52 protein-coding genes and 1 pseudogene (1 of these 53 cut by a window edge) are annotated in these 57,671 nt (G+C 36.6%); 49 read left to right on the top strand and 4 right to left on the bottom strand.

Annotated elements, in window-relative coordinates; all coding sequences use genetic code 11:
* The 10 genes from HMPREF1135_RS04945 to fsa all read left to right on the top strand — a co-directional run.
* Nucleotides 1–1,392, top strand: partial view of a DUF5717 family protein gene (locus HMPREF1135_RS04945; protein WP_007592659.1) — the 3' portion only. Its footprint begins 2,166 nt before the window's first position; 1,392 of the gene's 3,558 nt are visible here — the last part of the coding sequence; its start codon lies beyond the left edge, outside the window; the stop codon is at nt 1,390–1,392.
* A 61-nt stretch (nt 1,393–1,453) separates the two neighbouring features.
* The gene (locus HMPREF1135_RS04940) at nt 1,454–2,683 is read left to right on the top strand and encodes a DUF5716 family protein (protein WP_007592657.1); all 1,230 of its coding nucleotides are present in this window, start codon (nt 1,454–1,456) and stop codon (nt 2,681–2,683) included.
* A complete protein-coding gene (locus HMPREF1135_RS04935; RefSeq protein WP_007592655.1) occupies nt 2,674–3,492 on the top strand; it encodes a tetratricopeptide repeat protein in 819 nt (272 codons plus the stop codon). Before HMPREF1135_RS04940 ends, HMPREF1135_RS04935 begins: the two co-directional genes overlap by 10 nt.
* An 11-nt stretch (nt 3,493–3,503) precedes the next feature.
* Nucleotides 3,504–6,146: a valine--tRNA ligase gene (locus tag HMPREF1135_RS04930; protein ID WP_007592653.1), complete on the top strand. Its 2,643-nt coding sequence runs from the start codon at nt 3,504–3,506 to the stop codon at nt 6,144–6,146.
* A 1-nt stretch (nt 6,147) separates the two neighbouring features.
* The gene (locus tag HMPREF1135_RS04925) at nt 6,148–7,350 is read left to right on the top strand and encodes a bifunctional folylpolyglutamate synthase/dihydrofolate synthase (protein WP_034242923.1); all 1,203 of its coding nucleotides are present in this window, start codon (nt 6,148–6,150) and stop codon (nt 7,348–7,350) included.
* A complete protein-coding gene (locus tag HMPREF1135_RS14010) occupies nt 7,347–7,487 on the top strand; it encodes a hypothetical protein (RefSeq protein WP_007592648.1) in 141 nt (46 codons plus the stop codon). The genes HMPREF1135_RS04925 and HMPREF1135_RS14010 overlap by 4 nt, the downstream gene beginning before the upstream one ends.
* A gap of 1 nt (nt 7,488) precedes the next feature.
* Entirely contained in the window at nt 7,489–8,826 is a 1,338-nt protein-coding gene (locus tag HMPREF1135_RS04920; RefSeq protein ID WP_007592646.1) for a tetratricopeptide repeat protein, read from the top strand.
* Nucleotides 8,826–9,371 (top strand): HdeD family acid-resistance protein, encoded by a 546-nt coding sequence (locus HMPREF1135_RS04915; protein ID WP_007592643.1) that lies wholly within the window; start codon nt 8,826–8,828, stop codon nt 9,369–9,371. Before HMPREF1135_RS04920 ends, HMPREF1135_RS04915 begins: the two co-directional genes overlap by 1 nt.
* 22 nt (nt 9,372–9,393) lie before the next feature.
* The gene (locus HMPREF1135_RS04910; protein WP_007592641.1) at nt 9,394–10,443 is read left to right on the top strand and encodes a hypothetical protein; all 1,050 of its coding nucleotides are present in this window, start codon (nt 9,394–9,396) and stop codon (nt 10,441–10,443) included.
* A 79-nt stretch (nt 10,444–10,522) separates the two neighbouring features.
* Nucleotides 10,523–11,173, top strand: coding sequence for a fructose-6-phosphate aldolase (fsa, locus tag HMPREF1135_RS04905; RefSeq protein ID WP_007592639.1), 651 nt, complete (start codon nt 10,523–10,525; stop codon nt 11,171–11,173).
* A gap of 62 nt (nt 11,174–11,235) precedes the next feature.
* Here the strand turns inward: fsa and rpmB are convergent, their stop codons facing one another.
* Complete coding sequence (gene rpmB, locus HMPREF1135_RS04900; protein ID WP_007592637.1) at nt 11,236–11,421, bottom strand: 50S ribosomal protein L28; 186 nt, start codon at nt 11,419–11,421, stop codon at nt 11,236–11,238.
* A gap of 246 nt (nt 11,422–11,667) precedes the next feature.
* Here rpmB and tkt point away from each other — a divergent pair, with 246 nt between their 5' ends.
* From tkt to HMPREF1135_RS04805, 19 genes are all read left to right on the top strand, one after another.
* Nucleotides 11,668–13,659, top strand: coding sequence for a transketolase (gene tkt / locus HMPREF1135_RS04895; protein WP_007592635.1), 1,992 nt, complete (start codon nt 11,668–11,670; stop codon nt 13,657–13,659).
* Nucleotides 13,660–13,723: 64 nt separating this feature from the next.
* Nucleotides 13,724–15,133 (top strand): amidophosphoribosyltransferase, encoded by a 1,410-nt coding sequence (locus HMPREF1135_RS04890; protein ID WP_007592633.1) that lies wholly within the window; start codon nt 13,724–13,726, stop codon nt 15,131–15,133.
* A 71-nt stretch (nt 15,134–15,204) separates the two neighbouring features.
* Complete coding sequence (locus tag HMPREF1135_RS04885) at nt 15,205–15,654, top strand: MarR family winged helix-turn-helix transcriptional regulator (RefSeq protein WP_198006706.1); 450 nt, start codon at nt 15,205–15,207, stop codon at nt 15,652–15,654.
* 98 nt (nt 15,655–15,752) lie between these two features.
* Complete coding sequence (metG, locus tag HMPREF1135_RS04880) at nt 15,753–17,723, top strand: methionine--tRNA ligase (RefSeq protein WP_007592630.1); 1,971 nt, start codon at nt 15,753–15,755, stop codon at nt 17,721–17,723.
* 65 nt (nt 17,724–17,788) lie between these two features.
* A complete protein-coding gene (locus tag HMPREF1135_RS04875) occupies nt 17,789–18,463 on the top strand; it encodes a TraX family protein (RefSeq protein WP_007592628.1) in 675 nt (224 codons plus the stop codon).
* A gap of 32 nt (nt 18,464–18,495) precedes the next feature.
* Nucleotides 18,496–19,281 (top strand): TatD family hydrolase, encoded by a 786-nt coding sequence (locus tag HMPREF1135_RS04870; protein WP_007592626.1) that lies wholly within the window; start codon nt 18,496–18,498, stop codon nt 19,279–19,281.
* 42 nt (nt 19,282–19,323) lie between these two features.
* Entirely contained in the window at nt 19,324–20,202 is an 879-nt protein-coding gene (gene rsmA, locus HMPREF1135_RS04865) for a 16S rRNA (adenine(1518)-N(6)/adenine(1519)-N(6))-dimethyltransferase RsmA (RefSeq protein ID WP_007592623.1), read from the top strand.
* A gap of 20 nt (nt 20,203–20,222) precedes the next feature.
* The gene (locus HMPREF1135_RS04860; RefSeq protein ID WP_007592621.1) at nt 20,223–21,836 is read left to right on the top strand and encodes a C40 family peptidase; all 1,614 of its coding nucleotides are present in this window, start codon (nt 20,223–20,225) and stop codon (nt 21,834–21,836) included.
* A gap of 120 nt (nt 21,837–21,956) precedes the next feature.
* On the top strand, nt 21,957–22,736 hold the full coding sequence (gene udp, locus HMPREF1135_RS04855; protein WP_007592619.1) for a uridine phosphorylase: 780 nt from the start codon (nt 21,957–21,959) through the stop codon (nt 22,734–22,736).
* Between the two features lie 128 nt (nt 22,737–22,864).
* Nucleotides 22,865–23,965, top strand: a complete 1,101-nt coding sequence (locus tag HMPREF1135_RS04850) for a BMP family lipoprotein (protein WP_007592617.1) — start codon at nt 22,865–22,867, stop codon at nt 23,963–23,965.
* A gap of 103 nt (nt 23,966–24,068) precedes the next feature.
* On the top strand, nt 24,069–25,613 hold the full coding sequence (locus tag HMPREF1135_RS04845; protein ID WP_007592615.1) for a YjjI family glycine radical enzyme: 1,545 nt from the start codon (nt 24,069–24,071) through the stop codon (nt 25,611–25,613).
* Nucleotides 25,613–26,455, top strand: coding sequence for a YjjW family glycine radical enzyme activase (locus HMPREF1135_RS04840; protein WP_007592613.1), 843 nt, complete (start codon nt 25,613–25,615; stop codon nt 26,453–26,455). Before HMPREF1135_RS04845 ends, HMPREF1135_RS04840 begins: the two co-directional genes overlap by 1 nt.
* 41 nt (nt 26,456–26,496) lie before the next feature.
* Nucleotides 26,497–28,014: an ABC transporter ATP-binding protein gene (locus tag HMPREF1135_RS04835; RefSeq protein ID WP_007592610.1), complete on the top strand. Its 1,518-nt coding sequence runs from the start codon at nt 26,497–26,499 to the stop codon at nt 28,012–28,014.
* Nucleotides 28,007–29,074, top strand: coding sequence for an ABC transporter permease (locus HMPREF1135_RS04830; protein WP_007592609.1), 1,068 nt, complete (start codon nt 28,007–28,009; stop codon nt 29,072–29,074). The genes HMPREF1135_RS04835 and HMPREF1135_RS04830 overlap by 8 nt, the downstream gene beginning before the upstream one ends.
* A complete protein-coding gene (locus HMPREF1135_RS04825) occupies nt 29,074–30,009 on the top strand; it encodes an ABC transporter permease (protein WP_007592607.1) in 936 nt (311 codons plus the stop codon). Before HMPREF1135_RS04830 ends, HMPREF1135_RS04825 begins: the two co-directional genes overlap by 1 nt.
* A 7-nt stretch (nt 30,010–30,016) precedes the next feature.
* Nucleotides 30,017–30,673, top strand: a complete 657-nt coding sequence (gene deoC, locus HMPREF1135_RS04820) for a deoxyribose-phosphate aldolase (RefSeq protein ID WP_007592604.1) — start codon at nt 30,017–30,019, stop codon at nt 30,671–30,673.
* A gap of 10 nt (nt 30,674–30,683) precedes the next feature.
* The gene (gene add, locus HMPREF1135_RS04815) at nt 30,684–31,655 is read left to right on the top strand and encodes an adenosine deaminase (RefSeq protein WP_007592602.1); all 972 of its coding nucleotides are present in this window, start codon (nt 30,684–30,686) and stop codon (nt 31,653–31,655) included.
* A gap of 47 nt (nt 31,656–31,702) precedes the next feature.
* A complete protein-coding gene (locus tag HMPREF1135_RS04810) occupies nt 31,703–32,890 on the top strand; it encodes a phosphopentomutase (protein WP_007592599.1) in 1,188 nt (395 codons plus the stop codon).
* Between the two features lie 10 nt (nt 32,891–32,900).
* Entirely contained in the window at nt 32,901–33,722 is an 822-nt protein-coding gene (locus HMPREF1135_RS04805; RefSeq protein WP_007592596.1) for a purine-nucleoside phosphorylase, read from the top strand.
* Between the two features lie 873 nt (nt 33,723–34,595).
* On the opposite strand, the pseudogene HMPREF1135_RS04795 reads toward HMPREF1135_RS04805, so the two are convergent.
* Nucleotides 34,596–35,863 (bottom strand): annotated as a pseudogene (locus HMPREF1135_RS04795) (ISNCY family transposase).
* Nucleotides 35,864–36,026: 163 nt separating this feature from the next.
* Between HMPREF1135_RS04795 and HMPREF1135_RS04790 the strand changes: the two are divergent.
* Complete coding sequence (locus HMPREF1135_RS04790; protein ID WP_007592591.1) at nt 36,027–36,341, top strand: hypothetical protein; 315 nt, start codon at nt 36,027–36,029, stop codon at nt 36,339–36,341.
* 196 nt (nt 36,342–36,537) lie between these two features.
* On the opposite strand, the gene HMPREF1135_RS04785 is transcribed toward HMPREF1135_RS04790, so the two are convergent.
* Nucleotides 36,538–37,863 (bottom strand): IS1380 family transposase, encoded by a 1,326-nt coding sequence (locus HMPREF1135_RS04785; RefSeq protein ID WP_007592589.1) that lies wholly within the window; start codon nt 37,861–37,863, stop codon nt 36,538–36,540.
* Between the two features lie 148 nt (nt 37,864–38,011).
* Between HMPREF1135_RS04785 and HMPREF1135_RS04780 the strand changes: the two genes are divergently transcribed.
* From HMPREF1135_RS04780 to HMPREF1135_RS04690, 19 genes are all read left to right on the top strand, one after another.
* On the top strand, nt 38,012–38,632 hold the full coding sequence (locus tag HMPREF1135_RS04780) for a hypothetical protein (RefSeq protein WP_007592587.1): 621 nt from the start codon (nt 38,012–38,014) through the stop codon (nt 38,630–38,632).
* Between the two features lie 76 nt (nt 38,633–38,708).
* On the top strand, nt 38,709–39,008 hold the full coding sequence (locus HMPREF1135_RS04775) for a hypothetical protein (protein WP_034211971.1): 300 nt from the start codon (nt 38,709–38,711) through the stop codon (nt 39,006–39,008).
* 293 nt (nt 39,009–39,301) lie between these two features.
* On the top strand, nt 39,302–40,753 hold the full coding sequence (locus HMPREF1135_RS04770; RefSeq protein ID WP_007592583.1) for an acyl-CoA carboxylase subunit beta: 1,452 nt from the start codon (nt 39,302–39,304) through the stop codon (nt 40,751–40,753).
* Nucleotides 40,754–40,762: 9 nt separating this feature from the next.
* Nucleotides 40,763–41,491, top strand: a complete 729-nt coding sequence (locus HMPREF1135_RS04765) for an OadG family protein (RefSeq protein ID WP_007592582.1) — start codon at nt 40,763–40,765, stop codon at nt 41,489–41,491.
* A gap of 11 nt (nt 41,492–41,502) precedes the next feature.
* Nucleotides 41,503–41,865: a biotin/lipoyl-containing protein gene (locus tag HMPREF1135_RS04760; RefSeq protein ID WP_007592581.1), complete on the top strand. Its 363-nt coding sequence runs from the start codon at nt 41,503–41,505 to the stop codon at nt 41,863–41,865.
* An 18-nt stretch (nt 41,866–41,883) separates the two neighbouring features.
* Nucleotides 41,884–43,035, top strand: a complete 1,152-nt coding sequence (locus tag HMPREF1135_RS04755; protein ID WP_007592578.1) for a sodium ion-translocating decarboxylase subunit beta — start codon at nt 41,884–41,886, stop codon at nt 43,033–43,035.
* A 9-nt stretch (nt 43,036–43,044) separates the two neighbouring features.
* Nucleotides 43,045–44,460, top strand: a complete 1,416-nt coding sequence (locus HMPREF1135_RS04750; protein ID WP_007592576.1) for an oxaloacetate decarboxylase subunit alpha — start codon at nt 43,045–43,047, stop codon at nt 44,458–44,460.
* Nucleotides 44,461–44,519: 59 nt separating this feature from the next.
* Nucleotides 44,520–45,860 (top strand): TrkH family potassium uptake protein, encoded by a 1,341-nt coding sequence (locus HMPREF1135_RS04745; protein WP_034242918.1) that lies wholly within the window; start codon nt 44,520–44,522, stop codon nt 45,858–45,860.
* A gap of 19 nt (nt 45,861–45,879) precedes the next feature.
* Complete coding sequence (locus tag HMPREF1135_RS04740; RefSeq protein ID WP_007592570.1) at nt 45,880–46,572, top strand: potassium channel family protein; 693 nt, start codon at nt 45,880–45,882, stop codon at nt 46,570–46,572.
* Entirely contained in the window at nt 46,565–47,140 is a 576-nt protein-coding gene (locus HMPREF1135_RS04735; protein ID WP_034243368.1) for a GNAT family N-acetyltransferase, read from the top strand. The genes HMPREF1135_RS04740 and HMPREF1135_RS04735 overlap by 8 nt, the downstream gene beginning before the upstream one ends.
* A gap of 120 nt (nt 47,141–47,260) precedes the next feature.
* Nucleotides 47,261–47,611, top strand: coding sequence for a PTS lactose/cellobiose transporter subunit IIA (locus HMPREF1135_RS04730; protein WP_007592565.1), 351 nt, complete (start codon nt 47,261–47,263; stop codon nt 47,609–47,611).
* Between the two features lie 38 nt (nt 47,612–47,649).
* Nucleotides 47,650–48,492 (top strand): MurR/RpiR family transcriptional regulator, encoded by an 843-nt coding sequence (locus tag HMPREF1135_RS04725; RefSeq protein WP_007592563.1) that lies wholly within the window; start codon nt 47,650–47,652, stop codon nt 48,490–48,492.
* Nucleotides 48,493–48,513: 21 nt separating this feature from the next.
* Nucleotides 48,514–49,959, top strand: coding sequence for a glycoside hydrolase family 1 protein (locus HMPREF1135_RS04720; protein WP_007592560.1), 1,446 nt, complete (start codon nt 48,514–48,516; stop codon nt 49,957–49,959).
* The gene (murQ, locus tag HMPREF1135_RS04715) at nt 49,946–50,860 is read left to right on the top strand and encodes an N-acetylmuramic acid 6-phosphate etherase (protein WP_007592558.1); all 915 of its coding nucleotides are present in this window, start codon (nt 49,946–49,948) and stop codon (nt 50,858–50,860) included. The genes HMPREF1135_RS04720 and murQ overlap by 14 nt, the downstream gene beginning before the upstream one ends.
* 71 nt (nt 50,861–50,931) lie before the next feature.
* Nucleotides 50,932–51,243, top strand: coding sequence for a PTS sugar transporter subunit IIB (locus tag HMPREF1135_RS04710; RefSeq protein WP_007592556.1), 312 nt, complete (start codon nt 50,932–50,934; stop codon nt 51,241–51,243).
* A gap of 1 nt (nt 51,244) precedes the next feature.
* A complete protein-coding gene (locus HMPREF1135_RS04705) occupies nt 51,245–52,591 on the top strand; it encodes a PTS sugar transporter subunit IIC (protein ID WP_007592554.1) in 1,347 nt (448 codons plus the stop codon).
* Nucleotides 52,592–52,620: 29 nt separating this feature from the next.
* Complete coding sequence (locus HMPREF1135_RS04700; RefSeq protein ID WP_007592551.1) at nt 52,621–53,718, top strand: DUF871 domain-containing protein; 1,098 nt, start codon at nt 52,621–52,623, stop codon at nt 53,716–53,718.
* The gene (locus tag HMPREF1135_RS04695) at nt 53,719–54,582 is read left to right on the top strand and encodes an N-acetylglucosamine kinase (RefSeq protein WP_007592550.1); all 864 of its coding nucleotides are present in this window, start codon (nt 53,719–53,721) and stop codon (nt 54,580–54,582) included.
* A 66-nt stretch (nt 54,583–54,648) separates the two neighbouring features.
* A complete protein-coding gene (locus HMPREF1135_RS04690) occupies nt 54,649–55,677 on the top strand; it encodes an RNA ligase family protein (protein ID WP_007592543.1) in 1,029 nt (342 codons plus the stop codon).
* Between the two features lie 160 nt (nt 55,678–55,837).
* Here the strand turns inward: HMPREF1135_RS04690 and HMPREF1135_RS04685 are convergent, their stop codons facing one another.
* The gene (locus HMPREF1135_RS04685; protein ID WP_034242916.1) at nt 55,838–57,226 is read right to left on the bottom strand and encodes an ISNCY family transposase; all 1,389 of its coding nucleotides are present in this window, start codon (nt 57,224–57,226) and stop codon (nt 55,838–55,840) included.
* Nucleotides 57,227–57,671 lie beyond the last annotated feature (445 nt).

The following is a 57,671-nucleotide window of genomic DNA, read 5'->3' as shown; positions in this document are numbered from 1 at the left end:
AACAGATACTATTCCAAAAATATGACAGTAGATAAGATATTCCATATGCAAAATCTTATAGACAGGTCTTATGAGTTGGATAAAAATCATGATATGCACAGGCTTTTGATGCTTGGAAAGATTGCAAAAAGCAGTGAAATCGCTGATGAAGATATAGCTTTAATAGAAGGTGTATTGGATGAAATAGACATTGATTCAAGATTTAAAAATATTCTTTTATCAAAGCTTATTGAGCATTTATGGAAAGCTTCAGAAAGGGAAGAAGAGATTAACTTTAAGCTTCTTTATAAGACGGCTGAGATGAATCTGGATGAAGACAATATTTTCATGTATTGTGATACATTGATGAATACCGGAAATGTAAAAGAGGCAATAGATGTAGTCAAATTCTTCGGAGTCGATAATTTCAAAAAAGATGAATTACTTAAGCTAATTATTAAGGCGATTGACGATGAAGCATTTAATCAAAATAAAATACTTGCTTTGATGGCTTTTAATCTTTATAAGGATGAAAAGTACACAGATAAAACTTTGGAATTTATTGCAAAGGTGTACAACGGAAAAACACAAAATATGTTTGATTGTTTAAAGTTATGTGTTGAAAAAAATATTGAGACATATGATTTTGAAGAAAGATTGCTTATACAGATGCTTTTCTCAAATCAGACGGCAGATCTTGATGAGGCTTTTAGAATTTATACTGAGAGAAAAAGAGTTACGGATATAATCATAAGAGCATATTTTACTGTAAAGAGTGATTTATTCTTCATGAATGATGAAAATATAAAAGACAATATATTTGAGTATCTGGAAGACGGACTCAGTGATGTTGACGATATAAAGGAATTCCCGAATATTTATATGCTGGCATTGTCAAAATATTATTCAAAGAAGGATAAACTTAACTTTAAGCAGACAAGATTATGTGAGCAGATAGTAAATAATCTTTGCGATATGGGAATGGTATTTTCGTATTTTAAAAATCTGTCAAAGTTTGTAGCGGTTGAAAGAGATATACTGGAATCCACTTTTGTTGAATACAAGGCAAAGAAAGATTCCGTTATATTGAAGTCAAGAATTTTTCCTTTAAACGATGATTTTATTGAGGAGGAGTTTCCCAATATCTATAAAAATATATTTGTTAAATATAAGAAGATTTTTTCGGATGAGATATGGGAATATCAGATTCTTGAAGATGAAGACGGAGAGATGAAAGTTTCGGTAAATGACTGTGTTCAATTCAGTAAAGCGGATAATGCCGGAGAGAGCAGGTTTATTCTTATAAATGATATAGAGGAACTGCCAAAAGACAAAGAGAAAGAACTTAAGGAAAAATTGACCGAGTTTGTGTATAAAGACGAGTTGGTAGCTAATTTATTTACACTGATATAAAAAATGAAAGGAATGTAAATTTTATATTTACATTTGATATTTATATAAAATGGGAGATACGATGAATCCGAAGGTACTTGGAATCGCTTTATCGGATATAAGTACAAATCTTATATTTTACCCTGATGATGAAGCATTGATTTTCCCCACTGTTATAAGCAAAAAAAAGGGTGAAGATGCCTGGGTAGTGGGTGAAGATGCTTATGCTTTGGCATTGGACGGAAAAGGTATAATTACCGATAAATTATTAAAATTGACAAGAAAAGACGGTATAGCAACCATTGACGGTACAAGATATGAAGGAAAAGAAATATTAAAAATTTACTTCAGAGAAATAATAAATGCCGGAATGGAAAAATTATATAAGGAAAAGCCTGAGGAAGTAGTTGTAGCTATGGCAGGTTTGGAAGAAGATATAGTCGGTGATATAAGGGAGGCCTTTGTAGGGCTTGGATATCAACCGAACCATATACATATAATAAGCAAGGAAGAAAGCTTTATCTATTTTGTTCTTTCATTAAAAAAAGATATATGGAACAATAAAGTGGGAATGTACGATCTTTCGGATGTAAGTCTTACATACTATGAAATGCTTGTAAACAGAAATTCAAGGAAACTGCTTGTTAATGCGGAGTCCGAAAATATGGATGAGGCTTTTAACTTACAGATACTTAATAATCCTTCAGGAGCCAAGCTTGCAGATAAGATTTTGACTTCAGTTGCCGAGAAAGTAATGGATAAGAAAAAATTTTCGTCTATTTTTCTTACAGGGCAGGTATTTGCGGAACATGAGTGGGCAGACGGATTTATAAGTTATCTGTGTTCAAGAGGTAAGGTATATCTTGATACAAATATTTTTGCAAAAGGTGCGGCATTTAAAGGTGTTGACCTTGCGAGTGAGAACTCCATATATAATTTAACTGCACTTTGTGAAGGAAGACTGAGGTCGGATGTTTATATAAATGTGGAGAACAACGGTAAAGACGGAAAGATATACCTTGCAAAGGCGGGAGACTTTTGGGGTGAACCGGATACCGAACTTTTAATGATACCGGATGAGAAAGAAGTAATAGATATCAGTGTGGTAGGAGTTGACGGTAAGGTCAAGAAAAACATTCCTATTGTACTGGACTTTCTACCAAAAAGGCCTATAAAGACCAGAAGATTTTATTTCAGAACAAAATTTTTGGACGATAAAATCATGAATGTCGAAATAGAGGATGCAGGCTTTGGAGATATGTATCCGCCTACCGATGTAAAGAGAAATATCGAGGTAAATATATGGGATTGATACTGTGTGAAGCCTTAAAAGTAAAAAAGCCTTTCCATATAGAAGTATTATCGCTTGATATACACAGTTATGAAGAGTTGTGCTATATAATATTTGAGAATCCTATTTTAGTCACCGAGGGAATAGTAAGTGATACCTTGGTTGAATTTATAAGGAATGAGTTGAATTTGGAAGTCTTAGCCGATAATGTGAAAAGGAAAATGTCCAACGGAACGGCTGATGAGGATATTTTGGTATATATCATTGATTCATGCAGTCTGTACAATAATGCAGAGACAATTATTTTCAGAAATGTCATGGGAAAGATAAAGAAAATGGCGGTACATGAAGTTGCCAAGCAAAGAGCGGACTATATGTTTTATATAGGAAAGTATGATTTGGCAAAAAAGTACTATCTGGAAATCCTTGATATGGATACAAAGGCTGAGAACGGTTTTATTGGAAGCGTATATCATAATCTCGGTGTTATTTATGCAAATCTCTTTTTATATGAAGAGGCTTTGGATGCGCTGAAAAAGTCATATGAAATCACAAATGATGATGTGATTTTGATAGAAATATATTTCCTTAAGAGAATATTTACAGCATCATATGAAGAAGAAAATGATGAGGAAATGAGTAAACTCTTAAAAGCCGATTTGGCAGGCGAAGCAAAGAAAGCTTTTGATATAGCATTGGAAGGCGTTGGAGAAAGTGAAAGAATAAAGAATATAAATTCTATATTCGAGACGGAAGATACGGCAAGGAAGAAAAAAGTTTTAGATGATTATATCGCTGATTTAAAAGCGGATTACAGAAATATGAAATAAGGCAGGTAGATATGAAAGAATTGGAAAAGACATACAGCCCCGAAAAAATAGAGGGCAGAATATACAAAAAATGGTTGGAAGAAAAGTACTTCCATGCAAAGGTAAATAAGGATAAAAAGCCTTTTACAATTATAATGCCGCCGCCGAATATCACAGGTCAGTTGCATATGGGACATGCACTTGATAATACCATGCAGGATATACTGATAAGATATAAGAGAATGGCCGGATATGAGGCACTTTGGCAGCCGGGAACGGACCATGCGGCTATTGCTACAGAGGTAAAAGTTATTGAAAAGCTTAAAGCCGAGGGCAAGGATAAGCACGAGCTTGGAAGAGAAGGATTTTTAAAGGAAGCTTGGGCATGGAGAAATGATTACGGCACAAGAATAATCAATCAGCTTCAAAGACTTGGTTCATCTGCAGACTGGGACAGAGAAAGATTTACCATGGATGAACAGGGACAAAAGGCTGTAAAGGAAGTTTTCCTCAGATTGTATGAAAAAGGCTATATTTACAAGGGTAACAGGATTATAAACTGGTGTCCTGTTTGTAAAACATCCATTTCAGATGCCGAGGTTGAACATATTGAGATGGATGGCAATTTCTGGCATATAAAGTATCCTGTTGTGGGAGAAGAAGGAAAATTTGTCGAGATTGCTACAACAAGACCTGAGACACTTCTTGGAGATACTGCGGTTGCGGTAAATCCTTTGGATGAAAGATATAAGGATATTATAGGTAAGAAGCTTGTTTTACCGCTTGTAGGAAGAGAAATACCTGTAGTAGCGGATGAATATGTTGATAAAGAGTTCGGAACAGGATGTGTAAAGATAACACCTGCACATGACCCTAATGACTTCGAGGTAGGAAAGAGACATAATCTGGGCGAAATCAATATAATGCATGATGATGCAACTATTGATATGCCGGGAAGCAAGTATGACGGACTTGACAGATATGAGGCAAGAAAACTTATAGTAAAGGATCTTGAAGAAGCAGGTCTCTTGGTAAAGGTGGTTCCTCACAGCCACAATGTAGGCAGACATGACAGATGTAAGACAGTTGTAGAGCCGCTTATAAAGCCGCAGTGGTTTGTAGCTATGAACGAGATGGCAAAGCCGGCTATAAAGGCGATTGAGACAGGAGAACTTAAGTTTGTACCTGAAAGCTATGCAAAGACATATTTGCATTGGCTTGAAAATATAAGAGACTGGTGTATTTCAAGACAGCTGTGGTGGGGACATCAGATACCTGCATATACATGTGAAAAATGCGGTGAGATAACTGTTGCCGGAGAGAAACCTGAAAGCTGTCCGAAATGCGGATGCCATGAGCTTGTACAGGATGAGGATACTTTGGATACATGGTTTTCATCAGCACTTTGGCCTTTCTCAACACTCGGATGGCCTGAGGATACTGAGGAAATGAAGTATTTCTATCCTACGGATGTTCTTGTAACAGGTTATGATATTATTTTCTTCTGGGTAGTAAGAATGGTGTTCTCAGGCTATGAGCAGACCGGAAAATCACCTTTCCACACGGTTCTTATCCATGGACTTGTAAGAGATTCCGAGGGTAGAAAGATGAGTAAATCTCTCGGAAACGGTATCGATCCGCTTGAGGTAATAGACAAGTACGGTGCGGATGCACTCAGAATGATGCTTATTACAGGAAATGCACCCGGAAATGATATGAGATTCTACTATGAGAGAGTGGAAAGTGCCAGAAACTTTGCAAATAAGATCTGGAATGCCGCAAGACTTATCATGATGAACATAGGTGAGGACAAGCCGGGTAAAATAGATAATTCAAAGCTTATGCTTTCAGATAAGTGGATACTTTCAAAGGCAAACAAACTTATAAAGGAAGTTACAACAAATATTGATAAGTTTGAGCTTGGTATAGCACTTTCAAAGATATACGACTTTGCATGGGAAGAGTTCTGTGACTGGTATATCGAAATGGTAAAGGTAAGACTCTGGAATAAGGAAGACGAAACACGAGATACTGCGCTTGCAGTACTTACAGAAGTTTTAAATACTATTCTAAAGCTTTTACATCCGTTTATGCCTTTTATCACAGAGGAAATCTATTGTACCGTAAATGAAGATGTAAAGAGTATAATGATTGAGCCTTGGCCTGCAGAAAATCCTGAATACAATTTTGAGGATGATGAAAATAAAGCCGAGCTTATAAAAGAGGCCGTAAGAGCAATAAGAAATGTAAGAGCGTCTATGAATGTTCCTCCTTCACATAAGGCAAAGGGAATTGTCGTAAGTGAAAGTGAAAAGATAAGAGATACATTTGAAAGTGCCGGAGATTTCTTTAAGCAGCTTGCAGGACTTGATAAGCTTATAATAGATTCGGATGACAGTACTGTTGAGAAGGACTCTGTAAGAGTTGCAATACCGAATGCATCCATATGTTTACCTTTAAAAGAGCTTGTAGATATTGAAAAAGAAGTTGAAAGACTGAAAAAAGAAGAAAAGAAGCTTATAGGAGAGGTTGCAAGATCAACAGGAATGCTTTCAAATGAGAAGTTTGTAAGTAAGGCTCCACAGGCAAAAATAGATGAAGAAAAGAAAAAGCTTGAAAACTATGAGCAGATGCTTTCACAGGTAAGAGAGCAGCTTGCAAGATTAGCCGACTGATATGAATGAAAAAGAATATATAGAGAGCATTCCCATGTGGGCCAAGAAAAAGAATTCACTTTCGGAAGTAAGAAAGAATATTGAAATTCTGGGTATAAAGCTGCCGAAAGTAATACATGTGGCAGGTACCAACGGGAAAGGCTCCGTATGTGCATATCTCAGTAATATTCTTATAAAAAATCATATTAAGGTGGGAACATTTATCTCTCCACATTTGATAGAAGTAAACGAAAGAATATTGCTTGATATGACACCTATAAGCGATAGAGAACTTGAGAGTATATCAAAATACGTAAGGGAAAAACTTGGTAATTCCGATACGTCTCCTACATATTTTGAATATATCTTCTATATCGCAACGGTATTTTTTTCAAAAACAAATCCGGATTATGTAATACTTGAAACCGGAATGGGTGGGCGACTTGATGTAACAAATGTTTTCGAGGACACTTTAAGTATTATTACAAGTATAGGAATGGACCATATGCAATTTCTCGGAAACAGTATAAAAGAAATTGCTTATGAAAAGGCCGGTATTATTAAGCATAATTCCACAGTAATCTTCGACGACTCAAATGAAGAGGCAAATGAGATAATAAGAGAATTTGCAAAAGCTAAAGCGGCAAAAATAATACCGCTTTCCGATTTTGACTATGAAAGCCTGAAATTTACATATGTAAAGTACAAAAAGAAAGCGGCTGCACTTGCTATACTTGGAGCGGGGCAGCTGCTTAATACTATAGATAATATAGATGAAGCTTTAACAAAGACTGTATGGCACGGAAGAATGGAAGAGATAGAAAAGGATATTATTATTGACGGAGCACATAATGAACCGGCAATTATAGAGTTTACAGAAAATGCAATGAAGCTTGCAAAAGTAAATAATAAGAAAATCAAGCTTTTGATCTCAGTAGTAAAGGATAAAGAGGTGGAAAAGATTTTTGATATTATTACTTCCAAGCTTGAGGTAAAAAAATACTATCTGACAGCCATGAATTCTTACAGAAGCAATTCTACGGATGAGCTTTATAATAGCTTAAATATACTTTTAGAAAAAAATAAAAGACAGTCAAAGATAAGTTGCTATAATAGCAGTATAGAGGCCTTTAACGAAGCAAAAAAAGAAAAGGCTGATGATGAAATTTTGTTTTGTGTTGGCTCATTATATTTAATGGGAGAGATATTAGAGGGAAACAGATGATAGATTTTGAGGAAGAATTAAGAAAATTTAAGCCTTCACCGGATATTTCCGCAGTGGAGGATATTATAGCAAAAAGTGATATTTCAGATATGAATGATATTTTGATGGAATTGTTGAAAGAGCAAGTAAAGGGCTGATATGAAGAAAAACAGACGTCTGGAACAGATATCAAACGGTTATTATAATTTGGGATTGTCTCTTGCAAAGGAAAGAAATTTATCTTCCGCATTGAATGCGCTAAGCATATCTTTGGGATTGAATAAGAAAAATACCGATGCCAGAAATTTATACGGACTTATACAGTTTGAAATGGGTGAAGAGACCAAGGCTTTGATTTCATGGGTTATAAGTATAAATATTAATCCTATAAACAATCCGGCACAGAATTATTTGCAAAAATTGAGAAATAAATCCGCTTACCTGGAAAAATCACAGGATGCCATTTCAAAATATAATAAGGCGATTTCTCAAATAAAAACTGTAAATTATGATATGGCAAGGATAACATTAAAACAGGCTGTAGATATAAGGCCACATTTTGTAAAGGCAATGCTTGCACTGGCACTTCTTGATATCAGAGAAGGAAAATCCAGTGAGGCAAAAAAGCTTTTGGAGAATGTGCTTGCAATTGACAGATTCAATACAAAGGCTATCACTTATCTTGAAGAGATGAAACCTTTGACTGAAAAAAATGCAAGGAAAGAAAAACTAAGTGTTATAGGCAGTCCCGTAAAGAAGGAAAAACCTGTAGAAAATGTAAATAACGGTATGCCTGTGACCGAGATATATAAGAATTATTCAGGAATGTTTACAGCTATTAATGTAGGTATAGGATTGATAGTCGGTGCCTGTGCAATGGTATTTTTATATATGCCTACTATGAAGGTGGCATTAAATAATGCGCATAATAAAGAAATTGTAGAGATATCACAACAACTTAATGATGTAAATTTATCCATAGAAACACTGAAGAGTGAAAATGAAGGATTGAACGAACAGGTAAATAAACTTACAGAAGTTAATAACACATCAACTGAGAATATGAACTATAAGCTTTTGCAGTATGTTTATTTCTTAGGTCTTATAAAAGAGTACAATACAAAAAATTACACAAGAGCTGCCGAGATATTCTCAAATCTGGATGTGGGTCAGCTTACAGATGTTGACAACGGCTTAGGTATATCCGTAACGGGCACATTTGCCGAAATGGCGCCTAAGATGAGAGATGAGGGTCCTAAACTTTTACTTAAAGTGGCGGACGGACTTAACAGATCCGGTGATTTTGCCGGAGCGATAGGCTATTATGACGCCGCTCTCAGAATATCACCGGATTATGTGGAAGCCAAGTATAAGAAAGCTTTGGCATACAAGACTATGGGAGATGTTGATACTGCAAACAATCTGTTTACAGAAATTATTACAAATTATCCTGATGACAGGTTTGCAAATGAATCAAAGAAAGAAAGAGGTTATTGATGAATAATATTTCAAGTGCAAAATATTTTTCGCTTTTTTCAGGAATAATATTCTTGATAGTTGGAATATATGTGATTGTAAATCCTTTGTTTATAGCAGGTACAATAAATATTATATTATGTGTGCTGTTGTTAATAGAGGGAATTTCTCAAATAAGCGCTTATCTGTCTGAGAAAAGAGAAGGCAGAAGTATTTGGAGACTGATTGAAGGTATTTTATCTGTTGTGGCAGGAATTTACTTTGCGATAAAAGATTCTCTGGGATTGTCCGTTGCTTTTATAGTAGCGGCAGGCATTTGGTTGCTGCTTATCGGAATAAGCAGAGTATTTATGGGAATGAGAGTAGTGAAGTTTGAAAAGAATATAGGTCAGAGACTTATTTTCATTGCGATAATTGATTTATTACTCGGTATCATTCTTGTGATAAATCCTGTATTTGTGGCAGGCTATATTTCAGTACTTTTCGGGGTTTCATTAATAGTGCAGGCTGTGGTTGCAATATTCAGATTCTTTAGATTAAACAGAATGGAGAGGAAGTTGAAATAAATAAAGCAATAAGGAGAATAGTATGATTATTAAAAATAAATTATCGATATGTGTAGTATTGAGTTGTATCGCTTTTGCTTTAGTGGGATGTGGGAGGACCGCTGTAAATGCACAGGGAAATCAGATGACACAGAAAGTGAAAGTATCAGTAGAAAAGAACTATTTTCTTTATGAAGATTTACCTGAACTGTCCATTGATAAAAATGCTGACAGTGAAAACATTAAGAGTATAATTAATAAGTTGCCGATATTGGCAGATTATCTTGAAATAAAGGATGCAAAAATCGAAAACTCAGACATAGGTGTCGGACTTGTTTTAGAGTATGATGAAATATATGATAAGGCAAAACAACTGAAATTATCTGAGAATCCTTTGTATCATTCTCCTTATTTTAATACATTTAAATTTAATAACAGCATGTTATTGATGCTTGAAAATGAATACATTTCATATATAAAAACAGTAGTTAATATTCCAAAAGAGTATGTAGAAGGAACAGAGGAAAAAATAGTTGATGTAATAAGCAGAGAAAGCTTATTACAAAAAAATATAAACTTTGAGTACATGAAAGAAAATCGAAGTTATTATAATGAATTAGTGGAATTTAATAATGCAATATATGCAGACAGACTGTTTTATAATCGTATCAGACTTGGTTCTGATGAAGAAACCTTGATACAGAGGAATGGAGATCCTGATAAAAAAGAAGAAAAAGATGACTTGGAATCTATTTATACTTACGGTGATGAAAACAGTTACACCTCATTTAAACTGACACCTAAAAATAACGGATCGGGTGAACAGGAAGTATCAGCGATTGTCGTTCATCCAAGTAAAGAAGATATTAACGGTGGTGAGTTACTATATAATTTGGGTTTATTACCGAATGAAAATGAATATTTAAAGAAAGTTCAGGTGACAGATTATTTGGGTGATCCTGTTTTTGAGATTGCTGATGCGGGTTATTATAGAATAAGCTCAGATATATCAGATTATTTATATTTTATTTACTCAGAAGGTGGTGAAGTTATTGAATATGGGATCTGCAAATGGATTATTCCTGTAAACTAGTCTAATATTATATATATAATACTTTGAAATAATACACAAAAGTGGTAAAATAGAATAAAAATATATGTGAGGTGTATGTATGAAATTTTTTATTGATACCGCAAATGTGGATGAGATCAGAGAAGTTGCTGCCTGGGGCGTGTTAGCAGGCGTTACAACAAATCCTTCATTAGTTGCAAAGTCAGGAAGAAAATTTGAGGATGTTATCAAGGAGATCACAGACATTGTAGACGGTGCTATAAGCGGTGAAGTAAAGGCTACGACTACAAAGGCTGAGGATATGATAGCCGAGGGCAGAGAGATTGCAAAGATCCATAAAAATATGGTGGTAAAGATTCCTATGACTGCTGAAGGTCTGAAGGCAATAGCTGCACTCAGTAAAGAGGGAATCGCTACCAACTGTACTTTAATCTTCACACCACTTCAGGCTCTGTTGGCCGCAAGAGCAGGTGCAAGTTACGTTTCTCCATTTCTTGGAAGACTTGATGATGTGGGAACAAGAGGTGTTTCTTTAATAGAGGATATTGTTGAGATTTTTGAAATTCACGGCATAGAGACTGAGATAATTGCAGCATCTGTACGTAATAATATGCATGTACTTGAGTGTGCCAAGGCGGGAGCAGACATAGCAACAGTACCTTATTCCGTATTTAAGTCGATGTTAAATCATCCTCTTACAGAGGCAGGCATTGAAAAATTCATAGCAGATTATGAGAAGTCGATTAAATAACAATAAAAAAGAGCCTTTATGGGCTCTTTTTTATTGTTTGAATACGTATTCTCAAGTATTAATTATGCACGCTCTACAAAACCTGAACGAAGGCATGAAGTACATACATACATCTTCTTAGATCCACCCTCTGTTTTGACCTTAACTGACTTAACGTTAGCCTTCCATATTTTGTTGGATCTTCTATGAGAATGGCTTACTGCATTACCAAAATGAGCAGCTTTTTCGCATATTGAACATTTTGCCACGGTTACACCTCCTTTAACTTTAATTATAAAGATTTATAATTATTTTGGATTGGACTTCATCACAATAGGGAAAAACCCGTGCAAAATCCATAACGGATATATTCTACCAAATAAAAATACTATTTGCAAGACATTTTATAATTTATTATATTGTGGTAAAATGAAAAAGATTGGAGTTCAGAGCGAAGTTTTAGATTATCTTTATGAACCGAAAAATCGTATTGTTATGTAAAAAGGAGCATAGAAATGAATAATATTGACATCAAGTCTGTAAATACCATAAGAGTTCTTAGTGCAGACGGTATAGAGAAAGCAAAGTCAGGTCATCCGGGATTGCCTTTGGGAGCCGCCCCGATTGCATATGAACTTTTTGCAAATCATATGAAGCATAACCCGAAGAACCCTGATTGGGCAAACAGAGACAGATTTATTCTGTCTGCAGGTCATGGTTCAATGCTTTTATATTCATTATTCCACCTCTTCGGATATGGCGATTTGAGCATGGATGATTTGAAGAGTTTCAGACAGCTGGATTCAAAGACTCCGGGACATCCCGAGTACGGTCATACGGTTGGTGTAGAGGCTACTACAGGACCTCTTGGTGCAGGTATGGGTATGGCTGTAGGTATGGCTATGGCTGAAGCACATATGGCAAGTGTGTTCAATAAAGAAGGTTTTGATATAGTGGATCACTATACATTTGTATTAGGCGGTGACGGTTGCTTGATGGAAGGAATATCATCAGAGGCATTTTCACTTGCGGGAACACTCGGACTCTCAAAGCTTATTGTATTCTATGATTCAAACGGAATTTCTATTGAGGGAAGTACAGATATAGCATTTACAGAGAATGTAGTGGACAGAATGAAGGCTTTCGGATTCCAGACTATAGAGGTAGAGGACGGAAACGATCTTGCAGCTATCGGAAAGGCTATACAAGAGGCTAAATCAGATAAGAATAGACCTTCATTTATTAAGATAAATACTGTAATCGGATATGGTGCGGGAAAGAAGCAGGGAACTGCAGGAGCACATGGTGAGCCTCTTGGAAGTGAAGCGCTTGCCGCACTTAAGTCAGGTTTCGGTTTCAATCCTGAAGAAAGTTTCAAAGTTGATGTCGATGTATATGAGAATTTTAATAAAATAAATGAAAAGAATGCAAAGATTGAAGAAGAGTGGAATAAGCTCTTTAAAGAGTATGCAAATAAATATCCTGAAGATGCAAAGAAATGGGATAACTATTACTCTGAAATCAATGCTTCTTTAATAGATAATGATGAGTTCTGGGCATGGGATGATGCACCTGCAGCTACAAGAAATATTTCAGGAAGCATTATTAACAGATTAAAGGATATATTCCCTAATCTTATAGGCGGTTCTGCGGACCTTTCGCCTTCAAACAAGACTGTAATGAACGGTGAAGGATATATCTCAAAGGATGATTTTTCAGGAAGAAATATACATTTCGGTGTAAGAGAGTTTGCAATGACCGCTATTACAAACGGTATTTTATTACATGGCGGACTTAGAGCATATTGTGCCACCTTCTTTGTATTCAGTGATTATACAAAGCCGATGGCAAGACTTTCTGCGCTTATGAATATTCCTACAATATTTGTATTTACACATGATTCTATAGGTGTCGGCGAGGACGGACCTACACATGAGCCTATAGAGCAGCTTGCAATGCTCAGATCATTGCCTAATTTCAACACATTCAGACCTGCCGATGCGAGAGAGACAATTGCGGCATGGTATGCGGCTATGGTTTCAAAGTCTACACCTACAGCTATTGTGCTTACAAGACAGAATCTTCCGCAGCTTGACGGAAGCGGAAAGAAAGCACTTAAGGGAGCTTATATTATAAAAGAAGCTTCAAAGTCTACACCTGATATGATTTTAATAGCATCAGGATCCGAGGTTTCACTTGCCATTGAAGCTGCAGCAGAGCTTGAGAAGGATAATATATCTACAAGAGTTGTAAGTATGCCGTGTATGGATGTGTTTGAAGCACAGAGCAAGGAGTATAAGGAAGAAGTACTGCCGAAAAATGCAAGAAACAGAGTGGCAATAGAGGCCTTATCAAGCTTTGGATGGGATAGATATACAGGTCTTGACGGAAGAGTAATATCCATGAATTCTTTCGGCGCATCTGCACCTCAGGATTTGCTTTTCAAAAAGTTCGGATTTACAAAGGAAAATGTTGTAACTACAGCTAAAGAAGTATTTAATCAATAAATAATATTAAAACAGATATAGAATTTCTATATCTGTTTTTGTGCTTATTTAGGGAAGGAAAAAAATGGGCGGTATTTTTGGTGTAGTAGGAAAAAATGATTGTGTTATGGACTTGTTTTTCGGGGTTGACTATCACTCGCATCTTGGAACAAGACGTGCCGGAATGGCTGTATTTGACGGAGAGTATTTCAACAGAGTAATCCACAATATTCAAAACTCGCCGTTTCGAACAAAGTTTGAAAAAGATGTGGAAGATTTGCGTGGGTATATGGGAATAGGTTGCATATCGGATGAGGATCCGCAGCCGCTTTTGATACAATCACATCTGGGGAGCTATGCTATAACTACAGTCGGCAAAATAAGCAATCATGATGAGATAATAAAAAAACTCTATAAAGACGGCAGAGTACATTTCCAGGAGCAGAGCGGCGGGCGTGTAAATGACAATGAGCTTGTGGCCACATTGATATCTTCAATGCCTTCCTTCAAAGAGGGACTTGAGTATGTTCAGGAAACAATAAAAGGCTCCATGACTGTTGTAATTATGACAAGGGAGGGTATATATGCCGCCAGAGATAAATTCGGAAGGACGCCTCTGGTTATAGGTCACAAGAAAGATACATTCTGTATTACATTTGAAAACCATGCATATTTAAATTTGGGATACAGCTTTTATAAGGAACTTGGACCGGGAGAGATAGTATTTATCACACCGGATAAGGTAAAAGAAATATCACCTGCAAAATCCGAGATGAAAATCTGTTCGTTCTTATGGGTATACTACGGTTATCCGACAGCTTCATATGAGGGTGTAAATGTAGAAACCATGAGATACAAATGCGGTGAACTTTTGGCAAAAAGAGATAATGTAGATGCGGATATTGTAGCCGGAGTTCCGGACTCCGGTACCGCGCATGCCATAGGTTATGCAAATAAATCGGGTATACCTTTTGCCAGACCTTTTATAAAGTATACACCTACATGGCCAAGGTCTTTTATGCCTACAAATCAAAGTCAGAGGAATCTTATCGCCAAGATGAAACTTATACCTGTACAGGAACTTATAGAAAATAATGATATACTCCTGATAGACGATTCCATAGTCAGAGGCACACAGTTAAGAGAAACCACAGAGTTTTTGTATAATTCCGGTGCAAAGAAGGTACATGTCAGACCGGCATGTCCTCCGCTCTTATTCGGGTGTAAATATCTTAACTTTTCAAGATCGAAATCCGACTATGATTTGATTACAAGAAGAATAATAAGAGAAAGGGAGGGGGATAATGTAAGCAAAGAACTCCTCTTTGACTATGCCGATCCGAACAGCAAAAACTATGAAGAGATGGTTGAGGAAATCAGAAAGATTCAAAACTTTTCAAGCCTCAGGTTTCACAGACTTGATGATTTAACAGAATCCATAGGTATAAGTCCCTGTAAGTTGTGTACATATTGCTGGAACGGTAAGGAAGCTTGATATTCTGTAATAAATTTAGTATAATATTGGTTTGATAAATCAGGTGTTGTGTTTTATGCAATACGAAAAGGATGAGTATTTTGAGGGGTTCAAAGGAATTTAAAATAATCCTTGTTAAGTTATTTAATGATATACTTGATTATGAGGAAAGCGTTTTACGTGCTTCCGAGTTTAAGGATTTGACCAATAATGATATACATGTAATACGAGCTATAGGAATGAATGAAAAAAAGAATATGTCAATGATTGCAAAGGAGTTGGCGGTTACCATAGGGACTTTGACGATTTCAATAAACAGCCTTGTAAGAAAAGGGTATGTTATAAAGGAGAGATCCGAAAAGGATAAGAGAGTGGTTTTTGTAAACCTCTCATCAAAAGGTGAAGCTGCTTTTTCAAGAAATGAAGAGCTGTATGATCAGATGGTCAATTCAATGCTTGAAGATTTGGAAGACAATGAAATGGACATATTGATGAAATCATTATTAAAAGTAAACAGATGTATTAAACAGAATAAAGCTTAAAAAGTATATCGGTAATAAATACGGATATCAATATTGATGGAGGATTTTATTCTTCATATTTTAGATATAATAGAAATTGTAAGAAGGCGGAATGACAAATGAGTAAGAAACCATATTATATAACAACGGCTATTGCCTATGCTTCAGGAAAGCCACATATCGGAAACACATATGAGATAATATTGGCTGATGCAATAGCAAGATTCAGAAGAGAAGAAGGACTTGAGGTTTTCTTTCAGACAGGAACAGATGAGCACGGTCAAAAAATAGAGAATAAGGCAAAGGATGCAGGTATTACTCCAAAGGAGTATGTAGACAATGCGGCAGGACAGATCAGAAAAATCTGGGATATGATGAATACATCATATGACAAGTTTATCAGAACTACAGATGAAGACCATAAAAAGCAGGTTCAAAAGATTTTCAAAAAATTCTATGATCAGGGCGATATATATAAGGGATTCTACGAAGGCATGTATTGTACTGCCTGTGAGTCATTCTTTACAGATTCCCAGCTTGTTGACGGAAAATGTCCTGACTGCGGTGGTGAGGTATATCCTGCAAAAGAGGAAGCATACTTCTTTAAGATGAGTAAGTATGCGGACAGACTTATTAAACATATCAATGAGCATCCTGAGTTCATACAGCCTGTTTCAAGAAAAAATGAGATGATGAATAACTTCCTTTTACCGGGATTACAGGATCTTTGTGTCAGCAGAACAAGCTTTACATGGGGAATTCCGGTAGATTTCGATCCTAAGCATGTTACTTATGTATGGCTTGATGCACTTTCAAACTATATCACAGGTATCGGATATGATGTAGACGGAAACAGCAGTGAGAGATTTAAAAAATTCTGGCCTGCAGATCTTCATCTTATAGGTAAGGATATTATAAGATTCCATACAATATACTGGCCTATATTCTTAATGGCACTTGATTTACCGCTTCCAAAACAGGTATTCGGTCATCCGTGGCTTTTACAGGGTGAAGGTAAGATGAGTAAATCAAAGGGTAATGTTCTTTATGCGGATACATTGGTTGATTTCTTCGGAGTTGATGCTGTCAGATACTTTGTATTACATGAGATGCCGTTTGATAATGATGGTGTTATAAGCTGGGATTTGATGGTGGAGAGGTTCAATTCAGACCTTGCAAATGTACTTGGAAATCTTGTAAGCAGAACAATATCAATGACAAACAAGTATTTTGACGGAGTTTTGACCGATGCAAAAGATGAGAGTGTTGCAGGTTCAACGGAAACGGATACCGATTTAAAAGATGTAGTGCTTATGTCTGTTGAAAAGGTTGAAAAGAAGATGTCTGAACTTCGTGTTGCTGATGCAATTACTGAGATATGGACATTGTTTAAGAGATGTAACAAGTACATTGATGAGACTACACCTTGGATTCTTGCAAAAGAAGAGGATAAGAAGGCCAGACTTCAGACCGTTTTATACAATTTGGCGGAGTCAATATCTATAGGAGCTTCTTTACTTTACAGCTTTATGCCTGAGACATCTGAAAAGATACTTGATATGTTCGGAACAAATAAGAGAAGCCTTGAAGATATGAATAAATTCGGACTTCTTATGAGTGGAACGAAGGTTGTGGAAGAGCCTGAAATATTATTTAAGAGACTTGATCTTGAAGAAGTGTTAAAGCAGGTTGAGGCTTTAAATCTTGGTGGAAAAACTGAGAAGCAGGAGCCTGAAATAGAGGGTGTTGATGTAGAAGCAAAAGATACTATAGAGTATGATGATTTTGCAAAACTTCAGATACAGGTAGGACAGGTTATAAAATGTGAGGAAGTTCCTAAGTCAAAGAAACTTCTATGCTCACAGGTACAGATAGGAAGTACAACAAGACAGATTCTAAGCGGTATCAAGCAGTGGTATTCTGCAAAGGATATGGTAGGAAGGCAGGTGCTTGTTGTTACAAATCTTGCACCGAGAAATATTGCAGGACTTGAGAGTCAGGGTATGATACTTATGGCTGAGGATGATGCCGGAAATGCGGTTTTGGTATCTCCTGAGAAGAATATAAAGATAGGTTCTGAAATAGCATAAATATTATTGTGTGGGGAATGCTTTTCTTTGCGTTCCCCGATTTTTAAAAGCGCATAAAGGTGAATGTGTTGGGAAAAATAAAAATAAAGTTTTTTTCTTCAGCGGTACTGAAGTATATAGCAATGGTTACAATGCTTATAGATCATATCGGAGCAAGCGGATTGATCTTTTTAATGTTCAATATAGCTGTTTCCATGAGGATGTACTATATTTCAAGGATGATAGGGCGTGTAGCCTTTCCGATATATCTTTTTTTACTTGTTGAAGGATTTGTTCACACAAAAAACATAAAAAAATATATAATCAGACTTACATTATTTGCGATATTTTCAGAAGTACCGTTTGATATGGCGTTTTGGGGCGGTTTTGTCAATATGCAGCATCAAAATGTAATGTGGTCTTTGCTTATATGTGTTATCATGCTTTGCGGAATAAAAAAGTATCCGGATTTCAGTGTGATTTTTGTAGGTATGGGATGTTTTGCGGCATGGATTATAAAGTCCGATTATGAGTATATCGGACCTTTGGCCGTGGGATGTATGTATTTATTCAGAGAAAGAGCCGTTTATAAAAATGTTGCTACAGCAATTATTTTTTCATTTGAACCGCCGGCATTATTCAGTCTTATACCGATAAATATGTACAACGGTGAGAAGGGAAAGAGTTTGAAATACTTGTTCTACTTTTTTTACCCCGTGCATTTGTTGGCTTTAGTTTTAATTAAGAATATTTTGCGATAAAAAATATTACATAAATTTTAAGAAAATATTACATGGACAAAAAAGAAGATTTATATATAATAGATACACATGCTCATTATGATGATGAAGCATTTGAAGAAGACAGGGATGAGCTTTTAAAAAGCTTTGAAGACAAAGGTATAAAGAGAGTTGTAAATATCGGTGCTTCAATGGAAAGTTCAAGAAACAGTATCGCATTGGCAAAGGAATATCCTTTTGTTTATGCTGTAGTTGGAATTCACCCGTCTTGTGCAGAAGAAATCTCGGATGAAAATATTTCTTTACTTGAAGAAATGTCTTTTGATGAGAAGGTGGTGGCTATCGGAGAAATAGGACTTGACTATTACTATGATGAGCCGGATAAAGAGATACAAAAAAAGTGCTTCAGAGCACAGCTTGACTTGGCAAAGAGGTGTGATTTGCCTGTAGTTATACATTCAAGAGATGCCGCAAAAGATACTATTGATATCTTAAAGGAATTTGAAGGTGTCAAAGGAGTTATACATTGCTATTCTTATAGCAAAGAAATGGCGAGAGAATTTATTAAGCTCGGATATGTACTGGGTGTCGGCGGTGTAGTTACATTTAAGAATGCAAAAAAACTTGAAGAAACTGTAGAAGAGATTTCTTTTGATGATTTTGTGCTTGAAACTGATTGCCCTTATTTATCCCCTGTTCCGAACAGAGGAAAAAGAAATTCTTCACTGAATTTGACTTACATTATAGATAAATTGAGTGAGATAAAAGGAGTGTCAAAAGATTTTATTATAGAGAAGTCTTTTGAGAATGCAAAAAAATTGTATCCAAAGATGAAATAATGAGTTTTCATTATACTCACATAGAGTGAGATGGAGTTTGAAATGACAAATATTGCTAATCCGGCAAATACTATAGAAATAATCAAAAAATACGATTTCAATTTTCAAAAGAAATTCGGACAAAATTTTTTGATAGATACACATGTTTTAGATAAGATATGTCAGGCATCGGGACTTGGTAAAAATGATTTGGCTATTGAAATAGGTCCGGGAATAGGTGCATTGACACAATACCTTGCAAATGCCGCAAAAGCTGTTGTTGCTATTGAGATTGATAAAAATTTATTGCCGATATTAAATGAGACATTGGCAAATTATGAAAATATAAGTATAATAAATGCTGATTTTCTAAAAGTTGATTTGGAAAAGCTGATTGAGGAGTGCAGGCAAAAATACGGTGACTTTGAGAATATAAGAATCGTTGCAAATTTGCCATACTATATCACCACTCCTATAATCATGAATGTACTCGAGTCACATATTCATATAGACAGTATTACAGTCATGATACAAAAGGAGGTTGCCGACAGAATGCAGGCATTGCCCGGAAGCAAGGATTACGGTGCATTGTCTTTGGCTGTGCAGTATTACTCGGATCCGTATATTGTAGCATTTGTTCCTCCGAACTGTTTTATTCCAAGACCTAAGGTAGGCTCAAGTGTTATACGTTTGGATATTTACAAGGAAAAACCTATCAAAGCAGTTGATGATAAATTGATGTTTCAAATAATTCGTGCGGGATTTAATCAAAGAAGAAAAACTTTGGTAAATTCTCTCGGTAATTTTGAAGGTCTTAATTTTTCAAAAGAAAAGATTATTCACGCTTTGTCATTGCTTGGAAAGTCTGAAAAGATAAGAGGTGAAGCTCTTACTTTAGAGGAGTTTGCAAAATTGGCGGGATATTTAAAAGAGAGCATATAAATTTTGACAAGGAAGAGAAGATGAGCAAGAAAAAAAAGAATGAATTTTTACGAAGTGTAAAAGATAGAGTGGAAACTATACAGGACATGGATAAAAGTAAAAAGATAATGGCCGGAGGAGTCATAGGTGTAGTTGCCTTGGCGGCAATTATAGGTGTTTCTATGTCCGGAAAGAGTGCAAGAAGTGTTGTTACCGAAACTACAGTTGCCGTAGAGAGTTCATCTACAGAAGTAGAGGTTGCTGCGGCACAGGTAATGCCTATGGAAAAGGCCGGAAATGAGTTCCCTTCACTTGGTATTGAAGTTGAAACCGAGGAACCGAGACCTGAACTTTTGGAAGAGGGTGTGCAGCACTCATATATAGAAAAAGTGCAGGAAAGACTTATGCAGCTTGGCTTTATGGACAATGATGAGCCTACAAATTACTTCGGTGAGGTTACAAAGGCGGCTGTAATGATTTTCCAAAGACAAAACGGTCTTGCACAGGACGGTATTATCGGTCCTTCAACACTACCTCTTTTGATGGATGACAATGCAAAACATTATGCGGCTAAGCTCGGTGATGTCGGTGAGGATGTTAAAAGAATACAGAACCGTCTGTATGAGCTTGGATATTTAGCTTCTGCAGATATGATTACAGGTACATATGATGAGAAAACTCAGGAAGCCGCATTAAAGCTTCAGCAGGTGAACTCATTAAGTGAGGACGGTAAGGTCGGAAGTGAGACAATGAACCTCTTATATTCCGATGAGATAAAGGCAAATACACTTTCACTCGGAGAGCACAGTGAAGTCGTACAAAATATTCAAAACAGATTGTTTGAACTGGGTTATCTTACTACAAGACCTGACGGTACATACGGTAAGGATACGGAGCTTGCCGTAAGAGTGTTCCAGTCAAAGAACGACCTTGTAGTGGACGGATACCTCGGACCGTCTACAAGAGCTGTTATACTTTCAAGTGAAGCAAAAGCAAACGGCCTCAGTCTCGGTGACGAAAATGAGCAGGTTGCAAGACTTCAGAGTCTTCTTGCGAAGGCCGGATACTTAAACGAATCAAATGCTACAGGATATTTCGGAGAGCTTACAGAATCCGCATTAAAGAGATTCCAAAGCAATAACGGACTTTCTGCAGACGGTAGAGCCGGAGCACAGACATTTGCCAAGTTAAGTTCGGGAAATACAAACGGACCTTCAAGAAATGATTCTTCAAACGGCGGAAAGTCTGACAAAAAATCATCCGGAGGAAGCTCAGGCGGCGGAGGTTCATACTCAGGCAGCGTAGGAAATATGATCAGCATTGCTTCATCAAAAATCGGAAGTCCGTATGTATGGGGAGCAAAGGGATCAAACTCATTTGACTGCTCGGGATTTGTATACTGGGTTCTTAAGCAGATGGGAGTAGGTCAGTCATATATTACATCTTCAGGATGGAGAAATCCGGGAAGATATACAAGAATAAGTTCATTCTCAGATATACAGGCAGGAGATATCGTAGTAGTTTCAGGACATGTCGGTATAGCTGCCGGAGGCGGTGAGATAATAGATGCTTCATCTTCAAGAGGTAGAGTAAAGAGAAGCAGTATGTCAAGCTGGTGGAGAAACAACTTTATAGTTGCCTGGAGAATATTCTAATATTTAAAATAAAGTCTATATCTGATTTGATATAGGCTTTTTTATATTGATTAATTTGGATTGTAAAAAAGCCGTTCTAAATATATAATATTTTTATAAAACATTGAAAGGAAGAAGTAGATGATTGATTATACCGAAGGCGCAGGCGTTCAATATCATATTGGCGTAGGCAAGGGTGATGTGGGAAAGTATGTAATACTTCCGGGAGATCCGAAAAGATGTGAAAAGATTGCAGCATATTTTGATGATGCAAAACTTGTGGCGGACAGCAGAGAGTATGTGACATATACAGGTTATTTGGACGGTGTAAAGGTTTCCGTAACTTCAACAGGTATCGGAGGACCTTCATCGGCCATAGCACTTGAAGAGCTTGTAAGATGCGGTGCCGATACTTTTATAAGAGTAGGAACCTGTGGCGGAATGAAACTTGATGTATGCGGTGGTGATTTGGTAATAGCTAACGGAGCTATAAGAATGGAAGGTACAAGTAAAGAGTATGCTCCTATAGAATTTCCGGCAGTGGCTGATTTTGATATAATTACCGCATTAAAGGAAGCTTCAGACAAATTGAATTATAAATCACATATCGGAGTTGTTCAGTGTAAGGATGCATTCTACGGTCAGCATGAACCTGAAAATAAGCCTGTAAGCTATGAACTTGTAAATAAATGGGAGGCTTGGCTAAGGCTTGGTACACTGGCTTCAGAGATGGAGTCTGCGGCATTGTTTACAGTGGCATCATATCTTGGTGTAAAGGTCGGATCGATATTTTTGGCAATTGCAAATCAGGAGAGAGCAAAGGCAGGTCTTAGCAATGAGCAGGTACATGATACAAGTAAAGCTATTGAGACGGCTGTCGAAGCTATCAGAATACTTATAAAAAAAGAGCAGTTAAAATAAACAGATTCAAAGATTAAATCTATTTAATATTACATTTAAATATAACAACTTGATTACAAATAATTTATGATATATACCTAAAATGTTATTCAAATATAATATTTATATTCGTTTTTAAGGAGGAAAAAATGAAAAAAAGATTATTGGCTATCGGTATGGCGGCACTTATGGGACTTTCACTTGTAGCTTGTTCTTCAGGTTCAACTGAAAGCACAAAGGCTGAGAGCACTGAGAAGGCGCAGGAGAGCAAGGACGGTGGTGAAAGTACTTCAGCCGAAGAGAAGAAGGCATCTACAGATTTAAAAATCGGTATGGTAACGGACGTCGGCGGTGTAAATGACGGATCATTTAACCAGTCTGCATGGGAAGGCCTTCAGAGAGCACAAAAGGAGCTTGGAATTCAGGCAAAGTATCTTGAGTCAAAGACAGATGCCGATTATATTCCAAATATCGAAACATTGGTTGATGATGACTATGATCTTATCATTTGTATCGGATACCAGTTGGCAGATGCTCTCAGAACAGAGGCTGAAGCAAATCCTGACAAGAAATTTGCAATTGTAGACGACGCTTCAATCGAGCTTGACAATGTTGCATGCCTTATGTTTGAGCAGGCTCAGGCATCATATCTTGTAGGATATATTGCAGGTAAGACAACAAAGACAAATACTACAGGTATCGTTATCGGTATGGCAACAGATGTTATGAACGAGTTCGGATACGGATATCTTGCAGGTGTTAAGGATGCAAATCCTGATGCAAATATTTTACAGAACAATGTAAACAGCTTTGCAGATACAGGTGCAGGTAAGACAGCTGCAAACAACATGGTTGCAAATAATGCGGATGTTATTTTCCATGCGGCAGGCGGTACAGGACTCGGTGTTATAGATGCGGCTAAGGAAGCAGGTATCTGGGCTATCGGTGTTGACTCCGACCAGTCAAAGGTTGCTCCTAAGACAATCCTTACATCAGCTATGAAGAGAGTTGATAATGCCGTATATGATGAGGCAAAGGCTGTACTTGACGGTGAATACAAGGCCGGAGTTAAGACTTATACATTAAAGGACGGCGGTGTAGATATAGCGCCTACAACAGACAATCTTCCTGATGAGCTTCTTAAGGAAGTTGAAGATGTTAAGGCAAAGATTGTAGCAGGAGAAATAAAGGTTCCTAACAACAAGGCTGATTTTGAAGCTAAGTATGGTGATATCTACGAATTGGATTAATTAATCTGTTTATATTTAAAGGGCAGCAGTATGCTGCCCCCTTAAACATATCTACGAATTTCGCAGGTATATATAAGGGGATACCCTTATAGAATGGAGAAATATGAGAGATATCAGTTTAGATAAGGTAAACGAAATAAGAGAGAGAATGCTTGAGACTGTAAAGACTGCAAGCCTCACACATGAGCAGAAAGTGGCTACTATGGCAAACCATGCGGATTCATTACTTGAAGTTTTGGATAAGCCTGAGGGACTTGACGAGTTACTTGATGCGGATATAGAAAGTCAATGTATTTGTGATCTGTTTGAAGGACATGCTCCTATGAGACCGAGATACATAATACCTGATTATGCAAAGTTTATGAAGGAAGGAAGTAAGTTCCTTCAGCTTGATCCACCTAAGGATTTGTATGAAGCTTTGAATTCACTTCTTATTTTCTATCGTCATGTACCGAGTGTAACAAATTTCCCGGTATATGTGGGACAACTTGATGAATTGCTGGAGCCTTTTGTACATGATGTGGACAGAGATTTGGCAAAAAAGATGATAAAGCTTTTCTTTATCAATATGGACAGAACTATTTTGGATTCATTTTCACATGCCAATATAGGTCCAAAGGATACTTTGGCAGGTAGATTGATACTTGAGGTTGAGGCCGAGCTTGAGCAGGCGGTTCCAAATATCACACTTAAGTATGATCCTGAAGTTACAAGTGATGAGTTTGCCCTTATGGGAATAAATACAGCACTTCACAGTGCAAAGCCTTCATTTGCAAACCATAAAATGTTTACAAGTGAGTTTGGTGAAAGATATGTTATTGCAAGTTGCTATAACGGCCTGCCTCTTGGCGGAGGTGCATATACTCTTTCAAGATTGATTATAAAGAATATTGCAAAAAGAGCCAAGAATATAGAGGATTTCAAGACAAATACCTTGCCTTATGTAATGGATATTATGGCAAGATATATGGATGCAAGAATCAAGTTTGAAGTTGAAGAGAGCGGATTCTTTGAAAACAATTTCCTTGCGAAAGAAGGCTTTATAAAAAGAGAGAGATTCTCGGCAATGTTCGGTATGGTAGGTCTTGCAGAGGCTGTAAATATTCTTCTTGAGAAAGAAGGAATTGAAGGCAGATACGGACACAGTGAAGTTGCAGATAAGCTTGCTGTGGAAATAATGGATATTATAGATGATTTTAACAAGAATCATTTCAATAAATATTGTGAAGTATCAGATTGTCATTTCCTCTTACATGCACAGGTAGGAATTGCCACAGATGTCAATGTATCACCGGGAACAAGAATTCCGATAGGTGAGGAGCCTGAAGATCTTATAGAGCATTTGAAGCATTGTAAGAAATTCCACAAGTACTTCCCTTCAGGTACAGGAGATATTTTCCCTATAGACCTTACAGTACATAAAAATCACGAATATGTACTTGATATTATAAAGGGTGCGATGAAAGAAGATATTAGATATCTTTCATTCTATTCATCAGATTCGGATGTAATAAGAATTACAGGATATCTTGTAAAAAAATCGGAAATAAATAAGCTTGAAAAGGGACAGAGTGTACTTCAGGATACTACGGCTCTAGGAATGGGAGCAAAACACAATTGTAAGATATTGGAGAGGAAAGTACGTTAGTGTACAGTGCCGATATCAATAAGATAATACCGTTTAGCAGCGTGGACGGACCGGGAAACAGGACTGCGATATTTTTGCAAGGTTGTAATTTCAATTGCAAATACTGTCACAATCCGGAAACCAGAAACCATTGCATTAATTGCATGGACTGTGTGGCTCCCTGCCCAAGCGCTGCTTTAAAAAATGAAAACGGTAAGGTTGTATTTTATCCTGAAAAATGTATAGGTTGTGATACCTGTATAAATATTTGTAAACATGGTGCTACACCGAGAATTGTAAGACTTACTTCAGAGCAGACATTTGAAAAGATATGTGAGAATGTTCCTTTTATAAGAGGAATAACATTTTCAGGCGGTGAATGTATGTTGTATCCTGACTTTATGAGAGAAGTTTTTATGCTGTGTAAAGAAAAGAACCTGGGTACACTGATAGACAGCAACGGAAGTGTGGATTTTGAAAACCATATCAATCTTTTAGAGTATACAGACGGAGTAATGCTTGATATAAAGGCGTATGACAGACAGGAACATATAAATGTAACCGATGTGAAAAATGATATTGTATTAAAGAATGCTTTGTTTTTGGCATCGGTAGGTAAACTCTTTGAAGTAAGAACAGTAATAGTACCTGAATTATTTGACTTTAGAAAGACTGTATTTGATACATCTGCGGCTTTGGCTCCTTTCCTTGTAAAGTCAAATATAAGATATAAGCTTATTTCATATAGAGAAAACGGTGTAAGAAAAGAATACAGAAATTATAGAATGCCGACTGAAAAAGAGATGAATGAAGCCAAAGAAATAGCTCAAAAAAACGGATTTAGGGATATTGTACTTATTTAACATAGATGTTTTCTTAGGCTTTTATAGGATAAGGAGGGAAAATGGACGTAGCTGTCAAGATGCAGGACATAGTCAAGAAATTTGGTGACTTTGTTGCAAATGACGGTATCAATCTCACTGTAAAAAAAGGGGAAGTTCACGCGATTTTGGGTGAGAACGGTGCCGGAAAATCTACACTTATGAATATTTTATACGGTTTATACCATCCTACATCAGGAAAAATATTCATTGACGGAAAAGAAACCGCTATAGGTACTCCGCAAAGGGCAATTGATTTGGGAATAGGTATGGTGCATCAGCATTTCATGCTGATACCTCCGTTTACAGTTACCGAAAATATTGCACTGGGAATGGAAGATACCAAGGGCGTTGTTTTGGATTTAAAAAAGTCCAGAGAAAAGATTGTAGAACTGTCAAAGAAATACGGATTATCGGTAGATCCCGATGCAAAGATAGAGGACATTTCCGTAGGTATGCAGCAAAGAGTGGAGATAATAAAGGTTTTGTACAGAGGTGCAAATACTTTGATACTTGACGAGCCTACAGCTTCGCTTACTCCGCAGGAGATAGTTGAGCTTATGGATATCATAAAGAGTCTGACAAAAGACGGCAAATCTGTAATTCTTATCACACATAAGTTAAAAGAGATAAAGGCATGTGCGGATTCCTGTACTATTATCAGACATGGAAAATATATTGACACTGTGGATGTAAAAGTCACAAGTGAAAGTGAACTTGCAGCCATGATGGTAGGAAGAGATGTTTCATTTACAGTTGAAAAAGAAAAGAGAGAGCCGGGAGAAGTGGTTCTTGAAGTTAAAGATCTTTGTGCCAAGGACTACAGAAAGGTTGATATACTTAAGTCTTTAAGCCTTAATGTAAGAAGAGGCGAGATAGTAGGTATTGCAGGTGTTGACGGAAACGGACAGTCCGAACTTGTAGAGATACTTACAGGGCTTAAAAAAGCCGAGTCGGGAAGCGTAACCATACTTGGGAAAAACGCTTTTAATGTTACACCGAGACAGAGCTTTGATATGGGTATTACAAGTATACCTGAAGACAGACAAAAACATGGTCTTGTATTGGATTTCACAGTTGCTGAAAACCTTATTTTGCAAAACTTTGAAAAAGAGCCTTTTTCAAAGAGCGGAATATTAAATGATAAAAATATAGAAGCTCATGCAAAAAAGCTTATAGAAAAGTTTGATATCAGACCGAATGACAGCGCGAAAAAAGCCGCAAAAACATTATCAGGTGGTAATCAGCAAAAGGTTATAATCGCGAGAGAGGTGACAAACGACTCCGATCTTTTGATTGCGGTAAACCCTACAAGAGGTCTGGATGTAGGCGCTATAGAGTTCGTTCACAAATATCTGGTTGAACAAAGAAATAAAGATAAGGCCGTATTGCTCGTATCTTTTGAGCTTGATGAGATTATGAATCTTTCAGACAGAATAGAGGTAATTTTTGACGGACAGATAACAGGTGAGGTTCTTGGGGAAGATGCCGATGAGAAGGAGCTTGGACTTTTGATGGCAGGAGGAAAAAAGGATGAGTAAGAAAAACAGTATACTTTCAAGCAATGCTTTTTACACTCTTATATCAATAGTCATAGGCTTTGTTGTAGGTGCTATACTTTTAAGCATTGCAAAAATCAATCCTTTGGATGCGTATAAGCAGCTCTTTAATGGTATTTTCGGTAAGCCTAAATTTATGGTCTGGTGTTTGATTTATGCGGCGCCGATTATATTTACAGGACTCAGTGTTGCATTTTCATTTAAAACAGGTGTTTTTAATATAGGTGCGGAGGGCCAGTTTGTAGTAGGCTCACTCACAGCCTGTGTTTTAGGTATACTCATAAAGGCTCCGGCAATTATTCATGTTCCACTTTGCTTTTTGGGAGCGGCACTTGCAGGAGGTATCTGGGGTGCAATAGTTGGAGTTTTGAAGATCAAAAAAGGTGTAAATGAAGTTTTGTCCTATATCATGTTTAACTGGATAGCTTTCTATTTATCAAACTTTGTTGTAAATCTAAGTATTATCCATAAAGACGGTGGCGGTGAGGCAACAAAGGATATTGCGGCTACAGCAAGAATTTTGGCTCCTAAATCAATTATAGCCGCTACAGGTGCATCAGCTGCAAACTACGGCTTTATACTGGCAATAATATTTGCTGTAATTGTATGGTTTATTATAAACAGAACAACTCTCGGATTTAAACTCAGAGCTGTAGGTTTCAGTAATACGGCCGCACAGTATGCGGGTATTGATACAGGAAAATCATTCCTTACGGCAATGGCATTTTCAGGTGCATTGGCAGGTATCGGAGGTGCCGTACAGCTTATGGGTATGAGCGGAAGAATTTCACAGTTCTCAGGTCAGGAAGGATACGGATTCCAAGGTATTACAGTAGCGCTTATCGCTTCATCAAATCCTATTGCATGTATTTTTGCCGGAATATTCTACGGTGCAATGAAATACGGCGGCGGAAAGCTGTCTTTGGTAAATGCTCCTGCAGAGGTTGTAGATATTATAATGGGTATTATTATCCTGTTTATAGCAATATCAAGCCTGTTTAAAAATATATTCTTAAATCATGGAAAGAAGGGAGCGGTATAATGGACGTTTTAATAAGGAATTTAGGTCTTCTTATAAATGCAATATTGATAGCAACACCACCTCTTCTTTTGGCGGCGCTCGGATCATGCTTTTCTGAGAGAAGCGGTGTGGTAAACATCGGTATAGAAGGGATGATGACAATCGGTGCCTTCATTGGTGCATGTGTGGCATATTTTAGCGGCAACGGATGGTTGGGATTTTTTGTAGGCGGACTTAGCGGTGCACTTCTGGGAGTTATACATGCAATTGCGTGTATACAGTTTGGAGCGGATCAGACTATATCAGGTACTGCGATAAACTTTATAGGGCCGGGACTTGCAGTGTTTTTATGTAAGGCTATATTCGACAATTCATCAGATTCACCTGCACTTGACACGGCTGCAAAGCTCCCGAAGATGTTTGAAGGTGTGTTTAAGTCGGGTTCATTCGGCTATAATGTTTTTTCCACTTATTCAGTGGCGTATTTAAGTTTTCTTTTAGTTTTGGTAGTGTGGTTTGTATTCTATAAAACAAAGTTCGGAATGCATCTTAGAGCTGTAGGTGAGCATCCACAGGCTTGTGCGACTCTTGGAGTTAATGTATATCTGACAAGATATATCTGTGTTATACTTTCAGGATTTCTTGCAGGACTTGGAGGAGCATTCGTTACACTTGCAACTGTAAGTCAGTTCAGACCTGCAGTAATAGTTGGACAGGGATTTATTGCGATTGCGGCTGTAATCTTCGGTAAGTTTAAACCGCAGGGAGCATTTAAGGCATGTTTACTTTTCGGACTTTGTAACGGTATAAAGGCACTGCTTGGAGCAGGTAATGCTGTTTCACCGAATTTAGTTTCAATGATTCCATATGTAGTAACAATTCTTGCACTTGTGTTTGTAGTAGGAAGTACAAGAGTACCGGCTGCAAATGGTAAGCCTTTCTTAAAGGCCAGATAGGGGGATTATGTTAGCAACAAAATTATTCGATCACACAATTTTAAAGGCAGATGCAACAAAGGAAGATGTAAAAAAGGTATGTGAAGAGGCAATGGCTTACAGCTTTTGCTCCGTATGTGTAAATTCATACTATGTTCCTTATGTTGCCGAACTTCTTCACGGAAGCGACGTTAAAATATGTACCGTTGTAGGCTTTCCTTTAGGAGCTATGTCTACAAGAGCCAAGGCACTTGAAGCAAAGATTGCGGTAATGGATGGTGCCGATGAGGTAGATATGGTTATAAATATCGGTGCATTAAAAGATAAAGATTATGATGTTGTTTTGGAAGATATAAAGGCTGTAAAAGAAGCTTGTGGAAACGCTCTTTTAAAAGTAATTATCGAGGCCTGCCTTTTGACGGATGAAGAAAAGGTTAAAGCATGTGAGCTTTCAAAAGAGGCAAATGCCGACTTTGTAAAGACCTCTACAGGATTTTCAACCGCCGGTGCAAAAGTGGAAGATGTTAAACTTATGAGAGAAACTGTCGGCAAGGACATGGGAGTAAAGGCAAGCGGCGGAATACATGATAAAGAGTTTGCAAATGCATTGGTTGAAGCGGGTGCAAGCAGACTTGGAACAAGCGCTACTATTAAGATAGTGGAATCAGCCTTTTATGATGTATAACGGTTAAGATATGAACAAAGAAGATATTATAAAATTACCTAAACTTGATTTGCATTGTCATTTGGACGGTTCATTATCAAAGACATTTTTAGAGAATGCTTTGGGAAGAACTTTTACCATGGAAGAGCTTTCAGTCAGTATGGATTGTAACAGTCTGGTGGAATATCTTGAAAAATTTGATATTCCGCTAAAGGCCATGAACACAGCATCAAATATCAAGGCTGCTACTGTTGATGTAATGAAGTCGGCATCAAAAGAGAGTGTGAGATATATTGAAATAAGATTTGCCCCTCTTTTGTCGGTTTCAGACAGTATGAAGACAGGGGATGTGATAGAAGCTGTAATAGCAGGAATTAATGAAGGAAGCAAGCTTTTTAATATTCATGGCAATGCCATATGCTGTGCAATGACACATCATGATATTGAAGAGAGCAAGGCAATGTTTAAAGTTGCAAGAGAATATTACGGTTTTGGTGTGGCAGGACTTGATTTGGCAGGAGATGAAGCAAATCATCCTATAGGAGAGTTTAAAGATCTGTTTAAATATGCAACAGATTTGGGTATGAACTTTACTATTCATGCAGGTGAGGCAGGACCTAAGTACAATATAGAAGGCGCTATAGAATACGGTGCAAAGAGAATCGGACACGGTATTGCTATGAGAAACGATGAAAGGCTTTTGAAACTTGCTAAAGACAGACGCATAGGTATAGAAATGTGTCCTATAAGCAATTATCAGACAAAGGCGGTAGGAAAAAATGAAACTCATCCATATGCCGATTATATAAAGAGGGGCATACTTGCTACTGTCAATACGGATAACAGATTGGTCAGCAACACAAGTATAACAAATGAGATATTATTCTTACAGGAAAGAGATATGATATCAGATTGTGATATTATTCAGGGAATAAAAAATGCAATAGAAGTATCATTTGCAAGTGATAATATTAAAGATGCATTGCTTAGAGAACTGAATTAAGCATATATTTACTTTGTAACATATAGGCTGATCGGAAGGTTTTATTTATGAGAAAATATAAAAGAGTTTTTGTTGTTGTACTGGATTCTTTGGGAATCGGTGCGATGCCTGATGCCGAAAGATTCGGTGATACAAATACAGATACTTTCGGGCATATAGTAAAAAGCTATGGAAAGCTTGATATTCCAAATTTGAAAAAATTGGGAATGTACAATCTTCATCCTGTAGAGGGAGAGCCGGGAGTGGAAAAACCTTTTGGAAGATTTTGCAGAATGGAAGAGATGAGTAACGGCAAAGATACAATGACAGGCCATTGGGAAATGATGGGACTTAGAATTGAAAAGCCTTTCCAAACATTTACTGATACAGGTTTTCCTAAGGAGCTTATAGAAGAGCTTGAAAAAAGATGCGGTAAGAGAGTAATAGGTAACAAGTCCGCTTCAGGTACGGAGATACTTGAAGAACTTGCGGAAGAAGAGATAAATACCGGAGCAATGATTGTATATACATCTGCCGATTCGGTACTTCAAATCTGTGGAAATGAAGAGACATTCGACCTTCAAAACTTATACAGATGCTGTGAGATCGCAAGAGAGCTTACAATGAAGGATGAATGGAAGGTCGGAAGAGTTATTGCAAGACCTTATGTAGGTAAGAAAAAAGGTGAGTTTAAGAGAACTTCAAACAGACATGACTATGCCTTAAAGCCTTTCGGACAAACCGCACTTAATGTATTAAAGGATGCCGGACTTGATGTTATTTCCATCGGAAAGATAAATGATATATTTGTCGGAGAAGGAATTACAAAGGCATATCACTCGGATTCAAGTGTGCATGGTATGGAACAGACAATTGATATGTTGTCGGAAGATTTTACAGGGCTTTGCTTTACAAATCTTGTTGACTTTGACGCTCTTTGGGGACATAGAAGAGACCCTATAGGATATGCCAAAGAGATTGAAAAGTTTGATATTAAGCTTGGTGAGTTTATAGAGAAGATGAATGACGACGATCTTTTAATACTCACTGCAGATCATGGAAACGATCCTACACATATGGGAACAGATCATACAAGAGAAGCTGTATTCTTTATGTCATATTCAAAGAAATTTGACGGCGGAAAATTACTTGATACAACCGATACATTTGCGGTAATCGGTGCAAGTATAGTGGACAATTTCGGACTGAAGATGCCTGAAAACACGATTGGCTACAGTATTTTAGATAAGCTATAATGGAGGTTATATGAATCCGGTTTTTGAAAAAGTAAAAAAGAGCTATGATTATATCAGAACTGTTACAGATTTTACACCTGAAGTTGCTTTAGTACTGGGATCAGGACTTGGTGAGTTTGCAAAGCATATGGAAGTTGAATGTGAGATTCCATATTCAAGTATTGAGGGATTCCCTGTATCAACCGTAGCAGGCCATGACGGAAGATTCCTTTTCGGTACGGTTGAGGGTGTAAAGACGGTTATTATGAAGGGAAGAGTTCACTACTATGAGGGCTATCCTGTAACAGATGTTGTACTTCCTACAAGACTTATGATTATGCTCGGAGCAAAGAAGTTAATTCTTACAAACGCTGCAGGCGCTGTAAATACTTCATATAAGCCGGGTGATTTGATGATGATTACAGATCATATATCAACTATAGTACCTTCACCGCTTATTGGAGAAAACATAGGTGAATTCGGCACAAGATTTCCCGATATGAGTAATGTTTATTCAAAGAGACTTCAGGATGTGGTGAGAAAGTCGGCAAAGGAAGTGGGAGTTACATTAAGAGAAGGCGTATATATGCAATTTAGCGGTCCTGCTTATGAGACACCTGCCGAGGTAAAACTCGCCAGATTACTTGGCGCCGATGCCGTAGGTATGTCCACTGCGATAGAGGCTGTCGCTGCAAATCATATGGGCATAGAAATCTGCGGTATTTCATGCTTTACAAATATGGCGGCAGGTATCTTGGATCAACCTCTCAGCCATGAAGAGGTTTCAGAAGCTGCAAATAAAGTATCTCATATTTTTGAGGGACTGGTAAAAAGTATAATAAAGAATATGTAAAAAAGGAGGCTACGAGCCTCCCTTTTTTAGTGGGAGTGTATTAAATAAAATGATAGATTATGCATAAATATAAAATCTATATAATGTATTTATACATAAAATAATAGTATTTTATTATTGTTAATACTTTTATTAAGTTTATTGTCAATACTTTTATTAAGTTTATTTGATTAGTTTTAAGTTTTGTGATATTATTAGATTGTATGAAAATTTAGAGGAATGACACTAAAAAAGGCTTAGGTGTTGAAATAGGATTCTCATAAAAGAGTGATGCTGTTCGTATTGCTCAATATGAGAGCTGCAAAGTATCACAAAAAAGAACGCCGTAGTATTAATGTTAAAAGATTTAAGTTGTAATTATATAAATATATACAGTTATGAACATTTGAGAAAGGTCAAACGCTTTATGTTCAATTTATTTTGGATGGAAGAATCCACAGGTGACTCTCTATATGTTTAAATTATATAAATGCTTTGACAGTAATGATAATCGCAATATCTATGGTATGTATAATGACAATAACTATGGTGGTATATTTCCTCCTGTTGCTTTAGTATTTAACTATAGTCCTATCAATGGTTTCATGTGTAAATATGCATATCATTTTAACGAGTGGCAAAAGGAAGAAAAAATATTTTGAGTGAAAATTGAATTGGTCTGTTACCTGCAATAATTGCGAAAAATTTGAACCGTCAATTCAATGGATAAAAATCAAGTAATATGTAATTGCGAAACTCGCTGAGCTCGTTCGCAATCATTATTGTATACAAGGATAAATTTGTGCAAAGCACAAATTTTAAGCTGAAAAGTTGACAACTGCAAGATTTGGGCGCACTTTAATAAGTGTAGTGCTTATATAAAGTTGATGAGTCCTAAGCAATTAAAGATTTTAAACTTCTGATATGTTGTCGTTGGTTGATTTTATCAGCAACAACTACAGTTAATAACTGTGATATACCGGCTAACAGTAAATCGGAATGCAGTGTTTTTTCATTTGTTGTTTTCCGTTTGGCAATGCAGAAACATGTTTCATCCCATTCTTTAGAACCTCGTTCTACTCCGGGATAAGCTCTGAGATTCTTTTCAGGATAAACATAAATCATTCTACCACAGGAAGAAGTTGTACAGGGACTTTCACAGTGACAGACACGTCTTTTGGACTTGTCTTGTCGATTGTATTCCAATTTCATTTTTGGACATACAAACTTCATTGTAGGAAGCTTGTTCTTTAAATGGGATTTACTTCCTTCCCGTTTCATTGGAAGTGAAGGATCATGAGGGCAACAAGGAATACCATTTTCATTGAATGTATATTTAACATTATCCATTGAAAGATTAACTTTTAAAGGAATAAATGCTTTTTTGAAATTGAAATCTTCAAAAAGTGATTTGTAAATCTCAATGGTATCAAAGGCTGCATCACCAAGGAATATAGATGGTTTAATACCCGGATGCCTTGTTTTAAAGTCTTTTAAGGTAGGAAGTAAAGCTTTGGGATCAGCAAGAGATTTGTGTTTATCCGGAGACTTTGCTTTCTTTTCAACTACAATGTCAGGATGAGAAGCAAGATAATTCTTGTTGTAAAAATCAATGGAGCGAACAATTCCAAGTCCATTGGTAATAATACCGAACTTGTAAGCATAGCAGAAATGCCCGTTAATGTACTGCTGTTTAACCTCATGATTTGATGAAGCTGATGTAGGCATAGAGGCATATACAGCCTTATAAGGGTCATAAGAACTATCAAAATTCATAGATTTTGCATAGGATTTGAGCTGCCTGATAATGCGGTTGGCGTACTTAGGATTATTTTCGGTTACATAAGCTTCAATACCTGAAGTGTCAAACAAAAGCATAGAAGCAAGGTTGTTATCAATATCCCTACATATCGGTTCAGTTATATCAACAAGCTTATCAAAAACAGCTTGTAAGTCCGATAAAAAATCCTGTTTAAAACGAGTTATTTTAGAGGCATCAGGAACTTTGGTAAAGCCGCAGAATTCTCTCAGATGTCCGGAATAATTTCATCAAGGTCAATGTGATTTTTGAGCAGAGTAAGAAACTGAGGTTTGTCAGATTCAAAAATATCTTTACAATCTTCAAAAATATCTGCCAAAGAGAGTTGTTTTTGTGATATCATAGTATTGTCTCCTTTAGGGATGTGGCATATGTTTTTTGCAAATCCATTATATCACAAACCGAGAGGAGATTTTTATATTCAGAAGCAAAAAAGTGTAGTATTTATACGGCTTTGGGCGTTTCGCAAACGCCTATTATAATTTTATTCAAAAGGAGGAAGAAAATTGAAAATTGCACTTAATATTTTTTCTAGAGCATTTATCGCATTGTATGCAATTCTGACTCTTATTGCAGTGATTGCGGAAATGAAAGAGATAGGTTTTCAAAGCATTCACTTGCTATATTTTATCGGAGCTATTTTTTTGATTTCGGCTACAGTCAAGAATCTACCATGGCTTGTATATCTTTCCTTAGTGTTAATGATTCCATTGGTAATTTTTACCGGTTATATAGTTGGAAATTTACAATTGTCTCATATTATAATTCGTATATTGATTACAGTACTGTTGTCTTTAATATACGGTTGTTCAGTTCGCTGAGTAAGTAGAAAAAATAAATTTTTTAAAAGTAAGCCTGAATTATTCACGACACAATATTTAAATTAAGTACTGTGCTATAAATCTTCAAATTTAATTCATGACGCTGTAACTGACTTAATACACCTAAAAATGGGCAGACTTCCCCTAAGTATGGTTTACAAGTAGTTATCAAGCTGTCAAGGTTCATTATTAGTTGTTATTCAAGCTGTATACATAGATTGCTGATATTGGATAGGGTCTCATAGAACTCATACTTATATGGGCAACTGCTACACAGCTTGAATGTTATATACCTTGCTGAACGAATTACTTTTGCAGCAATCTTAAGCAGTTTTAGACGGACAGTATCAATACGTTGGTTTCTCATATTTGCAGATAATGCCAATCGTCTAAACCAATTAAATATATTATAAGCAAGTGCATGTATTTGGAGCCTGTTGGCATTTACAATCCTTGTATGACTGCTGACAGAGGCAAAGTCAAAACCTATTTTACTTTCCTTTATGAAGTTTTCCATCAAGCCTCTTTTACAATAGAACTTGATTAGATATTCAGGGGATGACTCCATGTTTGTAACAACAAATGTATACATATATGTCATTTGGTTTTCAGGTTTTTCAACTTTACAGACAACACGTCTTTCATAAGGCCAAGGACCTGCCTGATACATGAATTCACCATAAGCTACAGCATAATCTACTTTGTTGTTTTTTGTAATTTCATCAAGTTCATCTACAAGATATGATGCCTTATCACGAAGTACAGCATTTTCTTTCAAACGAATTACATAGCCGGTACCGTTTTCTTCACACTGTTTATATAAACTCGGTGTTGCAAAGCCACTATCTCCGCGAAGGAGAAGTTTAATTTCCGGAAAGTCTTCAAGATATTCATCAAGTATAGGCTGAAGAAAGTCCACAACCCCTGTACTTGAATACTGAGTTCCATCCCGGAGCTGAATTTTAATTAAATCTCCGGTAATTCCATCGTAGCAAACAAGCGGATGGTAACCGTTACTTTGATAGTGAAAGTTAAATGCTATGCCTTCCTGCTTGCCGTAGGCATTAAGAAGTGTTGAATCTAAATCTAAAATGATAGCTTCAGGCATCTGAATGCTATAAACTTTCTTTCGAAGAATTTGATTTATTGAAAGGAACTGATTCAGAGAATCCTCATCCATTCGATTATGAAATTTTGAAATAGTCGGTTGTGATGCTAAAGTTCCTTTATTAAGTACTGCTTTAAACACAGGATCATTTGTAAGTTCATCTGAAGTGTCATCTTCAAAATAGCCTGCAATGATCATATATATCATCTGAAGAAGGTTTTCTTTATCAGTATGATAACGGAATAATGCAGAATCATTGGTTTTAAATGATTGACTGAAAAGTTTATCAATGCCAAGTTTACTTACGAATTCTTTTATAAAAAGTAAGCCTGCATCGGAGGATAAATCGCCTCCATCGAAATTAATTTTAATTTTTCTATTGCTTTCAAGTGATAAGGTGTTTACAATACTCATAGAGGGCTCCTTTGTGTGATTTTTGAGTTTTAGCACCTTAATTTTACCACAAATGGACGCTCTTTTTTCATTCACTTGATAAGTGAATGATAATATTTAGTAAAAACATAGTAATAATGGGGCTTTCAGCCACTTTCATGGCGTTGACATGAATAATCTAGGTTTATTTATTAACAAGCTTAAACTTAATCAAAACAAACGCATACAGATTCTACCTGTTGGTGGATATGAAAACACATTAGATTTACATCGAAACCTTATGATTGATAAGGTTCTTTCTGAAAATGCCCGTATTATTAGCATTATTGATGGCGATGTTAAAAATATTGTAACAGAAAAAAAGAAAGAGAGTACTTTATGGTATTCGATACCAAGTGATAATATACTATTTCTCCCTATTGAAAGCCTTGAAAAGTACTTAAAGGTTCAACTTTTCGATAAAGAAAACTTCGATTTAATGAGACAAATTAGAGATTGTCTATTTGAACTTGAATCAGAAGTAAATTGGTTTAGAACAGAGTATTTACAAAATATAGCTTCTAAAAAAGCTGATGATGAAAAGAGAAAAAAACCAGTTAAGGATGATAAAGAATACTTTGTTAATGGAAAAAATTTGTTTAGTATTCTATCCGAAAAATACGTTTCTTCTCATGATAATAAAAATAAAGGTGATTTTAGAAAAGAAATATCTAAACTTGTTATTGAATATAATGACTATTCTCTTTTCGAGACAGAACTTAAAAAAACTTTTAATTTTCTATTTCCTTGATAATACATTTTGTACTCAAACTACAATAGATAAGTTTAGGAGTGATTTTTGGATACTTGCTGATTATTTGTATCAGATGCGTGTAAGTAATGATTATGTTGCGTGCGAGACGGTAATCAAACATGTAGATGAGCTTTTGATGTTAATGTCTGCAATGACAAAAGATGACAGATTTGAAGAAACGATAAACGAGCTTAGTAGAAAGGAGAGTGTAACAATGTGTGAGGTACTGGATAAAGTGGAAGCAAGAGGTAGAAAAGAAGGTGTGATAAGTGTGCTTATTTCTTTGGTAAAGGATGGCATATTAAGTGTATCGGAAGCTGCGAAAAGGGCGGATATGAGTGAAGAAAACTTTAAGCAGTATCTAAAGTCTTGATAATTGTTGCTTTAAATACAAACTCACAGAAATAAAATTAAATTTTTTTCTGTGAGTTTTATTATATGCTTACCTGTTGTGGTTTTATACAACAGTAAAAAAAATTGACAGAAATGAATATTATTTCACTGCTTTTGCCCTTGTTTTTTTGTTGATTTCATTATAAAATAGCTTAAGATTGTTTTGTATTTAACAATATCGGTGATGCTATATTTTTTATTAAAATATAATATCACGGTGATCAAAATCTATTTAGATCACAACAACTTATTAATTAAAACGGAGGTTTGTATATGGCTCAAATAGGAGTTTCTGCTATGAAACGAATTGAAGATTTGCTCGATACCGGAAGTTTTGTGGAAATTGGCTCATATATAAGTTCAAGGAACACAGATTTCAATCTATCTGATAAGGATACTCCAAAGGATGGTGTATTGACAGGTTACGGTACGATTAATGACAGTCTGGTATATGTGTATAGTCAGGATCCTTCAGTGCTTGGCGGCTCAATAGGAGAAATGCATGCAAAGAAGATTGTTGCACTATATGATATGGCAATGAAGATGGGAGCACCGGTAGTAGGGCTTGTTGATTGTGCAGGTCTGAGACTGGAAGAGTCTTTTGATGCATTGGATGCCTTTGGAAAAATATATTTAGCACAGACAAAAGCAAGTGGAGTTATTCCACAGATACAGGCTGTGTTCGGTCTAAGCGGCGGCGGAATGGCTATCAGCAACGGACTCAGTGATTTTGTATTTATGGAGAAGGATAAGGCAAAGGTCTTTGTAAATTCACCAAATGCTATAAACGGGAATTCACAGGATAAGAATGATTTTTCAAGTGCCAAGTTCCAATCGGAATCCACAGGTTTGGTTGATTTTATAGGAACCGAGTCTGAAATCATTTCAGGAATCAGAGAGCTTATTTCAGTTCTTCCTGCAAATAATGAAGATGATATGTCATATATCGAGTGCACAGATGATTTAAACAGACTTACACCTGAACTTGAAGGTAGAATAAGCGATCCCGCACTTGCACTGAATATTATTTCAGACAGCGGATATGTGCTTGAAGTAAAGAAAAATTTTGCAAGAGAGATGTTTACAGGTTTTATCAGATTAAACGGTAATACTGTAGGTGTAGTAGCAAACAGAAGAGCACTTTATGATGAGAACGGCGAGATTGCAGATGAGTTTGAAAATGTACTTTCTCATCAGGGAAGTGATAAGGCGGCAGGTTTTGTTGAATTCTGTGACGCCTTCAATATTCCGGTACTTACACTTGTAGATGTAAAAGGATACAGAGCTACAAAATGCAGCGAGAAGAGAATGCCTAAGGCAGGTGCAAAGCTTACATATGCATATGCAAATGCAACAGTTCCTAAGGTCAGCCTTATAGTAGGTGATGCTTACGGAAGCGCTTCACTTTCAATGAATTCAAAATCAATAGGTGCCGATATAGTTTTTGCATGGGAAAATGCGAAAATGGGTATGATGAATGCAAGTGAGGCTGTAAAGATAATATATTCAAAAGAAATTGATTCAAGTGAAGATATAAAGGCAACTCTTGACAAGAAAACAAGAGAGTATGAGAACTTACAAAATTCAGCCGTATATGCTGCAAGAAGAGGATATGTAGATGATATTATTACGGTAGCAGATACAAGAAAGAGATTGTTGGCAGCCTTTGAAATGCTTTTTACAAAGAAAGAAGATCGTCCATATAAGAAACATGGATCAATTTAGAGGTGGATCATGAAAAAGAGAATAAAGTATTTAATCTTAAGTCTGTTTATGATTGCCATGCTGGCACTTAGTGCATGCGGTAAAAAGGCCGACTCTGAGAGTTCAATACCTGAGGATATTTCAAATCAGCTTCCGGTACAGGCTGAAAGTTTATTGAATCAGCTGTATAAAATGAATGATGCGGAGCTTGACCAGGTAATTGACAGTGTAGAGCAAAACGGTCAGACGGCATTTGCCGAAGGTGTAAAAAACTTTAAATCAACAAAAGAACTTGTCGGAGATCTTGTAGGTATTGATGATACAAAAGTCTCAGCTTCAGAAGGCAATTATGTTGTTAAGGTAAATTATTCCGGTGAAAACAGAAAATCCGAGATGACACTCGGTTTTGACAGCAAAACAAATCAGGTAGCGGTATTTTCTATCACACCTAAGTACAGTGTTCTTGAAAATATGGAAAAGGCCGCACTTAATACAGTTCTAGGTATGGGAACGGTATTTATTATATTGATTTTTATATCATTCCTTATAAGCTTGTTTAAGTATATAAATGTATTTGAAAATAAATTAAAAGCAAAGACTAAGGAAGAACCTGTAATCGAGGCGGCTGCTGTAAACGAGCCTGAAAATCTTGAGGATGATTTGGAGCTTGTAGCGGTTATAACGGCGGCTATAGCGGAGTTTAGCAATACAGATGCATCAAACCTTATTGTTCGTTCAATAAAGAGAGTTAAAAGATAGTGGAGGGAAAAATGAAGAATTATACTATTACAGTAAATGGCAAATCATATGAAGTTTCTGTTGAGGAAAGAGGAGGAGCAAGTGCTCCTGTTACACCTGTAGCAGCCGCACCGGTTGCACCTGTAGCAAAGGCTGCACCTGCAACAAGCGGAAGCGAAGGCAGAGTAAAGGTTGTTGCACCTATGAGCGGAAAGATCCTCGGTATCAAGGTAAGTCCTAATCAGGCAGTTAAAAAAGGTGAAGTGGTAGCTGTACTTGAAGCTATGAAGATGGAAAATGATATCGTTGCACTTGAAGACGGTACAATTGCAAGCATAAATGTAAATGTTGGAGACAGTGTTGAAACCAATCAAACTCTTGTAACAATCAACTAATATCCGGAGGGAGAAAAAATGGATTATATATTAAATACATTATCCAATTTGATTGCTCAGACCGCATTCATGAATCTTACCTTCGGCAATTTGATAATGATTTTTGTTGCCTTTATATTTCTATATTTGGCAATCAAAAAAGGATTTGAGCCTCTTTTGCTGGTTCCTATTGCTTTCGGTATGTTACTTGTAAATATCTATCCGGATATAATGCTTAGACCTGAGAATTCGGCAAACGGTGTTGGAGGTTTGCTTCACTATTTCTATGTATTGGATGAATGGAGTATATTGCCGTCACTCATATTCATGGGTGTAGGTGCACAGACTGACTTCGGTCCGCTTATTGCAAATCCGAAATCATTCTTACTCGGTGCGGCTGCACAGTTTGGAATTTATGCGGCTTATTTTATAGCAATCTTTATGGGATTCAATGATAAAGCGGCAGCAGCTATATCTATTATAGGTGGAGCTGACGGACCTACTTCTATCTTCCTTGCAGGAAAGCTTGGACAGACTGAATATCTGGGACCTATAGCTGTAGCGGCATATTCATATATGGCTTTGGTACCTATCATACAGCCGCCTATTATGAAATTCTTTACAACTGATGAGGAGAAGAGAATCAAGATGGAGCAGCTTCGTCCTGTATCACAGCTTGAGAAGATTCTTTTCCCAATAATAGTTACAGTGGTGGTATGTCTTATACTTCCTACTACAGCACCTTTGGTAGGTATGCTGATGCTTGGAAACCTCTTTAAAGAGAGTGGAGTTGTAAAGCAGCTTACAGAGACAGCAGCAAATGCAATGATGTATATCGTTGTTATCTTACTTGGAACCAGCGTAGGTGCTACAACAAGTGCGGAGGCATTCCTTAAAGTTACAACCTTAAAGATTGTAGCTCTCGGACTTATAGCTTTTGCTTTCGGTACCTGGGCAGGTGTAGTATTCGGTAAGATAATGTGTAAGGTTACCGGCGGTAAGGTAAATCCGCTTATCGGTTCTGCAGGTGTTTCTGCAGTACCTATGGCAGCCAGAGTTTCACAAAAGGTAGGTGCGGAGTATGATCCTACAAACTTCCTTTTGATGCATGCTATGGGACCTAATGTGGCAGGTGTTATCGGTACGGCTGTAGCGGCAGGAACCTTTATGGCAATATTCGGAATAGTATAAGGAGGGATTATGGCAGAAATTCAAAAAAAACCTGTTCAGATAGTTGAGACCGTGCTCCGTGATGCACATCAGTCTTTGGTTGCTACAAGAATGACTACAGAACAGATGCTTCCTATAATAGATAAAATGGATAAAGTAGGCTACAGAGCTGTAGAATGTTGGGGTGGTGCTACATTTGACGCTTCACTCAGATTCTTACATGAAGATCCTTGGGAGAGACTTCGCAAGTTTAAAGACGGATTCAAGAATACCAAGCTTCAGATGCTCTTTAGAGGACAGAATATCCTGGGATACAATCATTATGCGGATGATGTTGTAGAGTACTTTGTTCAAAAGTCGGTTGCAAACGGTATTGATATCATTCGTATCTTTGATGCATTAAATGATATCAGAAATTTAAAGACAGCTGTTGATGCGGCAAATAAAGAGAAGAATGCTGAAGTTCAAATAGCTCTTTGCTATACTTTGGGTGATGCATACACACTTGAGTATTGGAAAGATATCGCAAAGAGAATTGAGGATATGGGTGCAGATTCTCTCTGCGTTAAGGATATGGCAGGACTTTTGACACCATATGCGGCAGAGGAACTTATCGGAAGCCTTAAGGAATCTACAAACTTACCTATAGAGCTTCATACTCACTATACTGCAGGTCTTGCATCAATGTCACTTTTAAAAGCTGTAGAGTCGGGTTGTAATATTATTGATACTGCAATTTCACCTTTTGCACTTGGTACTTCACAGCCTGCTACAGAGGTTATGGTTGAGACATTTAAGGGAACACCTTATGATACAGGTCTTGATATAAATCTTTTATCCGAGATTGCAGACTATTTCAGACCGATAAGAGAAGGATTTATAAAGAGCGGACTCCTAAATCCGAAGGTACTTGGAGTAAATATAAATACTTTGAAATATCAGGTTCCGGGAGGAATGCTTTCAAACCTTATCAATCAGCTTAAAGAGGCGGGTAAGGAAGATAAGTACAGAGAAGTTTTGGAGGAGATTCCAAGAGTAAGAAAAGACTTCGGTGAGCCGCCACTTGTTACACCTTCATCACAGATTGTAGGAACACAGGCTGTTATGAATGTACTCTCAGGTGAAAGATATAAGCTGGTTCCGAAGGAATCAAAGAAGATAATGCTTGGTGAATTCGGACAGACTATCAAACCTTTCAATGAGGAAGTACAAAAGAAGATAATAGGTGATGAGAAGCCTATAACATGCAGACCGGCAGATCTTATTCCACCACAGCTTCCTGAGTTTGAGAAGCAGGTTGCAAAGTGGAAAGAGCAGGATGAGGATGTGCTTACATACGCACTTTTCCCAAAGGTTGCAGAAGAGTTCTTTGAATACAGAGCAGCACAAAAGACAAAAGTGGATATGACTAAGGCAGACAAGGATGCAGGAGCATATCCGGTATAAATAAAAGGTATATTCACAAAATCCCTTACTTAATGTAGGGGATTTTTATGTAAGAGAAAATGAAAGAAATAAGGAAAAAAGTTTTAAATCAGTTTAGCAGTGCAAGAATTATATTATTAGGTTTTATCATTATGATTTTTTTGGGCGCAAGTATTTTAACGCTGCCTATTTCATCAAGAAACGGAGATTTTACACCGTTTATAGATGCATTGTTTACCGCAACCAGTGCAAGCTGTGTTACAGGACTTATAGTGTATGATACAGCTACACATTGGTCATTATTCGGTAAGATAATAATAATAGCTATGATACAATGTGGCGGACTCGGAGTTGTTACCATGATAACTGTATTTACTCAAGTTGCAGGTAAAAAAATCGGTCTTAGAGACAGAGCAACATTACAAAGTGCTTTGTCGGCCCCACAAATAGGAGGTATTGTAAAACTTACAAGTTTTATATTTAAGGGAACCATAATTATAGAAATGATCGGTGCACTCCTTATGTTTCCAAGTTTTATGAAAGATTTCGGTGTAACAAAGGGAATATACTATTCAATATTTCATTCTATATCTGCATTTTGCAATGCAGGATTTGATTTGATGGGAGATGTGAGTAAATTTTCATCTTTAACAAAATACCAATCGGATGTAATGATAAATATTAGTATAATGCTCTTGATACTTATAGGTGGATTGGGATTTCTCATATGGAAAGATATGATAAATTACAAGTTTGATATGAAAAGATATTCCACTCAGACAAAGATGGTATTGGTTATGAGTGTGGTATTAGTGATATTTCCGTCTGTTTTATTTTTCTTTACAGAGTTTAGCAGTTTGGAAATTAAAACAAGAATACTTTCAAGTGTATTTCAAGCGGTTACACCCAGAACAGCAGGATTTAACACAATTGATTATACGAAATTCAGTGATAACGGTATAGCGATGACGATTATTTTGATGTTGATAGGTGGTGGATCAGGTTCAACTGCAGGCGGTATCAAGATGAGCACCGTATTTATTTTAGTTGCTACAATGTGCTCCGTTTTAAAGCAGGACAAAGAGGTAGCGGTATTTAAGAAAAGAATTGAACCGGATATAATAAAGAATGCTGTTGCGGTATTTGTACTGGACATTGTATTATTTGTAGCCGGATCAATGATTATAAGCGGAATAGAAGGATTTTCGTTGAAAGAAACAATGTTTGAGTGTGCATCTGCTGTTGCAACGGTAGGACTGACTTTAGGTATTACGCCACATCTTGGAATTATTTCAAAGATATTGTTGATCTGTATGATGTATATAGGAAGAGTGGGCGGTATAACACTTATCTTTGCTGCCGTTACTCCTAAGAATAACGGAAATGCAAGATATCCTAAGGAGCAGGTAGCAGTTGGATAAATTTGATATGAGGTGAATTATGAAGAGTTTTTTGGTAATAGGAGTAGGGCGTTTTGGGCGTCATTTATGTAAGAAATTATATGAACTTGGATATGATGTAATGGCTGTTGACAGAAATGAAGACTGTATAGAGCAGGTTTTACCATATACTTTAAATTCAATGATCGGTGACAGTACAAAGAATGAATTTATAAAATCAATCGGTGTCGGCAATTTCGACACTTGCTTTGTGGCAATAGGTGATGATTTTCAAACTTCACTTGAAACAACATCACTGCTTAGTGAGTGTGGAGCAAAATACGTGGTATCCAGAGCATCAAGAGATACGCAAGCAAAATTTCTTTTAAGAAACGGTGCAAACGAAGTTGTTTACCCTGAAAGGCAACTGGCTGAATGGACTGCTATAAGATACAGTTCAAACAATATTTCAAATTATATAGAGCTGCCCGGAGAAAATTCTATTTTTGAATGCAAGGTGCCTAAAAGCTGGGAGGGAAAAACTGTATTGGAGCTGGATATAAGGAAAAAATATAAAGTTAATATTATGGCAATTAAAAAAGGTGATAACTGGTATATGACTATTACTCCACAGATAAAGTTTGAAAAGGATCAGGATATAATGGTCTATGGAGCAAATAAATATTTGGAAAAATTCTTACATTTTGATTCAACCAATTTTACAACTGAAGAAGAGGCCGAAGATGATGATTGATGATATTTCTATTAGATTTGCAAAACCTGAGGATGCAAAAGAATTGCTTAATATATATGCATATTATGTCAATAAGACGGCGATATCATTTGAAACGGAGGTACCGAGTGTAAAAGAGTTTAAAATCAGAATGGAAAATATTTTGAAAAACTATCCGTATCTTGTGGCACAAAAGAATGATGAAATACTTGGATATGCATATCTTCATCCATTTGTGGGAAGAAAAGCTTATGAATTAAGTGCAGAGACTACCATATACCTAAATCCTGATAAGAAGAAAATGGGTATAGGCAAAAAATTATACTCGGTCTTGGAGGATATAGCAAAGGCACAGAATATAACAAATTTATACTCCTGTATCGGTTATGTGGATAAAGAGGATGAATATTTGAATAATAACAGTGCGCAGTTTCATGAACATATGGGATACAGGATGGTAGGAAAGTTTGAAAACTGCGGACATAAATTCGGCAGATGGTATCATATGGTCTGGATGGAGAAGATAATAGGAGAGCATGGGGAGATTAAGGAGTTTTTGAGGTTTGAGGAGACAGATTATATACTTTAATTATTAATATTTCATTGACAAAAACATATGAATATGGTTAAATGAACTTAGAAATAATATTCCATAAAATAAAATATTTACTGAAATAATATTTTATAAGTTGCGAATGATAGGAGTTTTATGAGAGAAGAAGATTATCAGATTTCTTTTGAAATAATTGCTACAGCAGGGGACAGTAAGGGATATTCAATGGATGCCATCTGTGATGCAAGAAAGGGCGACTTTGAATCTGCAAATGAAAAGCTTAAAGAGGCTAATCAAAGACTTTTACAAGCTCATGAATTACAGACAGATATGATTGCAAAGGAAGCCGGAGGTGAGCAGGTTCCTGTAAATATTATTCTTATACATTCACAAGACCATCTTACAATGGCGAATGTAGCTGAGGAATTGGCTGAGGAGATGATCTTACTCTATAAAACAATAGCCGATCTTAAGACGGAAATAGAAGAAATAAAAAAGAAAATATAAAAGTGATTGGGAGTTCCATAAAATTTGGAGGTAATACATTGGATATAGTATTGCAAATCAAAGAGGAATATTCAAAACTGACCAAGTCGGAACAGAGAGTGGCGGATTATTTTATAGATAATTATAAAGATGCTATAAATCTAAGTACACAATCAATTGCGGCAATAACGGGCACATCACCGGCTACAGTTATAAGATTTGTAAAAAGTCTGGAATTTGACGGTATTCAACAGCTGAAACTGGCATTGGCTGCAGATTTGGATTCGGATAAAGATTATACAGGCGATGAGATAATACATCCTGAAGACGAACTTGAAGATATTATAGAAAAAAACAAAATAAATCTTATTAGGAGTATTGAAAAACTTTATGCTCTGATGGATATAAGTCTTATTGAAGAGGCGATAGATGCAATAGATAATGCAAGGAAAATATATCTGTTCGGAGTAGGAGCCAGCGGTATAGTTTGTTACGATATAAATTATAAGCTTTCAAGAATAGGTAAGGATGTTGTATTTAATAATGATATACATTTACAGCTTGTTAATTTGAACTTTATAAAAAAAGAAGATGCCTGTGTTTGTATAAGTTATAGCGGAAATACAAAGGAAACCGTTTTGGTAGCTGAAATTGCAAAAAGGGCAGGGGCGAAGACAATAGGTATTTGTTGTTTCGGCAAGAATGAATTGTCTAAAATCTGTGATATAACTCTTCGTGTTCCGCATGATGAGAGAGAATTGAGACTTGGAGCAATTTCAAGTCGTAATACCACGCTTACCTTATTGGATATGATTTATCTTGCAATATCACACAGACATTATCCTGAAGTTCTTGAAGATATTGAAGCTACAAGAGATTTGATAAAGAAACTTAGAGATTGATTTTGTTTAAGGAAGTGAAAAATGAGAATGCTATGGGGAGGCGCAAGTGCCTCAAGTCAATATGAAGGAGGATTTACTCTTTTTAATAAGGGTATGGATACTCAAGACTGCAGAAGATATATAAAAAGGACAGATAATGCGACTACCTCTACAAGACTTCTGACAAAAGCCGATATAGAAAGAGCGAAAAATCCTAAAGATGGTGACTTTTTCCCGGGAAGAAAGGGAAGTGAAGGACTTGCACATATTAATGAAGATATAGAATATTTATCTGAACTTGGGATAGATATATACAGGATTTCCGTTGCTTGGTCCAGAATTTTTCCGACAGGTGAAGAAGAGAAACCGAATGAAGATGCTCTTAATATGTACGGGGATATTCTTAAAAAATTAAAAGAAAAGGGTATTAAGATATATCTTAGTCTTACACATTATGCGCTACCTCTTGCATTGGTTGAAAAATACGGTGGATGGAAGAACAGAAAGCTTGTCGATTTGTATTTAAAATATGCAAAAGTAATATTTGAAAGATTTGGAAAGTACTTGGACTATGTAGTACCTTTCAATGAGATAAACACCGGCTTTTTCAGTCCTTTCAACGGACTTGGACTTCTCAGAGATGAAAACAAAGAGGGAAGCGGATATGATTTAAATGATATATTTGCAGGATTGCACAATCAGTTTATAGCTTCCGCAAAGGTAATTGAGCTTGGAAGAAAAATGCTTGATGCAAGTTTCGGATGTATGGCCGCCTGTTTTTGCTATTACGGATATTCATGTAATCCGTTCGATCAGTTAAAGACCCTTCAATATGAACAGGTGAATCAATGGTTCTTTACAGATGTATTGGCCGGTGGAGAGTATCCGTATTATATGAAGAAGTATTTCAGAGATAATAATGTGAAAGTGGAGTTTCTACCGGGAGATGAAGAACTGTTAAGAAATAATACGGCGGATTTTGTAGGATTTTCATATTACCAGTCAAATGTATGTGCATCGGAAGAGATGGAAAAAACAGCCGGAAATCTTGTTGTGAGTACAAAGAATCCTTATTTAAAAGCAAATGAATGGGGTTGGCAGATTGATCCTGTCGGAATAAGAATTTCCATGAATAAGATTTATGACAGATACAAAAAGCCTGTAATGATTACCGAAAACAGTTTCGGATACAATGATGCACTGTTGGAAGGCAATATTATAAATGACGATTACAGAATAGAATATCTGAAAGATCATTTTGAACAGATAAAGCTGGCAATCGATGACGGAGTGGAATGTCTGGCATATTTGCTCTGGGGAATTATAGATATTGTATCGGCCGGTTCTTTGGAAATGAGTAAGAGATACGGTGTAGTATATGTCGATGCCGACAATCTTGGAAACGGAAGCTATAAAAGATATAAAAAGAAAAGTTTTGAATTCTACAAGGATTATATAGAAAAGGAGAGAGAAAGTGTTAAGTCTTGATAGATTGGATACTGAAAAAAGAAATATTAACACGATGAATCTTGACGAACTTTCCACAGTAGAAATCATTGAGAAAATAAATCAAGAGGATAAAAAAGTTGCAGACTGTGTGGAGCCTGTTATTCCGGAAATAGGAAAGGCAGTGGACTTTGCAGTACAAAGTATAAAAAGAGGCGGCAGACTTATTTATATCGGTGCCGGTACATCCGGCAGACTTGGAATACTTGATGCCAGTGAATGTCCGCCGACTTACGGAGTACCTTTTGATATGGTGATAGGAATCATGGCAGGGGGTGACAAGGCCATGAGAAAAGCTGTTGAAGGTGCGGAAGATTCCAAAGAACTTGCCGTTAATGATTTAAAGGAACTTAAACTTGACGAGAGGGATACTTTGGTAGGACTTGCAGCAAGCGGTAGAACTCCTTATGTAATAGGAGGTCTTGAATATGCAAGAAGTCTGGGCAGTAAAACGGTAGCTATCAGCTGTGTACAGGGAGCCGGGATATCCGATTATGCGGATGCAAAAATAGAAGTGGTTGTAGGAGCCGAGGCGATAACCGGTTCAACCAGAATGAAAGCCGGTACGGCACAAAAGATGGTCCTTAATATGATTTCCACAACTACAATGGTAAAGATAGGCAAGGTATATCAAAACCTTATGGTAGATGTGGCTACAACCAATGAAAAGCTGAGAGTAAGGGCTTTGAATATAGTAAGTGAAGCTACAGGAATAGATAAGGATATCTCAAAAAAGCTTTTGGAAGAATCAGGGTATGATGTCAAAGTTGCCATAGTTATGGGAATTGCATCTGTGAGTGCCGATGAGGCTAAGGAAACTTTGGAAAATAATAATCTTGATGTCAGTGCAACGATAAAGAAATTGCTTAAAAATAACAGGTGATTGAAAATATTTATTTAAAAAATATTAAAATTCGATTTCATACAAAATCGGGTTTAGAAAGAAGGTAATATATGAAGGTATTATTTGTTTGTTCGGGCGGTATGTCATCAACCATTGCCGTAAATGCCTTGAAAAAAGAGGCCGAAAAGCATGGTGAAACGATTGAAGTTCTTGCAATAGGAACTCAGGCTGTTGATGACGAGGTAAAGAACGGTTGGAATTGTGTGATGGTTGCGCCACAGATTCGCCACAGATTTGATAATATCAAGGCTGCGGCAGATGCACAGAATATTCCATGTGCATTAATCGAACCTATGGCTTATTCACCTCTTGGTGGACCTAAGCTTTATACACAGATGAAGGGATTAACAGGAGGTAATTAAAATGTTTGATAATATTGCTGCATTTTTAGACAAAAATCTAAGTACACCGATGGCAAAGCTCAGTGAACAAAGACATTTAAGAGCTGTAAGAGACGGTATTATTGCCACTTTGCCTATAGTAATTGTAAGCTCACTTTTTCTTGTAATTGCATTCTTGCCGAATCAAATGCCTGCATCTTGGGGAATTGCACAGTTTATAAAAGCAAATGCGGGCAGAATTCTTCTTCCATATCGTATGGCAATGTATATTATGACATTGTATGCAGTATTCGGAATAGGATTTTCATTGTCAAAGAGCTATGATTTGGACGGACTTTCAGGAGCTATTCTTTCAGAATTGACATTCCTTTTGACAGTCGTACCGGTATCACTTCCTGAGGCAAGTGAAGAAATTCAAAGCCTTGCCGCAAACAATCAGGCTTTGGCAGATTATATTAAGGCAATACCAAGCGGTTGGCATCTTGGAATGTCATATATCGGATCCGACGGAATGTTTGTAGGTATTCTTTCAGCATTCTTTGCGGTAGAAATCTATAGATTTACACAAAAATCAGGCTTTAAAATCAGAATGCCTGAGCAGGTTCCGGAATCTGTTGCAAGAAGTTTTGAAGCACTTACACCTACCGTTATTATTCTGCTTATAGTTTCAACCATATGTATGTGGCTTGGAATAAATGTTCACGGTATTGTAGGTTCAGTTATAAGACCTATAGTACATGTTGCGGATACACTTCCTTCAGTACTTTTGCTTACATTCCTTGATTCATTCTTCTGGTGCTTCGGTATACACGGAAGCAGCGTGGTAGGTAGTGTTACAAGACCTATATGGCTTATGCTTCTTGAGCAGAATTCAAATGCGCTTGCAGCAGGAATGGCTATTCCGAATATTGCTCCTGAGCCTTTCTATCAGTGGTTTATATATATCGGAGGTTCAGGAACAACTATAGGACTTGCAATCTTACTTTTATTCAGATCAAAATCACAGTATGGCAAGACACTTGGAAAGGTAGCTTTTGTACCGGCGCTATTTAATATCAATGAACCGATGATTTTCGGATGTCCTATAATCCTTAACCCTGTTCTTTTGATACCTTTTGTTTTAAATCCGATTATTTGTGCTATAATTGCATGGATAGCAACCGAGCTTGGACTTGTAAACAGGGTGGTGGCGTCAGCACCATGGACTTTGCCGGGACCTATAGGTGCATTCCTTGCAACAAACGGAGATATCAGAGCACTTATATTAAATGTACTTTTGATAATTCTTTCAATACTTATTTATCTTCCGTTCTTTAACAAGTATGATGCCGATTTAAAGAAGCAGGAAGAAAGTGATGTTGCTGCATAATATTTTACGTAATAATATAAAGGAGAGTTATGCGTAGACTTGGGATATCAATTTATCCTGAAAAAGACAGTGTGGAAAATATTATTGAATATATTAAGAAAGCCGGATTTTCCGGCTTTTCTCGTATTTTCTCATGTCTTTTATCAGTGAATAAATCAAAAGAAGAGATAATACATGATTTCAGTAAGATAAATCTTTATGCAAAGAGACTTGGGTTTGAAATAATAGTTGATGTATCACCGTCAGTTTTTGATAAACTGGGAATATCATATAAGGATCTTGCTTTCTTTAAAGAAATAGGAGCAGACGGACTTAGACTTGATCTGGGGTTTAGCGGACTGGAAGAGTCTGTTATGACTTTTAACGAATACGATTTGAAGATAGAAATTAATATGTCAAATGATGTTTCAACTATTGATACAATAATGAATTATGAACCTAACAGATACAATCTATACGGCTGTCATAATTTTTATCCGCATAATTACAGCGGACTCGGACTTGATTTCTTTAAAAGCTGTACAAAAAGATTTAAAAAATACGGTCTGAATACTGCGGCATTTATTACCACAAGAAGTGAAGGATCGTTTGGTCCATGGCCTACCGACTTCGGCCTTCCGACTTTGGAAATGCACAGAAATATGAGTATTGATAAGCAACTAAAGCACATGATTGCTATGGATGACATCGATGACATCATTATTTCAAATTGCTATCCGACAGACGAGGAAATTGAAAAGTTAAAAAATATTCCTCTTGACAGAGTATGTTTTGATGTAAAACTTTTGCCTGAACTTCCCATACTTGAAAGAACTATAGTTTTAAAAGAAATGCATTTTAACAGAGGCGACAAATCGGACAATTTTATCAGATCGACAGCTTCAAGGGTAAAGTATAAGGGTGAAAAGTTTGAAGTGATAAATCCTGCACCTATAAAAAGAGGTGATATTATAATTGAAAGCTCACTTTACGGTCATTATGCGGGAGAACTGCAGATTGCTCTAAGTGATATGGAAAATTCGGGAATGAGCTCTGTAGTCGGGCATATTGATAAAGATGAGTTGTTCTTGCTTGATTATATAAGGCCTTGGCAGAAGTTTGCAATGAAGGAATCAAAGGAAGTATAGATGAAAAATACTTATTACATCGGAATAGACGGTGGTGGAACAAAGACAAATTTTATACTGTTTGACAGTAATAAAAACAGTATTGCATCTGTTTTAATGCCTACAATCCACCCTGCACAGACAAGTTTTAAAGAAGCGGTAACTATTCTTACCGAAGCCAGAGAAAAGCTGCTTATTAATATAAAAGACTGTGATTATGATTTGAAGGTGGGAGCAGGTCTTGGAGGATACGGTATAAATAAGGATTACAGAAAAAAGCTTGAGGATGAGTTTTCATCGGTATTTGAAGAGTTCAGGCTTTATTCTGATGCCTACGCCGCAATGCTCGGCGCACTTGGAGGAGATGACGGAATACTTATAATTGCAGGTACAGGAAGTATAGGGCTTGCAAAGATAGGTGATAATACATACAGGTGTGGCGGATTCGGATACAGATACGGCGACGAGGGCAGTGCATACAGTATAGGAAAAGAGATTATTTCAGCAGCCTTAAAAGAATCCGACGGCAGAAATAAAAAAAGCAAGATATATGATCTGGTACTTGAATATTTTAAGATGAACAGTGTTAATGATATAGCAACAAGCGATTTCACAAGAGAGCGTATAGCATCTCTGGCGGCTGAGGCATCAAAATATATCTACAGCTGTGAAAATATTAAGAATATTTTTGAAAAAGCGGCAAGAGAAATAACTTTACATATAAAAGCATTGAGTGAAAAATTTGAAAATAAAATAAAGTTAAGCTATATAGGAGGAGTCTTTAAGTCTGAGTTTATAATGGAACAGATAAAGGAAATGAATCCGGATATTGATATTGTTTCACCGATATTTCCACCTGAAAAGGGGAGTATACTACAGGTATAGTGAAAAGTGAAAATATTTTTGCTATAATGAGTATAAAGAAAATAATATATTTTGTTGAGGTGAAAAATGGGAAAAAGAAAACTGGCATCCATACAGTATGTACATAATATCACGCCTATAGAGGGCGCTGAAAAGATAGAATGTGTACATGTATTGGGATGGCAATGTGTAGCTAACAAAGGTCAATTCAGTATAGGTGATAAATGTGTATATATGGAAGTGGATTCATTCCTTCCCGTATGTGAACGTTTTGAATTCCTCCGAGCAAGCAGCTTTAAAGAGAATGAAATAATGGGTGCCGGATTCAGGCTGAAAACCATGAAATTCAGAGGACAGATATCACAGGGTTTGGTACAACCTTTAGAAATACTTCCTGAAGGTAAATATGAAATAGGTGATGATGTAACCGAACTTCTTGGAATAAGGAAATGGGAGATAGAGGAGAGAGTAAGCAATGACGGTACAGTTATTGCAGAGTTTCCAAGTGAAATATCAAAAACCGACGAGCTTAGAGTACAGTCATATCCTGAGTTAATAGATGAGTTTAAATCTGTAAAGGGATATTACATTAGTACTAAAATGGACGGGTGCAGTGTAACCATGTATAAGAGCGGTGATCATTTCGGTGTATGCGGAAGAAACTATGAATATGCAGATGATGATAAATGTGATATGTGGAAATATGCACATGAACATAGAATAGAAGAGAGATTAAAAGAAAATAATCTTGACGATATAGCAATTCAGGGTGAATTTTGCGGACCGGGTATTCAAAAAAACAGACTTAATCTGAAAACACCTGAGTGGTATGTATTTACGATAACAGATATGAAAACTAATACAAGGCTTTCTATGTATAAGACCGAGGAGATATGTAAGCTTCTTGGTTTAAATATGGTGCCTGTTGAGGAAGTGGAAGAAGAGTTTAAGTACAAAAGCGTTGATGAACTTTTGGAAAGGGCAAAGGGAAAGTACACTTCAGGGAAGAATAAGGAAGGTATCGTAATAAGACCGGTTGAAACTGTGTATTCAAATACCATAGCAGGTCCGCTGTCTATGAAAGTTATAAATAATGATTATCTATTGAAAGAGTAGTAAAATACTTTAATAAAATTGAGAGGGCTACAGTTTAGGATGTAAAAATGAGTTCGAAACTGTAGCTGTTTTTTTGAGTTTTTTTGAAAAAGTCGCTGTCAAGCATAAATGATTATGTCCCAAAATAATTAATTTATAAGCCCCCACAAAGGGGCTTTTATTATGCGCTTTTTAAGTCGTCTTCAATTCTGTGTGGCTGTGAATGTGCAAATTTATTAAAGGCCTCTAATCTCCAAGGATGGTTCATTGGAGGAATATAAGGCTTTCTAGGTTTAGGTTGTCTGTAGTCAGCGTCCAAGTCCTTAGACTTGTGTTCATGTGCCGGTATTTCTTCTAGTGCATAAATATCCTTGTCATTTACGCACGCAAACATAGAGCTATCAAATGCCTTGATAAGCATAACCTTGGTACCTTTTCGATAATGGATTTGCACTCCCTTATGATCTATCATCTTATAAAATTTCTTTTTAAATTGAATCGCATGTCCGGCATCAACAGTTCTCTCAGTCAAAACCGCTAAAGTAAGATTTATTTTTTCTTTAGACGGTTGCGTTTCAAAGACAGATTTGATACCATGAAGTGGAAGTGAGAACTTCTCATTGAATTCCTTTATGTAGGAGTGAAGGAATTCATTGGCATTATTGATGTCGGTTACGCCTGCGAGTCTAAACTCAATAGGCAGGCGTGACTGTAAGGTTTGATTCAATCGTTCTATGCGTCCTTTGGCCTGTGGTACGCTGCTTGATTCAATTTGTGTACCAAGTTGCTTGCAGGCGTAAGCGAACTGTGTATAGGTGTCATTGTCGTCAGATAAGGCACCTTTTTTCTTGTAAGTAAATACAGTACGTTTATCGGTAAGAAACTTATATGGGATACCATAATCGGTAAGAATTTGTTTAAACACATGGTAGTAGCCGTTAAGGGTCTCCTGAGTATCAAACCATGCACCGGTAACAGCACCTGAGGCATCATCAATGGCTAAATGTAGATGCCATATCTGTCCCGGCACCCATTCATAAGGGGTTGCATCCATCTGAAGCAATTCACCGAAATAAGCACATCTTGGACGACGACTGTGAGCATCTTCAACTGCTACTAAGTTAGCCTGTATCTGTGATAATTCCTTTTTTGACGTTGCAGCTTCCTTCTTGGCTCTTAGTGTTTGCCTAATGCGTCTACGTTTGGCTTTTGTAGCCTTTGGAGATAGAATGTACTCAGACTCCAAAATACTCATTACAGAGGAAGAAGAGATGCTTATGCCCTCATGCTTTTTTAGAAGCTCTGTATAGTGTTCAAAGTTAGCCTCGTAGTATTTAGTTCTGTATAGATCAAGAACCTGACTTCTGATATCAGGGTGGATGGTGGTAACCGGCTTCTTACCTCTGTTACCATGAATAAAGAATGCTTTACCATCTTTAATATAGCCTTGTATCATACGGTTTATATGCCTCTTGGTGCATCCTAGGATAAGAGCAGCTCTATCCTTATTAGCTGTATCTGGGTGATCTACCAGACCTTTAATAACCTCGTACTTTCTTTGTTCATCCATTGATAAAATAACCTTTCTGATAAGTCAGTCCCTCCTAGTGTTAGAATATACAAAATAGTATTCTACCATAAGTGGGACATTTTTATTTGTGGTATAATGGGACTTTATCATATATGGCTTATATTTTTTGAGTTTTTTTGAAAAAGTCGCTTGACTTTTGAGATATGAAAAAGTATAATTAGTACACTGCTTTTGCAGGGAACTTAATTCGAACATCATAATAACTTAAAAATAATTTAAATTGTTGTTGACAAGATGTTGAATTGATGGTATTATATCTGAGTTGCTTGAAAAGAGCAAAAAGAGCTCTAAATAATCTGAAAAAACTTTTAAAAAGTTATTGACAAGATAAAATGAGCTTGATATAATAGCTAAGCTGTTTCAAACAGCAAAGCAAACGAACCTTGATAATTTAAGATTAAACAGTACACACAACCCTGAAAAT

The sequence above is a fragment of the Lachnoanaerobaculum sp. OBRC5-5 genome (assembly GCF_000296385.1).
In the GTDB taxonomy this organism is placed as follows: domain Bacteria; phylum Bacillota; class Clostridia; order Lachnospirales; family Lachnospiraceae; genus Lachnoanaerobaculum.
The sequence above is the reverse complement of the archived record's forward strand: the minus strand, read 5'-3'. Positions and strand labels throughout refer to the sequence as shown.

Coding starts and splice junctions, on each gene's coding strand:
- HMPREF1135_RS04940 (WP_007592657.1), top strand. CDS start 1,454: ATGAATCCGAAGGTACTTGGAATCGCTTTATCGGATATAAGTACAAAT.
- HMPREF1135_RS04935 (WP_007592655.1), top strand. CDS start 2,674: ATGGGATTGATACTGTGTGAAGCCTTAAAAGTAAAAAAGCCTTTCCAT.
- HMPREF1135_RS04930 (WP_007592653.1), top strand. CDS start 3,504: ATGAAAGAATTGGAAAAGACATACAGCCCCGAAAAAATAGAGGGCAGA.
- HMPREF1135_RS04925 (WP_034242923.1), top strand. CDS start 6,148: ATGAATGAAAAAGAATATATAGAGAGCATTCCCATGTGGGCCAAGAAA.
- HMPREF1135_RS14010 (WP_007592648.1), top strand. CDS start 7,347: ATGATAGATTTTGAGGAAGAATTAAGAAAATTTAAGCCTTCACCGGAT.
- HMPREF1135_RS04920 (WP_007592646.1), top strand. CDS start 7,489: ATGAAGAAAAACAGACGTCTGGAACAGATATCAAACGGTTATTATAAT.
- HMPREF1135_RS04915 (WP_007592643.1), top strand. CDS start 8,826: ATGAATAATATTTCAAGTGCAAAATATTTTTCGCTTTTTTCAGGAATA.
- HMPREF1135_RS04910 (WP_007592641.1), top strand. CDS start 9,394: ATGATTATTAAAAATAAATTATCGATATGTGTAGTATTGAGTTGTATC.
- fsa (WP_007592639.1), top strand. CDS start 10,523: ATGAAATTTTTTATTGATACCGCAAATGTGGATGAGATCAGAGAAGTT.
- tkt (WP_007592635.1), top strand. CDS start 11,668: ATGAATAATATTGACATCAAGTCTGTAAATACCATAAGAGTTCTTAGT.
- HMPREF1135_RS04890 (WP_007592633.1), top strand. CDS start 13,724: ATGGGCGGTATTTTTGGTGTAGTAGGAAAAAATGATTGTGTTATGGAC.
- HMPREF1135_RS04885 (WP_198006706.1), top strand. CDS start 15,205: ATGAGTATTTTGAGGGGTTCAAAGGAATTTAAAATAATCCTTGTTAAG.
- metG (WP_007592630.1), top strand. CDS start 15,753: ATGAGTAAGAAACCATATTATATAACAACGGCTATTGCCTATGCTTCA.
- HMPREF1135_RS04870 (WP_007592626.1), top strand. CDS start 18,496: ATGGACAAAAAAGAAGATTTATATATAATAGATACACATGCTCATTAT.
- rsmA (WP_007592623.1), top strand. CDS start 19,324: ATGACAAATATTGCTAATCCGGCAAATACTATAGAAATAATCAAAAAA.
- HMPREF1135_RS04860 (WP_007592621.1), top strand. CDS start 20,223: ATGAGCAAGAAAAAAAAGAATGAATTTTTACGAAGTGTAAAAGATAGA.
- udp (WP_007592619.1), top strand. CDS start 21,957: ATGATTGATTATACCGAAGGCGCAGGCGTTCAATATCATATTGGCGTA.
- HMPREF1135_RS04850 (WP_007592617.1), top strand. CDS start 22,865: ATGAAAAAAAGATTATTGGCTATCGGTATGGCGGCACTTATGGGACTT.
- HMPREF1135_RS04845 (WP_007592615.1), top strand. CDS start 24,069: ATGAGAGATATCAGTTTAGATAAGGTAAACGAAATAAGAGAGAGAATG.
- HMPREF1135_RS04835 (WP_007592610.1), top strand. CDS start 26,497: ATGGACGTAGCTGTCAAGATGCAGGACATAGTCAAGAAATTTGGTGAC.
- HMPREF1135_RS04830 (WP_007592609.1), top strand. CDS start 28,007: ATGAGTAAGAAAAACAGTATACTTTCAAGCAATGCTTTTTACACTCTT.
- HMPREF1135_RS04825 (WP_007592607.1), top strand. CDS start 29,074: ATGGACGTTTTAATAAGGAATTTAGGTCTTCTTATAAATGCAATATTG.
- deoC (WP_007592604.1), top strand. CDS start 30,017: ATGTTAGCAACAAAATTATTCGATCACACAATTTTAAAGGCAGATGCA.
- add (WP_007592602.1), top strand. CDS start 30,684: ATGAACAAAGAAGATATTATAAAATTACCTAAACTTGATTTGCATTGT.
- HMPREF1135_RS04810 (WP_007592599.1), top strand. CDS start 31,703: ATGAGAAAATATAAAAGAGTTTTTGTTGTTGTACTGGATTCTTTGGGA.
- HMPREF1135_RS04805 (WP_007592596.1), top strand. CDS start 32,901: ATGAATCCGGTTTTTGAAAAAGTAAAAAAGAGCTATGATTATATCAGA.
- HMPREF1135_RS04785 (WP_007592589.1), bottom strand. CDS start 37,863: ATGAGTATTGTAAACACCTTATCACTTGAAAGCAATAGAAAAATTAAA.
- HMPREF1135_RS04780 (WP_007592587.1), top strand. CDS start 38,012: ATGAATAATCTAGGTTTATTTATTAACAAGCTTAAACTTAATCAAAAC.
- HMPREF1135_RS04775 (WP_034211971.1), top strand. CDS start 38,709: ATGCGTGTAAGTAATGATTATGTTGCGTGCGAGACGGTAATCAAACAT.
- HMPREF1135_RS04770 (WP_007592583.1), top strand. CDS start 39,302: ATGGCTCAAATAGGAGTTTCTGCTATGAAACGAATTGAAGATTTGCTC.
- HMPREF1135_RS04765 (WP_007592582.1), top strand. CDS start 40,763: ATGAAAAAGAGAATAAAGTATTTAATCTTAAGTCTGTTTATGATTGCC.
- HMPREF1135_RS04760 (WP_007592581.1), top strand. CDS start 41,503: ATGAAGAATTATACTATTACAGTAAATGGCAAATCATATGAAGTTTCT.
- HMPREF1135_RS04755 (WP_007592578.1), top strand. CDS start 41,884: ATGGATTATATATTAAATACATTATCCAATTTGATTGCTCAGACCGCA.
- HMPREF1135_RS04750 (WP_007592576.1), top strand. CDS start 43,045: ATGGCAGAAATTCAAAAAAAACCTGTTCAGATAGTTGAGACCGTGCTC.
- HMPREF1135_RS04745 (WP_034242918.1), top strand. CDS start 44,520: ATGAAAGAAATAAGGAAAAAAGTTTTAAATCAGTTTAGCAGTGCAAGA.
- HMPREF1135_RS04740 (WP_007592570.1), top strand. CDS start 45,880: ATGAAGAGTTTTTTGGTAATAGGAGTAGGGCGTTTTGGGCGTCATTTA.
- HMPREF1135_RS04735 (WP_034243368.1), top strand. CDS start 46,565: ATGATTGATGATATTTCTATTAGATTTGCAAAACCTGAGGATGCAAAA.
- HMPREF1135_RS04730 (WP_007592565.1), top strand. CDS start 47,261: ATGAGAGAAGAAGATTATCAGATTTCTTTTGAAATAATTGCTACAGCA.
- HMPREF1135_RS04720 (WP_007592560.1), top strand. CDS start 48,514: ATGAGAATGCTATGGGGAGGCGCAAGTGCCTCAAGTCAATATGAAGGA.
- HMPREF1135_RS04710 (WP_007592556.1), top strand. CDS start 50,932: ATGAAGGTATTATTTGTTTGTTCGGGCGGTATGTCATCAACCATTGCC.
- HMPREF1135_RS04705 (WP_007592554.1), top strand. CDS start 51,245: ATGTTTGATAATATTGCTGCATTTTTAGACAAAAATCTAAGTACACCG.
- HMPREF1135_RS04700 (WP_007592551.1), top strand. CDS start 52,621: ATGCGTAGACTTGGGATATCAATTTATCCTGAAAAAGACAGTGTGGAA.
- HMPREF1135_RS04695 (WP_007592550.1), top strand. CDS start 53,719: ATGAAAAATACTTATTACATCGGAATAGACGGTGGTGGAACAAAGACA.
- HMPREF1135_RS04690 (WP_007592543.1), top strand. CDS start 54,649: ATGGGAAAAAGAAAACTGGCATCCATACAGTATGTACATAATATCACG.
- HMPREF1135_RS04685 (WP_034242916.1), bottom strand. CDS start 57,226: ATGGATGAACAAAGAAAGTACGAGGTTATTAAAGGTCTGGTAGATCAC.